Source organism: Mycobacterium sp. GA-1285 (assembly GCF_001499905.1).
Classification (GTDB): domain Bacteria; phylum Actinomycetota; class Actinomycetes; order Mycobacteriales; family Mycobacteriaceae; genus Mycobacterium.
In genome coordinates, this window is record NZ_LQIS01000011.1 from 56,962 (window position 1) to 114,632 (window position 57,671).

General features: G+C 66.1%; 51 protein-coding genes and 6 pseudogenes (2 of these 57 only partly in view). 34 read left to right on the forward strand and 23 right to left on the reverse strand.

Annotated elements, in window-relative coordinates:
• Positions 1–126, reverse strand: partial view of a thiolase family protein gene (locus AU193_RS08555; protein WP_064421944.1) — the start only. The gene continues 1,020 nt to the left of window position 1, outside the view; the window shows 126 of its 1,146 coding nt (coding positions 1–126); its start codon is at positions 124–126; its stop codon lies beyond the left edge, outside the window.
• A gap of 66 nt (positions 127–192) precedes the next feature.
• On the opposite strand from AU193_RS08555, the gene AU193_RS08560 reads away from it, so the two are divergent.
• A complete protein-coding gene (locus AU193_RS08560) occupies positions 193–2,376 on the forward strand; it encodes a molybdopterin-dependent oxidoreductase (RefSeq protein WP_082682888.1) in 2,184 nt (727 codons plus the stop codon).
• Positions 2,377–2,455: 79 nt separating this feature from the next.
• On the opposite strand, the gene AU193_RS08565 is transcribed toward AU193_RS08560, so the two are convergent.
• Positions 2,456–3,670 carry a CaiB/BaiF CoA-transferase family protein gene (locus tag AU193_RS08565; RefSeq protein ID WP_064421945.1) on the reverse strand — a complete coding sequence of 405 codons (1,215 nt, stop codon included), beginning with the start codon at positions 3,668–3,670 and terminating at the stop codon, positions 2,456–2,458.
• A gap of 181 nt (positions 3,671–3,851) precedes the next feature.
• Between AU193_RS08565 and AU193_RS08570 the strand changes: the two are divergent.
• Positions 3,852–5,329 (forward strand): annotated as a pseudogene (locus AU193_RS08570) (aldehyde dehydrogenase family protein).
• Here AU193_RS08570 and AU193_RS08575 read toward each other — a convergent pair.
• From AU193_RS08575 to AU193_RS08595, 6 genes and pseudogenes are all read right to left on the reverse strand, one after another.
• Positions 5,313–5,954: a TetR family transcriptional regulator gene (locus AU193_RS08575; protein ID WP_064421946.1), complete on the reverse strand. Its 642-nt coding sequence runs from the start codon at positions 5,952–5,954 to the stop codon at positions 5,313–5,315. The pseudogene AU193_RS08570 and the gene AU193_RS08575 sit on opposite strands and share 17 nt — an antisense overlap.
• Positions 5,955–5,957: 3 nt before the next feature.
• Complete coding sequence (locus tag AU193_RS08580; RefSeq protein ID WP_064421947.1) at positions 5,958–7,166, reverse strand: cytochrome P450; 1,209 nt, start codon at positions 7,164–7,166, stop codon at positions 5,958–5,960.
• Between the two features lie 189 nt (positions 7,167–7,355).
• Positions 7,356–9,011, reverse strand: coding sequence for an acyl-CoA synthetase (locus AU193_RS08585; protein ID WP_064421948.1), 1,656 nt, complete (start codon positions 9,009–9,011; stop codon positions 7,356–7,358).
• An 8-nt stretch (positions 9,012–9,019) separates the two neighbouring features.
• The gene (locus AU193_RS08590) at positions 9,020–9,634 is read right to left on the reverse strand and encodes a PaaI family thioesterase (protein WP_064421949.1); all 615 of its coding nucleotides are present in this window, start codon (positions 9,632–9,634) and stop codon (positions 9,020–9,022) included.
• 25 nt (positions 9,635–9,659) lie between these two features.
• A pseudogene (locus AU193_RS23090) lies at positions 9,660–9,755 on the reverse strand (cysteine hydrolase); the annotation flags it as partial.
• Positions 9,752–10,759 carry an aromatic ring-hydroxylating dioxygenase subunit alpha gene (locus AU193_RS08595; RefSeq protein ID WP_064421950.1) on the reverse strand — a complete coding sequence of 336 codons (1,008 nt, stop codon included), beginning with the start codon at positions 10,757–10,759 and terminating at the stop codon, positions 9,752–9,754. The gene AU193_RS08595 and the pseudogene AU193_RS23090, both read right to left, overlap by 4 nt.
• Before the next feature lie 166 nt (positions 10,760–10,925).
• Here AU193_RS08595 and AU193_RS08600 point away from each other — a divergent pair, with 166 nt between their 5' ends.
• The 5 genes from AU193_RS08600 to AU193_RS08620 are packed head-to-tail and all read left to right on the forward strand — an operon-like array spanning position 10,926 to position 16,129.
• Positions 10,926–12,551: an NAD(P)/FAD-dependent oxidoreductase gene (locus tag AU193_RS08600; RefSeq protein ID WP_064421951.1), complete on the forward strand. Its 1,626-nt coding sequence runs from the start codon at positions 10,926–10,928 to the stop codon at positions 12,549–12,551.
• The gene (locus AU193_RS08605; protein WP_064421952.1) at positions 12,548–13,657 is read left to right on the forward strand and encodes a hypothetical protein; all 1,110 of its coding nucleotides are present in this window, start codon (positions 12,548–12,550) and stop codon (positions 13,655–13,657) included. Before AU193_RS08600 ends, AU193_RS08605 begins: the two co-directional genes overlap by 4 nt.
• Complete coding sequence (locus tag AU193_RS08610) at positions 13,654–14,718, forward strand: phosphotransferase (protein ID WP_064421953.1); 1,065 nt, start codon at positions 13,654–13,656, stop codon at positions 14,716–14,718. The genes AU193_RS08605 and AU193_RS08610 overlap by 4 nt, the downstream gene beginning before the upstream one ends.
• Positions 14,715–15,089: a nuclear transport factor 2 family protein gene (locus AU193_RS08615; RefSeq protein WP_064421954.1), complete on the forward strand. Its 375-nt coding sequence runs from the start codon at positions 14,715–14,717 to the stop codon at positions 15,087–15,089. Before AU193_RS08610 ends, AU193_RS08615 begins: the two co-directional genes overlap by 4 nt.
• On the forward strand, positions 15,086–16,129 hold the full coding sequence (locus AU193_RS08620; protein WP_064421955.1) for a TIGR03857 family LLM class F420-dependent oxidoreductase: 1,044 nt from the start codon (positions 15,086–15,088) through the stop codon (positions 16,127–16,129). Before AU193_RS08615 ends, AU193_RS08620 begins: the two co-directional genes overlap by 4 nt.
• Before the next feature lie 182 nt (positions 16,130–16,311).
• On the opposite strand, the gene AU193_RS08625 is transcribed toward AU193_RS08620, so the two are convergent.
• The gene (locus AU193_RS08625; RefSeq protein WP_064421956.1) at positions 16,312–17,808 is read right to left on the reverse strand and encodes an acyl-CoA carboxylase subunit beta; all 1,497 of its coding nucleotides are present in this window, start codon (positions 17,806–17,808) and stop codon (positions 16,312–16,314) included.
• An 86-nt stretch (positions 17,809–17,894) separates the two neighbouring features.
• Between AU193_RS08625 and AU193_RS08630 the strand changes: the two genes are divergently transcribed.
• Together AU193_RS08630 and AU193_RS08635 are read left to right on the forward strand one after the other, a co-directional pair.
• Positions 17,895–18,947: an LLM class F420-dependent oxidoreductase gene (locus AU193_RS08630; protein WP_064421957.1), complete on the forward strand. Its 1,053-nt coding sequence runs from the start codon at positions 17,895–17,897 to the stop codon at positions 18,945–18,947.
• Between the two features lie 11 nt (positions 18,948–18,958).
• The gene (locus AU193_RS08635; protein ID WP_172798247.1) at positions 18,959–20,182 is read left to right on the forward strand and encodes a cytochrome P450; all 1,224 of its coding nucleotides are present in this window, start codon (positions 18,959–18,961) and stop codon (positions 20,180–20,182) included.
• 76 nt (positions 20,183–20,258) lie between these two features.
• On the opposite strand, the gene AU193_RS22775 is transcribed toward AU193_RS08635, so the two are convergent.
• The 4 genes from AU193_RS22775 to AU193_RS08650 form a co-directional block, all read right to left on the reverse strand.
• Positions 20,259–20,462 (reverse strand): YbdD/YjiX family protein, encoded by a 204-nt coding sequence (locus AU193_RS22775; protein WP_082682889.1) that lies wholly within the window; start codon positions 20,460–20,462, stop codon positions 20,259–20,261.
• Positions 20,396–22,699, reverse strand: coding sequence for a carbon starvation CstA family protein (locus AU193_RS08640; RefSeq protein WP_064421959.1), 2,304 nt, complete (start codon positions 22,697–22,699; stop codon positions 20,396–20,398). Before AU193_RS08640 ends, AU193_RS22775 begins: the two co-directional genes overlap by 67 nt.
• 50 nt (positions 22,700–22,749) lie before the next feature.
• A complete protein-coding gene (locus AU193_RS08645; RefSeq protein WP_064421960.1) occupies positions 22,750–24,297 on the reverse strand; it encodes an ATP-dependent DNA ligase in 1,548 nt (515 codons plus the stop codon).
• A 119-nt stretch (positions 24,298–24,416) separates the two neighbouring features.
• A complete protein-coding gene (locus AU193_RS08650; RefSeq protein ID WP_064421961.1) occupies positions 24,417–25,958 on the reverse strand; it encodes a molybdopterin-dependent oxidoreductase in 1,542 nt (513 codons plus the stop codon).
• A 103-nt stretch (positions 25,959–26,061) separates the two neighbouring features.
• Here AU193_RS08650 and AU193_RS08655 point away from each other — a divergent pair, with 103 nt between their 5' ends.
• Positions 26,062–26,829 (forward strand): SDR family NAD(P)-dependent oxidoreductase, encoded by a 768-nt coding sequence (locus AU193_RS08655; protein WP_064421962.1) that lies wholly within the window; start codon positions 26,062–26,064, stop codon positions 26,827–26,829.
• 84 nt (positions 26,830–26,913) lie between these two features.
• Positions 26,914–27,978 carry a phosphotransferase family protein gene (locus tag AU193_RS08660; RefSeq protein ID WP_064421963.1) on the forward strand — a complete coding sequence of 355 codons (1,065 nt, stop codon included), beginning with the start codon at positions 26,914–26,916 and terminating at the stop codon, positions 27,976–27,978.
• Here AU193_RS08660 and AU193_RS08665 read toward each other — a convergent pair.
• Entirely contained in the window at positions 27,975–28,724 is a 750-nt protein-coding gene (locus AU193_RS08665) for a sulfite exporter TauE/SafE family protein (RefSeq protein WP_064421964.1), read from the reverse strand. The two genes, AU193_RS08660 and AU193_RS08665, sit on opposite strands and share 4 nt — an antisense overlap.
• Before the next feature lie 258 nt (positions 28,725–28,982).
• On the opposite strand from AU193_RS08665, the gene AU193_RS08670 reads away from it, so the two are divergent.
• Positions 28,983–29,477: a homocitrate synthase gene (locus AU193_RS08670; protein ID WP_172798246.1), complete on the forward strand. Its 495-nt coding sequence runs from the start codon at positions 28,983–28,985 to the stop codon at positions 29,475–29,477.
• Between the two features lie 94 nt (positions 29,478–29,571).
• Here AU193_RS08670 and AU193_RS08675 read toward each other — a convergent pair whose 3' ends face one another.
• Complete coding sequence (locus AU193_RS08675) at positions 29,572–31,056, reverse strand: cytochrome P450 (protein WP_064421965.1); 1,485 nt, start codon at positions 31,054–31,056, stop codon at positions 29,572–29,574.
• A gap of 118 nt (positions 31,057–31,174) precedes the next feature.
• Between AU193_RS08675 and AU193_RS08680 the strand changes: the two genes are divergently transcribed.
• Together AU193_RS08680 and AU193_RS08685 are read left to right on the forward strand one after the other, a co-directional pair.
• On the forward strand, positions 31,175–31,810 hold the full coding sequence (locus tag AU193_RS08680) for a TetR/AcrR family transcriptional regulator (protein WP_064421966.1): 636 nt from the start codon (positions 31,175–31,177) through the stop codon (positions 31,808–31,810).
• 25 nt (positions 31,811–31,835) lie between these two features.
• The gene (locus AU193_RS08685; RefSeq protein ID WP_064421967.1) at positions 31,836–32,687 is read left to right on the forward strand and encodes an SDR family oxidoreductase; all 852 of its coding nucleotides are present in this window, start codon (positions 31,836–31,838) and stop codon (positions 32,685–32,687) included.
• A gap of 5 nt (positions 32,688–32,692) precedes the next feature.
• Here AU193_RS08685 and AU193_RS08690 read toward each other — a convergent pair.
• The 3 genes and pseudogenes from AU193_RS08690 to AU193_RS08700 all read right to left on the reverse strand — a co-directional run bounded on the left by AU193_RS08690 (position 32,693) and on the right by AU193_RS08700 (position 35,566).
• Positions 32,693–33,878: pseudogene (locus AU193_RS08690) on the reverse strand (AAA family ATPase).
• A gap of 1 nt (position 33,879) precedes the next feature.
• Complete coding sequence (locus AU193_RS08695) at positions 33,880–34,950, reverse strand: DNA polymerase IV (RefSeq protein WP_064421968.1); 1,071 nt, start codon at positions 34,948–34,950, stop codon at positions 33,880–33,882.
• Between the two features lie 7 nt (positions 34,951–34,957).
• Positions 34,958–35,566 (reverse strand): TetR/AcrR family transcriptional regulator, encoded by a 609-nt coding sequence (locus tag AU193_RS08700; RefSeq protein ID WP_064421969.1) that lies wholly within the window; start codon positions 35,564–35,566, stop codon positions 34,958–34,960.
• Positions 35,567–35,659: 93 nt separating this feature from the next.
• Here AU193_RS08700 and AU193_RS08705 point away from each other — a divergent pair, with 93 nt between their 5' ends.
• From AU193_RS08705 to nrdE, 6 genes and pseudogenes are all read left to right on the forward strand, one after another.
• Complete coding sequence (locus AU193_RS08705; protein ID WP_064421970.1) at positions 35,660–36,223, forward strand: NAD(P)H-dependent oxidoreductase; 564 nt, start codon at positions 35,660–35,662, stop codon at positions 36,221–36,223.
• 467 nt (positions 36,224–36,690) lie between these two features.
• Positions 36,691–36,939 carry a redoxin NrdH gene (locus AU193_RS08710; RefSeq protein WP_064348903.1) on the forward strand — a complete coding sequence of 83 codons (249 nt, stop codon included), beginning with the start codon at positions 36,691–36,693 and terminating at the stop codon, positions 36,937–36,939.
• Positions 36,940–36,969: 30 nt separating this feature from the next.
• Complete coding sequence (gene nrdI, locus AU193_RS08715; protein WP_064421971.1) at positions 36,970–37,407, forward strand: class Ib ribonucleoside-diphosphate reductase assembly flavoprotein NrdI; 438 nt, start codon at positions 36,970–36,972, stop codon at positions 37,405–37,407.
• Positions 37,374–37,934 (forward strand): annotated as a pseudogene (locus tag AU193_RS23815) (ribonucleotide reductase N-terminal alpha domain-containing protein); the annotation flags it as partial. The gene nrdI and the pseudogene AU193_RS23815, both read left to right, overlap by 34 nt.
• A gap of 6 nt (positions 37,935–37,940) precedes the next feature.
• Positions 37,941–38,897 (forward strand): annotated as a pseudogene (locus tag AU193_RS23820) (LAGLIDADG family homing endonuclease); the annotation flags it as partial.
• A 180-nt stretch (positions 38,898–39,077) separates the two neighbouring features.
• A complete protein-coding gene (gene nrdE / locus AU193_RS23825) occupies positions 39,078–40,766 on the forward strand; it encodes a class 1b ribonucleoside-diphosphate reductase subunit alpha (RefSeq protein WP_371259170.1) in 1,689 nt (562 codons plus the stop codon).
• A 59-nt stretch (positions 40,767–40,825) separates the two neighbouring features.
• On the opposite strand, the gene AU193_RS08725 is transcribed toward nrdE, so the two are convergent.
• A complete protein-coding gene (locus tag AU193_RS08725; protein ID WP_156425155.1) occupies positions 40,826–41,128 on the reverse strand; it encodes a hypothetical protein in 303 nt (100 codons plus the stop codon).
• 190 nt (positions 41,129–41,318) lie between these two features.
• On the opposite strand from AU193_RS08725, the gene AU193_RS08730 reads away from it, so the two are divergent.
• From AU193_RS08730 to AU193_RS08755, 6 genes and pseudogenes are all read left to right on the forward strand, one after another.
• The gene (locus AU193_RS08730) at positions 41,319–41,783 is read left to right on the forward strand and encodes a hypothetical protein (protein WP_064421973.1); all 465 of its coding nucleotides are present in this window, start codon (positions 41,319–41,321) and stop codon (positions 41,781–41,783) included.
• 7 nt (positions 41,784–41,790) lie between these two features.
• On the forward strand, positions 41,791–42,483 hold the full coding sequence (locus tag AU193_RS08735) for an ABC transporter ATP-binding protein (protein WP_064421974.1): 693 nt from the start codon (positions 41,791–41,793) through the stop codon (positions 42,481–42,483).
• Positions 42,480–43,256 carry a hypothetical protein gene (locus tag AU193_RS08740; RefSeq protein ID WP_064421999.1) on the forward strand — a complete coding sequence of 259 codons (777 nt, stop codon included), beginning with the start codon at positions 42,480–42,482 and terminating at the stop codon, positions 43,254–43,256. The genes AU193_RS08735 and AU193_RS08740 overlap by 4 nt, the downstream gene beginning before the upstream one ends.
• A complete protein-coding gene (locus tag AU193_RS08745) occupies positions 43,253–44,056 on the forward strand; it encodes a class I SAM-dependent methyltransferase (RefSeq protein WP_064421975.1) in 804 nt (267 codons plus the stop codon). Before AU193_RS08740 ends, AU193_RS08745 begins: the two co-directional genes overlap by 4 nt.
• Positions 44,057–44,068: 12 nt before the next feature.
• Entirely contained in the window at positions 44,069–44,743 is a 675-nt protein-coding gene (locus AU193_RS08750) for a metalloregulator ArsR/SmtB family transcription factor (RefSeq protein WP_064421976.1), read from the forward strand.
• A gap of 25 nt (positions 44,744–44,768) precedes the next feature.
• Positions 44,769–45,112 (forward strand): annotated as a pseudogene (locus tag AU193_RS08755) (cupin).
• Positions 45,113–45,122: 10 nt separating this feature from the next.
• On the opposite strand, the gene AU193_RS08760 reads toward AU193_RS08755, so the two are convergent.
• On the reverse strand, positions 45,123–46,304 hold the full coding sequence (locus AU193_RS08760; RefSeq protein ID WP_064421977.1) for an NAD(P)/FAD-dependent oxidoreductase: 1,182 nt from the start codon (positions 46,302–46,304) through the stop codon (positions 45,123–45,125).
• A gap of 150 nt (positions 46,305–46,454) precedes the next feature.
• Between AU193_RS08760 and AU193_RS08765 the strand changes: the two genes are divergently transcribed.
• The 4 genes from AU193_RS08765 (at position 46,455) to AU193_RS08780 (ending at position 50,704) form a co-directional block, all read left to right on the forward strand.
• On the forward strand, positions 46,455–47,192 hold the full coding sequence (locus AU193_RS08765) for a TetR/AcrR family transcriptional regulator (protein WP_064421978.1): 738 nt from the start codon (positions 46,455–46,457) through the stop codon (positions 47,190–47,192).
• A gap of 118 nt (positions 47,193–47,310) precedes the next feature.
• On the forward strand, positions 47,311–48,837 hold the full coding sequence (locus AU193_RS08770; RefSeq protein WP_064421979.1) for an NAD(P)/FAD-dependent oxidoreductase: 1,527 nt from the start codon (positions 47,311–47,313) through the stop codon (positions 48,835–48,837).
• A 217-nt stretch (positions 48,838–49,054) separates the two neighbouring features.
• Entirely contained in the window at positions 49,055–50,017 is a 963-nt protein-coding gene (gene nrdF, locus AU193_RS08775; protein ID WP_064421980.1) for a class 1b ribonucleoside-diphosphate reductase subunit beta, read from the forward strand.
• Between the two features lie 219 nt (positions 50,018–50,236).
• A complete protein-coding gene (locus AU193_RS08780; protein WP_064422000.1) occupies positions 50,237–50,704 on the forward strand; it encodes a hypothetical protein in 468 nt (155 codons plus the stop codon).
• 27 nt (positions 50,705–50,731) lie between these two features.
• On the opposite strand, the gene AU193_RS08785 is transcribed toward AU193_RS08780, so the two are convergent.
• From AU193_RS08785 to AU193_RS08795, 3 genes are all read right to left on the reverse strand, one after another.
• A complete protein-coding gene (locus AU193_RS08785) occupies positions 50,732–51,778 on the reverse strand; it encodes an NAD(P)-dependent alcohol dehydrogenase (RefSeq protein ID WP_064421981.1) in 1,047 nt (348 codons plus the stop codon).
• Positions 51,779–51,915: 137 nt separating this feature from the next.
• Positions 51,916–52,191, reverse strand: a complete 276-nt coding sequence (locus tag AU193_RS08790; RefSeq protein WP_064421982.1) for a YciI family protein — start codon at positions 52,189–52,191, stop codon at positions 51,916–51,918.
• 10 nt (positions 52,192–52,201) lie between these two features.
• Positions 52,202–53,317 carry an iron-siderophore ABC transporter substrate-binding protein gene (locus AU193_RS08795; protein WP_082682891.1) on the reverse strand — a complete coding sequence of 372 codons (1,116 nt, stop codon included), beginning with the start codon at positions 53,315–53,317 and terminating at the stop codon, positions 52,202–52,204.
• Between the two features lie 159 nt (positions 53,318–53,476).
• Between AU193_RS08795 and ctaD the strand changes: the two genes are divergently transcribed.
• The 4 genes from ctaD to AU193_RS08815 form a co-directional block, all read left to right on the forward strand.
• Positions 53,477–55,222, forward strand: a complete 1,746-nt coding sequence (gene ctaD, locus AU193_RS08800) for a cytochrome c oxidase subunit I (protein WP_064422002.1) — start codon at positions 53,477–53,479, stop codon at positions 55,220–55,222.
• A 10-nt stretch (positions 55,223–55,232) separates the two neighbouring features.
• On the forward strand, positions 55,233–56,474 hold the full coding sequence (serB, locus tag AU193_RS08805; RefSeq protein WP_064421983.1) for a phosphoserine phosphatase SerB: 1,242 nt from the start codon (positions 55,233–55,235) through the stop codon (positions 56,472–56,474).
• A gap of 140 nt (positions 56,475–56,614) precedes the next feature.
• Positions 56,615–57,490 (forward strand): ABC transporter ATP-binding protein, encoded by an 876-nt coding sequence (locus AU193_RS08810; RefSeq protein WP_371259171.1) that lies wholly within the window; start codon positions 56,615–56,617, stop codon positions 57,488–57,490.
• Positions 57,487–57,671, forward strand: the 5' end (the start) of a protein-coding gene (locus tag AU193_RS08815; protein WP_064421984.1) for a hypothetical protein. 697 nt of this gene lie beyond the right edge of the window; 185 of the gene's 882 nt are visible here — the first part of the coding sequence; the start codon lies at positions 57,487–57,489; the stop codon falls past the right edge of the window. The genes AU193_RS08810 and AU193_RS08815 overlap by 4 nt, the downstream gene beginning before the upstream one ends.

A 57,671-nucleotide genomic window follows, 5' to 3' on the forward strand; every position in this document is an offset into this window, starting at 1 on the left:
CTTCCACTCCACACCGGCGTCGGCGACGGCGGCGAAGATCGCGTCGACCCCCATCTCCATCGCGGACTTGCCCTCGAAGCGGCCGAAGGGATGCAGTCCGACACCGATGATCGCCACGTCGTGCATGCCTGATCCTCTCTGGTCAACGCCGATCCGACGTGTAACTGAAACTCTTACAGTATCGTAATCGGCGTGGCGCCGGTCATCGAGAACAAGCCGACCTTCTGCCGAATCTGCGAGCCGCTGTGCGGAATGATCGCGACGGTCGAGGACGGTCGTCTGGTGGCGCTGCGGCCGGACAAGGAGCATCCGCTGTCGGCCGGTTTCGCCTGCCAGAAGGGCATCGCGTTCACGGAGGTCGTCAACGACCCGGATCGGGTGAGCCGGCCGCTGCGGCGAGGGCCCGCCGGCTTCGAAGAGGTGACGTGGGACGAGGCGATGGACGACATCGCGGCCCGCCTGTCGAGGATATTGCGCCGCCACGGTTCGGGCGCGGTCGGCTGGTACATGGGCAACCCCGGGGCGTTCAGCTACGCGCACACCTTCGCGGCGCTGTTGTTCATCAAGGGCCTCGGCCGCCACTGCCACTACTTCACCGCGTCATCGCAGGACACCAACAGCCGACTGATCGCGAGCCAGTTGCTCTATGGTGTGCCGACGTCGGTGCCCATTCCAGATCTCACGCGAACCGACCTTCTGGTGATGATGGGCGCGAATCCGGTTGTGTCACACGGTAGCTTCCTGACGGCGCCGCGGATCAAAGATCGCATGCACGACATCGTCAAGCGCGGTGGGCGTGTGGTGATCGTCGACCCACGGCGCAGCGAGACGGCCGTGGTGTTCGAATGGCTCGGCATCGCCCCGGACACCGACTCGTTGCTTTTGCTCTCGCTGCAGCACGTGATGTTCGCCGAGGGCCTGGTCGACATGGCCGCGGTTCAACGAAAGGCCGACGGCGTGGACTGGCTGCGGTCGCTGTGCCGGCCCTTCAGTCCGGAGTCGACCGCGGCCCAGACCGGGATCGACGCGGACAGCGTGCGGGCGCTGGCGCGCGACCTGGTGGCCACGCCGCGCGCCGCGGTCTACGGCAGGCTCGGCACCTGTGTCGGAAGCCACGGCACGCTGACCACGTACCTGATCGATGCGGTCAACCTGGTGGCGGGCAACCTCGATGTGCCGGGCGGTTCGGTGTTCAGCTCCATGCACACCGTCGGTCAGAAGTGGCAGAACGTCGCGATGGGCGCCGTGATGCGGCGATCTTATCGACGTAAACGCTCACGAATCAGCGGGACTCCTAGCGCAATCGGGTCCGAGCCCGCGGCGCTGATGGCCAAGGAGATCACGACGCCTGGGGAGCGCCAGATCTGGGCGATGTTCGTGTCGGCGGGCAATCCGGTGTTATCGGTGCCCAACGGCGAGGAACTCGAGGCGGCCTTCGGTGAGTTGGAGTTGTCGGTCGCGCTCGACTTCTACGTCACCGAGACGAGCGCGCAATGCGACTACATCCTGCCTGTCACGACGATGTACGAGCGCGACGACTTTCCCTACACGTTCCAGGGGTTTCAGGCCACGCCGTTCCGGCAAGCGACAGAAGCCGTTCTCGCGCCCGTGGGCGAGGCGCGAGGGGAGTGGGACGTCGTCGAGGACCTGGCTCGGCGGATGGCCCGTCGCGTGCCTGCTTTCGCGGTGTTCGCCGGCGTGCGGAAAGTTATGGGGCTGTTCGGTTTCGAGGCGTCACCGCGGGCCATGATGGATGCGTTGGTGCGGATGTCGGAGGGCGGCGACATGTTCGGGCTGCGGCGCGGCGGGCTGTCGCTGCGACGGCTGACCGAGCAGCATCCGCACGGCGTCGTCGTCGCACCGCACATCCGCACCGGTGTGCTGCGCGAGGCCGTCGGCTACCTGTCGCGCCGGGTCCGGTTGGACCATCCAGGGATCGCAGCGGAGGTCGACAAGCTGTCGCGGCGCGCGTTGCCCGACGGCTACCCGCTGCGGATGATCGGCTTGCGCGAGCCGCGCTCGGAGAACTCGTGGATGCACAATTCGCCGCTGCTGATGCGCGGGGATCGTCGCCAGCATGCACTGATGCACGTCGACGACGCGGCCGAGCGCAACATCGCCGACGGCGACGACGTTCGGATCACCTCGCCGTACGGCGCCATCACCGTGCCGGTGTTGACGACGAAGGACCTCGTGCCCGGAGTCGTCGCGGTGCCACACGGCTGGGGGCACAAGGGAACCGGGAGTTGGCGCTTGGCCAACCGCGCCGGCGGAGCGAACGTCAACCAGCTGACGTCCAGCGACCCCGCCGATGTCGAGGCGCTGTCGGGCATGGCGTGGCTGACGGGTGTACCCATCCGCGTCGAGCGGGCATAACTGCGCCGCGAGCGACCGCGAAATGCACGCCTGCCGCGGCGTGTCGGTGGGCAGACGCGGTCGCTCGCGCAGAAGAACGCTACGCGATGGCGCCCTTTTCCTTCAGCGCCTCGATGCGGTCCCAGTCCAAGCCGATGTCCATGAGCACCAACTCGGTGTGCTCGCTGGCCTGCGGTGCGCGCGTCGTCTCCAGCGGCTCGTGGTTGAACTGCACCGGGCCGCGGACGACCTTGAAGGGCTCACCGCCGTCGGCCGCCTCGACCTCGACGACCATGTCGTTGGCCAGCGCCTGCTCGTCGGTGGCCAGATCGAGGAAGCTCTGGAACGGCGCCCACTGCCCCTTCATCGTCTTCAGCCGCTGGCGCCAGTACTCGAACGGCTTGCTGCGAATCTTCTCGCGAATCAATTCGACTGCGTCTGCGGCGTTCTCGATCAAGGGCATCACGTCGCAGAAACGAGGGTCGTCGGCGAGCTCCGGCAGTTCCAGATGTTCGAACGCGTCGCGGATGTATCCCGTCGGGCTGACGATGCACAAGTTGATTGTGCCGCCGTCGGAGGTCAGGTAGTTGGCCATGAACGGGTTCACGCTCGGGCCCGCGGCATCCGGCATCAGCGAGCGCATGGTCTCACCGGTCTCCATGCCCTGTGTCATGCTGGCACCGCCGGCCCACCACGCCGTGCTCAGCAGCGAGACGTCGAGCTCGACCGCCTCGCCGGTGCGCATCCGGTGAAACAGTGCGGCCGAGATCCCGCCTGCGATGTTCATCCCGCCGATCGAGTCGCCGAACGCCGGAATGCCCTGCGACAGTGCGCCGCCGATTTCCTCGGGGGTCAAGGCGTGCCCGACCCCGCTGCGCGTCCAGAACGCGGTGCCGTCGAAACCTCCGGTATCGCGCTCGGGTCCCTTGTCGCCGTATGCGCTTCCGCGCGCGTAGATGATGTCGGGGTTCGCGGCGCGAATGTGCTCGACGTCGAACTTGTTCTTCTGCCGTTGTGCGGGAAGGTAATTGGTGAGGAAGACATCAGACGTCTTGGCGATCTCGTAGAGCACCTCCTGACCCTCGGGCGTCGACACGTCGATGCCGACGCTGCGCTTACCGCGGTTGGGGTGTTCGATCAGCGGATGGCGGTTGGGGTCGAGTTGGAATCCGCCCATGTTGATGAAGCCGCGCTGGGTGTCACCACGCACCGGGTGCTCCACCTTGATGACGTCGGCGCCCCAATCGGCGAGGATCGCCCCCGCTGCGGGGACGAACGTGAACTGTGCGACTTCGAGGACGCGCACGCCCTCCATGACCTTGACCAAATCGGCTCCCTCGTATCCGGCGCTCCGGCTGTTGAATAAACTTACCGTAAGCATTACAGTTAGTCGTCCCGCAAAGAGAGTCTACGAGGTGCCGGTGAGTGACGTCGATGAACGGACCGAGACCAGCATCGACGTCGGCGAGCGCGCCGCGAGACGCGCCGAATCGCGAATGCTCATCGACGGGCAACTCGTGTCATCGGCCTCCGGTGCACAGTTCGACAACCTGAGCCCGGCCACCGGCCGAGTGCTGGGAACCACGGCCGCCGCCGAAACCGAGGACATGGATCGCGCGATCGCGACCGCCCGCCGCGCCTTCGACGACACCGACTGGGCCACCAATCGACACCTGCGCGCGCGGTGCCTCGATCAGCTGCAGTCCGCGATCGAAGCCGAGCAGGAAGATCTGCGCGAGGAGCTGATCGCCGAGGTCGGCTGTCCGGTGATGACGACGCAGTCCGCACAACTTGATTGGCCGTTGGCGGACGGCCTGCGTTATCCAGCGCGGCTGATGCTCGACTTCCCATGGGAGCGCACGCTCGACGGCGGTGGGCTGTTCGGTGAGCGCAATGTGCGCACCGTGGTCAAGGAACCGGTCGGCGTCGTCGCCGCGATCACCCCGTCGAACTTCCCGATCGAGGTGATCCTCAACAAGCTGGGACCCGCGCTCGCGACGGGAAACACCGTCGTGCTCAAGCCCGACCCGAACACGCCGTGGAACGCCACCCGGCTTGGCCGGCTCATCGCCGAACACACCGACATCCCGCCCGGCGTCGTCAACGTGGTGCCCACCCCGTCCAACGACGTGGCCGGGCTGCTCGGCACAGACCCGCGCGTCGACATGATCTCGTTCACCGGCTCGACCGGCGTCGGCAAGCTGCTCATGCGTCAGGGTGCCGACACGATGAAGCGGATGTTCCTGGAACTCGGCGGTAAATCGGTGTCGATCGTGCTCGACGACGCCCCGCCCGCGGCGATCGTCGGCTCTGCGGTGGGGGTGTGCGTACACGCGGGTCAGGCATGCGCGGCCACCAGCGCATGCTGGTGCACCGGTCGCGCTACGACGAGGCCGTCGCCACCATCACCGCCGCCTATCAGGTTGTGCCGGTTGGCGATCCGGTCAGCCCGGAAACCCTGGTGGGGCCGGTGATCAGCGCGGCACAGAAGGCGCGGGTCCTCGACGCGATCGAACAGGCCCGCGCCGACGGCGCCGAAATCGCCGCGGGCGGTGGGCCTGTCGCGAATCTCCCCGACCATCTGGCCGGCGGCCACTACGTCGCGCCGACGGTGATCGTCGGCGTAGACAACGACGCGGCGATCGCCCAGCAGGAGGTGTTCGGCCCGGTGCTGGTGGTGCTGCCGTTTGAAGACGACGACGAGGCGGTGCGGATCGCCAACGACAGCGCATACGGATTGGCGGGCGCCGTTTCTTCGCGCTCACTGGAGCGGGGGATGGCGATCGCCCGTCGAATCCGCACCGGTTCGTTCGGCGTCAACGGCGGCATGTTCTACGGGGCGGATGCCCCGTTCGGCGGCTTCAAGAGCAGCGGTGTCGGAAGGCAATGCGGCGTAGAAGGTTTCGAGCAATACCTCGAGACGAAGACCGTGGCCTACCGCGTGCCGAAGAACAGCGCTACGCCGCCGCGATGATCGATTCGGCGTGATCGAGAATGCTGTCGAGGATGTAGCCGAAGTCGATGTCGTCGGCGAACCCGATGTAGCGGCCGCCGTCGTCACGCTGGGCGGGGAAGCCCTCGGTGCGCTCCTGGAGTCGCTCCAGAACCACCGAACCCCGGATGTGCACCGAGATCGCGCCGTACGTCTCGGCGGCCTGGTCGACCGTGAGCCCCGCTTCGACCAGCGCGCCGATCGGCTGCCCCAGTTTCTGCAGCGCACCGTGCATCGCGCGGTGTCCGATCTGCCCGCGGATCAGCACCAGGTCGCAGAGGATCGGGTCCGCGCGGAACCGCTTCCGCATGGTCAAGGCGTGATCGCGCAACGATTCTCGCCAATTCGAGGCGGAGATGGTGGGCACCGTGAACTCGAACCGCTCCAGCGCCCGGTCGGTCATCGCGTCGAGAAGATCGTCCTTGCGGCGGAAGTACCAGTAGATGCTGGTGACCCCGACGCCGAGATGTCTGGCGAGTTGCGGCATGCTCAGGTTGTCGATCGACACATCTTGTGCGACTTCCAGTGCGCCCTCGAGGATCTCCTCGGCACTGATCGAGCCGCGGTCACGGCGCTGGCGGGCACGGCCGCTCGCGGCTCTGGCCACCGATCAGCCGACCGGATCGAACGTCACGGGGAGCGCGGTGGGTGAGCGGAAGGGCTGGCCCGCGATGTGGGGATTGTCGTCGGTGACGAGTTCGATGTTGGTCAGCCGGTCCAGCAGGCATTCCACCGCCACCCGGGTCTCCATGCGTGCCAGGTGCAGACCCATGCAGGTGTGCTCACCCGCGGCGAAGGAGATGTGCGGGATCCGCTTGCGGAAGATGTCGAACTCCTCGGAGCGTTCCCAACGCTTTTCGTCGCGGTTGGCCGATCCGATGCATACGTCGATCACCGAGCCCTTGGGCAGCGTGACGCCTTCGAGTTCCGTCTCCTCGGTCGCGTAACGCTGCACGGTGGTCAACGGCGTCTCGAACCGGAGGCCTTCTTCGATGGCCGGCGAGATGAGTTCGCGGTCGGCCTGCACCGCGGCGAACTGCTCGGGGTGGGTGAGCAGAAGATACAGCAGGTTTCCCGACGACCGGTAGGTGGTTTCCAGGCCGGCGGGCAGCAGCAGTCGCAGGAACGAGTAGATAGACTCGTCGCTGAGTTTCTCACCGTCGATCTCGGCGGTGACGAGATCGCCGATGATGTCCTCGGTCGGTTTGGACCTGCGCTTGTCGATCTGCGCCAGAAAGTAGTCCTTCAACGCGGCGGACGCCTCGAATGCGCGCTTGTACCGGACGTGATAGCTGATCAATTCGACGGCACGTTTGCGGAACCACGGCAGGTCTTCCTCGGGCAGGCCCAGCAGCTTGGAGATGACGCGGGTTGGAAATTCGAACGTGAAATCGCGTACCAGGTCGGCGTGCCCGTCGTCGATGAACTCGTCGATCAGCGCGGTGACCACCGGTCGGACGACCTCGGGTTCCCAGCGCGCCAACGACTTCGACTTGAACGCCGAGGACACCAGGTTGCGGTGGTCCCAGTGCTTCTTGCCCTCCATCGCCAGAATGGTCGGTCCGATGAACAGGCCGATGGTGTTGTCGTAGATATGTGAGTTGAAGACCTTGCCGTCACGAAAGACCCGGTTGACGGCGTCGAAAGAGACTGCGGCATAGAGGTTTTCCGGCATCGCCTCCGGCGCCTGGGACCAGTCCATGACGCTGCCGCGAAACACGCCACGGGTTTCCCGCCGATTCTGCGCGAACAGGGGATAGGGGTCGCGGAGCAGGTCGAAGGTCTCGTCGACCGCGACATCCTGTACGGGGCTATCCACGGCTGATCTCCCTCGTCTGGTCCGGGCAGGTAACGAGCATGGGTACTGTAAAGCTTACAGTATAGGACTACGTGACGATAGGTGTCGGGCGTTAGAGCTGAACGGTGTGTGCGAAATAGCACTCCTGCTGTGATCCGGGCGGCGAAGTCATGGCCAGAAGTGCTGCTTCGCGGTTGAAGCGGCTTCGGCTCAGGCGTTCGCGCTGATCGCCTGCTCGCGGGCCCACCGGTAGTCGGCCTTGCCCGCCGGGCTGCGTTCGATCGTCGGACGGAACACCACAGCCTTCGGAAGCTTGTAACGCGCGATCGAGTTCGCAGCGTGGTCGATGAGTTCCTGGGCCTCGGCACTGGCGCCGTCGACGAGGGCCACCACCGCGACCACCTCCTGACCCCACCGTTCGCTGGGTCGGCCGGTGACCACGACATCCGCCACCGCCGGATGCGACAACAGCGCGGTCTCGACTTCCTCGACGAAGATTTTCTCGCCGCCGGAGTTGACGGTCACCGAATCGCGTCCCAACAGTTCGATGGAGCCGTCGGCCTGATGGCGGGCGCGGTCGCCCGGAATCGAGTAGCGCACACCGTCGATCACCGGGAAGGTCTTGGCGGTCTTGTCCGCATCGCCCTTGTAGCCCAGCGGCACATAGCCCCGCTGCGCGAGCCAGCCGATGCCGTCGTGACCGGGTTCGAGGATCGCGCTGAAATCCTCTGAGGCAACGAAGGTGTCGGGTCCGGCATTGAACTTGCCGGTCGACACCGCACCGGGCGCGGACATGTGGTTCATCTGAATGCCGGTTTCCGACGATCCCACACCGTCCATGACGATGAGCCCGGGTTTGACGTCGATCAGGCGCTGCTTGGCCGTGGGGGTGAGCAGCGCCCCGCCGTTGGCCACCACGGCGAGCGAGGACAGGTCGGCCGAACTGCGCTCGATCGCATCGGCGAGCGGGCGTGCCACCGCGTCGCCGACCACCTGAACCACGAGCGCCTTCTCCCGCTCGATGGTCCGCACCACCTCGTCGGCGTCGAGGCTGCCTGGATTCGCCATGAACACGATCGTCTGTCCCGTCGTCATCGCGGTCATCGCGGCCCACTGGGCGGCGCCGTGCATGAGCGGCGGCAGCGTGAGGATCTTGGTCCCGGGTCCCTCCGTCACGCGTTTGGCGATGTCGTCGAGGGAGGTGATGAGTTCACCGGTGGCCATGTTGCGGCCGCCGAACGAGGTCATGAAGATGTCGTGCTGACGCCACAGGACACCCTTCGGCATGCCCGTCGTGCCGCCGGTGTAGAGCACGTAGAGGTCGTCGGGAGAGGGTTCGATGGGCGGCAGTACCGCGGTGCCCGATCCGACGATCGACTCGTAGTCGACTGCGCCGTCGAGCAGTTCGTTGCCGGAGTCGTCGGCGATCTGGATCAGCACCCGCAGGTCGGGCAGATCCGCACGCACCTCCGCGACCCGTGGCGCGAACGCCGCGTGGTACAGCAGCGCGCTGGCACCGGAATCGTTGAGCAGGTACTGCAATTCGTTCTTGACGTAGCGGTAGTTGACGTTGAACGGTGCGACCCGGGCCCGCCACGAGCCGAGCATGCCTTCGATGTATTCGGGGCCGTTGTAGGCGTAGAGGCCCAGCAGGTCCTGGCCCACCTCATGGCCGGCGAGCTCGGTGCGTTCAACGTGGCAGCCGAGCCCGCGGCTGTGCAGGAACGCCGCCAGACGATTGGCGCGCTCGACCACCTGGGCGTAGGTGTAGCGACGATCGCCTTGGACGATGAACTCGCGGTCGCCGATCACGGCGGCGACGGTGTCGGCGGCGGCCGGGACGGTGAACTGTGTGGTCACAGACATCGCGCCTTTCAAAGCTGGTGGGCAAGCAGTTTGATCATCAGACCGTTGGCCTCGGATAGTACGTTGCCGTCCCCGTCGGTCATCGCCGCCCTCACGAACAACTTGCGCCCGTCGACCGAGTCGATCCACGCCCGCGCCTCGAGCGGTACGTCGATGGGCGTCACCCGGCGGTAGTCCACGTGCAGGTAGGCGGTGCGGCTGTCGGGCCGGCCGGCGGCCGACACCACCATGCCGAAGTGCCAGTCGTAGAACAGCGGGATCACCCCGCCGTGCACTGCATCGTTTCCGCCGACGTGGAAGCGGCTGAAGTGCCCTCGCATGAGGACCTCGTCGGATCCGGACTCGGCGACCTGCCACGGTGGCATCAGCGGGTGGCCGTTGCCGGGCAGATTGGGCGTCCGGCCGGCAGGTGCGACGCCCGCGGGAGCCTGGTGTTCCTCGAGGCGTTCGCACATGTCCTCGAGCAGTGCGGCCGAGTCGTTCCAGAGCGCGGCGTCGGGATCGGCGGAGACCGTGATGTTCTGCAGCCGGCGCAGCGCCGCGATGAAGCGACCCATCCCAGGTGTCCCGAGAGCCGGTTTGACCCTGGCGAATTCGCGGATGTCGTCCTCGGTGTCGGTCACTGCGCGGCTACTTCCATGTGTCGATCAGTTCGGCGTCCGGTCGGACCACCGCGCCCTGGCATTCCTGCGTGACGATCGCGGTGTGGCCGGGCGCCGCGATCTCGGCGAGGTCGTGTTTCACGCCGACGCCGGGGTGGCGGGAATGTCGTAAAACTGCGTTGCCCACTTTCGAAGCGCCATATACGGTTTCGCGTCCGTGCGGGACAGGGCGGGGTTCTCGATGTACTCCTGGTAGCGCCAGATGTTCAGGTCGTCCCAGACGGTTCCCATGAACTGGCGCTCGACCTTGCGGCGCACCTCCTCGGGCGGGACGTCGGAGCTGTCACCTGGCAGTCGGGGCCACCAGATCGAATAGAACATGTCCGAGTAGCCGTCCTCGACCGGGGTGCAGGCGAAGATCAGCCGGTGGTTCGACGAGCCCTCGAAGGCGCTGATCGCGAACCCGAGGCCGGACAGGTGGCTGTGGATGTAGAGCGCCATCTTGTCCGGGTCGTCGCTGGAGGCGTCGGGCCAGCCGGTCAGGAACCGCCACTCCTCGTCGACGACCTCCCAGTTGAGGCACTTCGGGGTGACGGTCGCGTGATGCACGTAGTGAAAGTGCGCGCTGTCGGGCCCGTTCTCCGCGACGATCTGCGGATGCACCGGCTCGCGTACCGCGCGGCTCGAAAATTCCGGGTACGGGCGGTAATAGGCGTCTTCGTCGGTCGGGAACTGCGGGAACTTGAGGAAGAGGTCCGGCAGCTCCCACCGCGGCGGCTCGCCCTCGGGGTGATGGTAGGCGAACACGCAACCGTACTGCTCGCGCACCGGAAAGACGCGTAGACGCAGCGCCTTGTTGGGCCGGTCGGGCTGGTAGGGGATGTAGCGGTTGGTGCCGTCGGGTCCCCACCGCCAACCGTGGAAGGGGCATTCGACGCAGTCGCCGACGACCTTGCCGCCGTGGCCGATGTGCGCGCCCAGGTGCCGGCAGTGCGCCGAGAGCACGTGCAAGGCGCCGGCCTCGTCGCGATAGGCCACCAGATCCTCGCCGAAGTACCGCAGCGGTCGTGTCTCGCCCGCGGGGAATTCGGCGGACCAGCCGATCATGAACCAACCGGTGACCTTCCAGGTGAACGGTACTTTCATGCCGCACAGCCTCCCACGTCCGCGAACTAATGGAAGAGCTTACAGTAGTGTTTTCAGGGAACGTGATACATCAGGGCTCGGAGGGGCGTTTCCGGAAACCGACCAGCCGTCCGGCGCAATACTGTAATAGTTACAGTATCTCCACTTCTGGACGTGAGGGCTTACCGTGACGACATCCGACACCACCCGCTTCGACGCGATCGTCGTCGGGGCCGGGTTCTCCGGTCTGTACGCGCTGCATCGACTCCGCGAGCAGGGGCTGCGCACCGTCGTGCTCGAGAAGGCCGAGAACGTCGGCGGCACATGGCTGTTCAATCGGTATCCCGGCGCGCGCTGTGACATCGAGAGCATCGAGTACTCCTACAGCTTCTCCGAGGAGATCCAGCAGGAGTGGGTATGGACCGAGACGATGCCTCGCCAGCCCGAGATCGAGGCGTACCTGAATTTCGTCGCCGACCGACTCGATCTCCGTCGCGACATCCGGTTCCATACCGAGGTCACCGCGATGACGTTCGACGAGGCCGCCTCCGAGTGGGAGGTGCAGACGGCAGACGGGGAGGTGTTCGTGGCACCGTTCGTCGTCGCGGCGACGGGGATCCTCTCGGTCCCGAAGGAACCGGAGATACCCGGTATGGGCGCCTTCGAGGGGCTCTCGCTGTTCACCAGTCGCTGGCCGAAGCAGGATGCCGACCTGACCGGCAAGCGGGTGGGCGTGATCGGAACCGGTTCCACCGGTGTGCAACTGATCCCGGTCGTGGCTCAACAGGCCGGCCACCTCACCGTGTTCCAGCGATCGCCGGCCTACACGCTGCCGTGGGAGGTCCGCCCGTTCGACGACGGCGAACTCGACGAGCTCAAGGCCAATTACGCCGAGATCCGCGCGGCGCAACGAGAACACGCGGTGGGTGCGGCCCGGCTGAGCGCGTTCTCGGTGATGTTCGAAATGATGACCAAACCGCCGCTGAAGTCCGCATCGCGCGAGGAACAACTGCGCGCCGTCGAGGAGGGCGGCATCATCGGTGCGCTCAGCTGGGGCGACGTGTTCTTCGACATCGAGGCCAACCAGATGGCGGCCAAACTCTACGGCGAGGCGGTGGCGCGCATCGTCAAGAATCCAGAGACCGCAGCGGCGCTGACCCCGACGCACCCGTTCGGGTGTAAACGCCCAATCATCGACCAGGGCTATTACGAGACGTTCAACCGCGACAACGTCACACTCGTGGACCTGCGCAAGGAACCGATCGTGGAGGTCACCGCGACCGGAATCCGCACCGAACAGGGCGATCACGATCTCGACGTCATCGTCTACGCCACCGGCTTCGACGCGATGACCGGGGCGATGACGCGAATCGCGGTGACCGGGCGCGACGGGATGTCACTCGGAGACTTCTGGACGAACGAGGGGCCATACGCCTACCTCGGCATCGCGGTGGCGGGCTTCCCGAACCTGTTCATCATCCAGGCTCCCGGAAGTCCAGCTCCCGCAAGCAATTTCGTCACCGCCCTCGAACAGCACGTCGACTGGATCGGCGAGTGCATCGGCTACCTGAGAGCCAACGGGTACCGAAGTATCGAAGCGTTGCCCGAGGCCCAACGCGAGTGGATCGACCACGCGACATCGCTCGTGGCGCCGACGGTGCTCGTCCATCCGTCGTGCAACTCCTGGTACAACGGCGGCAACGTGCCCGGCAAGAAGCGGATGTACATGGGCTACACCGGGGGCATTCCGGAGTATCGGCGTCGCTGTGACGAGGTCGCCGATGCCGGCTACACCGGGTTCAAGCTGGCATGAGAACGGCCGAGCGCGCGTACCGTATCGGTCGGGACTTCGCGGGCGTGGTGCCGCGGGCGCACGCCGCCGTCGCCGGACACGACGACTGGAAGACGTTGTCCCGCGGGGGTGCCCGGCAACTCGGCGAGGTCGTGCTCGACGAACTCGCCCTGACGGGGATGACGCTGACCGCGCCCCCGCCCAGACTGGAGCGCACGCTCGAGTCGTGTACCGGCGCGGCCGACGAGCTGGCCGAATTGGGCCTGGCCGGCGTGCACGTCGCACCGGACGAGTTGCGGCCGAGGGCGATCCGACGACGAAGACTCGGCCGCTCCAGATACGAGCAAGTGACCTTCGAGCATGATCCCCACCTTCCCTCGTCGCTGCAGGGATTCGGCGGCCCGGCCACCGCGGTGGTGCATCTGTGCCGAAGCGGCGATGAGCCGAGACCGTGGCTGGTGTGGGTGCACGGAGCCGGCCAGGGATTGCCGATCGACCTGGTGTTCTCGCGGGCCAGACGACTGCAGGAACGGCTCGGGTACAACATCGCGCTGCCGGTGCAGCCTGGTTGCGGGGTACGGCGCAACCGGTGGCCGGCCTATCCGAACATGGATCCGCTGAACAATCTGGCGGGAATGATCCGGGTGGTGTCCGAGGTGCGGGCGGTGCTTCGGTGGTTGCGGCCGCAGGCGAGCGCGATTGCGGTGTCCGGGGTTTCGATGGGCAGCCCGGTCGCGGGTCTGGTTTCGCACCTCGAAGAGGTGGATGCGGTCGCGGTGTACACCCCGATCTTCGGGCTCAACGCGATGATCGCCGCGCACTTGGGACGGTGGGGGCCCTCTGTGCGCGACACGATCGACCTGTTGCGGTCAGAACCCATCGAGCGCGTGATGTCGGTCGTGGACTATCAGGCCGTCGAGCCCACGGCGTCGGCCGAGCGCCGGCTGATCGTCGGTGCGTGGCACGACCAGATGGCGCGACGGGAACCGGCACAGCGACTGCACGAGCGGTGGGGCGGCGAACTGTACTGGCATCGGGGCAGCCACGTCGGCCACCTGTTCGCGGGCGGCGTGCAGCGTGCGTCGGAACGATTTCTCAGGACGGTCAGCGAGGAAGGTGCGCGATGACGACGAGTACGGCCGCGGTGCCGGGAGGCATCGGCGAGGTGGACGCCGGTTGGCTGACCGAGGCGCTTCGCTCCGACGCTGGGCTCGACGGCGCGACAGTCGATGATGTCCGCGCCGAGCAGATCGCGATGGACAGCGGCTTCTCGTCGCTGCTGTACCGACTGCACCTGACGGGCACCGGGGTGCCGTCCACGCTGATCGCGAAGCTTCCCGCCGTGTCGGAGGCTCGCGGCGCGATGGAGCTGCTGGGCGGTTACCGACGTGAGTTGTCCTTCTACCGTGACGTGGCCGGGCGCGCGCCGATGGACACGCCGCGGGTGTACACCGCCCGGATGGGTGACGACGGCGTCGATTTCGTGCTGTTGCTCGAGGACCTCTCGTCGTGGGACAACGCCGATCACCTCGCGGGGCTGACGATGGACCGCGCCCGCACCTGTATCGGGCAACTGGCCGGTTTGCACTCGTGGCCGGGCGAATCCGCGGTGCTGGAGCGGTTTCCGAGTATCGATACTGATATTGCGCGGGACCTGCTGCTGCCGGCGTTCGGTCCAGGGTGGGAGATCTACCGCAGGCACACCACAGCGAATGTGCCGCCGGCAATGGCCGCGTTCGCGGAGCGTTTCGCCGAACGCGCGATCGTGGCGCTGTCCGTCCTTGCCGAACGGGAGATGCTGCTGCACGGTGATATTCGCGCCGACAACCTGTTCTTCTCCGGCGAACGGATGAAGGTGGTGGATTTCCAGTTCACCGCGCGGGGCGCGGGTGCGGCCGACGTGGCATACCTTGTCACCCAGGGGCTGCCGACCGCTGTCCGGGAGGGTCACGACGAGGCGCTCCTGCGTGAGTACCTCGACCACGTCGCCGGGCACGGGACTTCGTACACATTCGACGCGGCGTGGCGACACTATCGTCTTGCGGCGGTCTATCTGATGGTGTTGCCGGTCATCACGCTCAACGGTTGGGACACGTTGCCGGAACGGTCCCGTCGCTTGTGCCTGACGCTCACCGATCGTGCGGTGGCCGCCATCGATGCGATCGACGCCCTGGAGGAGTTCCGATGAGCCGGACCGCCCGTGAGGTGGTGGAACTGTACAACCTGGTGGTGTGGAACCAGCGCGACTTCGCACTCGCCGAGGAACTTCTGGGCGACACCGTGGTTCGCCACGAGGTGGGCGAGGCGACGACTCTCACCCACGCGGAGGCCGTCCAGCGCGTCAAGGACCGGTGGGCGATGTTCGACGCATTGCGCTTCGACCTGCCGGTCGTTGTCGCTGACGACGACGGTGAGCACGTCGCGATCGTGTACCAGATGACGGGGAGGCTAGCGGGTGGCGGCGAGATGCCGATCGGCAGTATGGAAGTCTTCCGGGTGGTCGACGGCAGGATCGTCGAAGTGTGGAACTGCGGCTACAAGCAAGGAGTCTGGGCGTGACCGAACAAGTGCTCGACGAACTGGGCTACTACCTGTTGGCCGGTGCCGGGGGTGAAGGCCCGGCCGCGCTGATGGACGAGGCCCGGCGCGGCGAGGAGCTCGGGTTCGGCACCGCGTTCATCTCCGAACGGTGGAACCTCAAGGAGGCGTCGTCGCTTGTCGGCGCGGCGTGCGCGGTCACGTCGCGCATGCAAATCGCCACGGCGGCAACGAATCACAACACGCGTCACCCGCTGATCACCGGATCGTGGGCGACGACGATGCACCGGCTCTCGGGCGGGCGCTTCACGCTGGGCATCGGGCGCGGGGTCGCGGCGATGTACGCGGCGTTCGGCATCCCGTCGGTGACGACCGCGCAGATGGAGGATTTCGCCAACGTCATGCGCCGGTTGTGGCAGGGCGAGGTGATCTTCAATCACGACGGACCGATCGGCAAGTACCAGGTGCTGTTCCTCGATCCGGACTTCCGCGAAGACATCCGGCTGGCGATCGTGGCATTCGGCCCGCAGACACTGGCGCTCGGAGGCCGGGCGTTCGACGACGTCGTCCTGCACACCTACTTCACCCCCGAGACCTTGCAGCGCGCGGTGAAGACGGTCAAGGACGCCGCCGAGCAGGCGGGCCGCGATCCGGCTGACGTGCGGGTGTGGTCGTGCTTCGCCACGGTGGGCGACCATCTGCCCGAGGAGTTGCGACTGAAGAAGACCGTTGCCCGGCTGGCCACCTATCTGCAGGGGTACGGTGATCTCCTGGTCAACACCAACGGCTGGGATCCGGCTGTGCTGCAACGTTTCCGCGACGACAAGGTCGTCCAGTCGATTCCGGGCGGTATCGACCACAAGGCGTCGGCCGAGCAGATCGAGCACATCGCGACGTTGATACCCGACGAATGGTTGGAACCGTCCGCCACCGGGTCGGCCCAGCAGTGCGTCGAGCGCATCCGCAAGGAGTTCGACTACGGCGCCGACGCGCTGATCATGCACGGCGCGACGCCCGACGAACTCGAACCGGTCGTCGCGGCCTACCGCGCGTCGGCGTGAGCTGACCCCATCTACGCGAGCGGCGTGAGTTGGCCCCATCTCGGCGAGCGTGCGTGTTTGCACACGACGCGCCGCGGAAAGTGCGCAGTATGCGCACGGTCGTCGCGCCCGAAAGTGCGTGTAGTGCTGACTATTCGCCGCGTGTCGTGTGCAAACACGCACGCTCGCGCAAACCCCCGAGGTCAGGGCGTGATGACCGTGCGGGAGACCGGCTCGGCGGCGGCCTGGCGACTGTAGAGCCCCCGCTGCAGCGCCCACAGCAGCGCGTTGCGGGTCTCCTCGGGATGGATCAGGTCGTCGAAACCCAAGTGGCCGGCCGACCGGAACGACGCCTCGACCTCCATCCGCCGAAGCCGCGCCTCGACATCCTCGGCGGCGTGTGACGCCTTGCTGAGGGCGGCCGCGCTCATCGCACCCATCGTCGCGCCGGGATACGCGAACGTCGCGCTCTGGTTGTCAAATCCCAACAGCGACATCACCATCGAGCCGAACCCGTACGCCTTGCGCAGCGTGACATGCAGCTTGATCGTCGTCGCGGCGGTCTGCGCGGCGAACATCCGCGCACCGCTGCGCAGCACGCCGGCCTTCTCCGACCGGCTGCCGGGCAGCATGCCCGGGTTGTCGGCGAGGTAGACGATCGGCAGGTGGAACGAGTCGGCGACCGTGATGAAGTGCGCCGCCTTGTCCGCGGCGTCGGCGTCGATCGAACCGGCGATCACCTGCGGCTGATTGGCCACCACCGCGACCGGATGACCGCCGAGATGGGCCAGCGCACAGATGATCGCGGGCCCGAACTTCGGCTGCACCTCGAACCAGTCTGGCCGATCGAAGACGACGTCGAGCACGCGCCGCATGTCGTAGACGCGCCGGTTACCGCGGGGGACCAGCTCGAGCAGCTCCGGGGTGCTTCGCGGTGCGGCCGCCTTGTCGGCGGCAAGCGACTCCGGATACGACCACGCGCTGGACGGGAAGTACGACAGGTAGCGACGGATGTCGTCGAGCACGGCTTCGTCGTCCTCGGCGAGATTGTGGATCACGCCGCTGGTGAGCGCCACCGTCGGTCCGCCGAGGTCTTCTTTCGAAATGTCCTCGCCCGTCGACTCTTTCACCACGGGGGGCCCCGCGGTGAAGATGGCGCCTTGGCGGCTCATGATTGTCCAGTCGCACACCGGCGCCACCAGCGCACCGTGGCCGGCCGACGGCCCGAGCAGACCGGCGACCATCGGCACCTTGCCCGAACACCGCGCCTGGGCGAGAAGATCGGTCGGCGTGCGCCCGTAGTGCTCACCGCTGGGGCGAAAGCCCGCGCCCTCCAGGAGCATCACCAGCGGCACCTTGTCGCGCAAGGCCAATTCCGCCAACCGGTAACGCTTGGCGTTGCCGCCCGGGCCGATGCTGCCCGCCAGCGTGGTGAAATCCTCGGCCCCCACCATCACCGGCCTGCCGTCGAGATAGCCGGAGCCGGCGACGATGCCGTCGGCGGCGATGTCACCGCCCACCAACGTGCCGAACTCGCGGAACGTGCCCTTGTCGAGCAGATGGTCGATGCGTGCGCGGGCGTCGAGCTTTCCCTTGCGGTGGTGCTTGGCGAGCCGCTCGGCGCCACCCATGTCGTATGCGGTCTGGCGCCGACGCGACAGCTCGTCGAGTGTGGCGTGCCAATCCTCGGCCTTGGTCATCACAACTCCTGTCCATGGATAGGCGATCGTCGCACCGGCATGCCCTCGTTGACCATACTGAATTGCTTACTGTAGCGTCTACGACCATGCTTAGCGGCGCCGGCCTGAAGGTCGACGGGGCGGTTTCCAGTCGGCTCGCCGACGTGGTGGAGACGGCCAACACGCTGCAGCGACGCGGGTACGACGGATGCTGGACGGCCGAGGTGGCCCACGACCCCTTCCTCCCGCTGACGCTCGCCGCCGAGCACACCGACACCCTCGACCTCGGCACCAGCATCGCGGTCGCGTTCGCCCGAAACCCCATGACCGTGGCCAACATCGGCTGGGATCTGCAGGACTACTCGCGGGGCCGGCTGATCGTGGGTCTGGGTTCGCAGATCCGCCCGCACATCGAGAAGCGGTTCAGCATGCCGTGGAGCCAACCCGTGCGCCGCATGGGCGAATTCGTGCACGCGATGCGCGAGATCTGGACGTGCTGGCGAGACGGCTCGCGGTTGCAGTTCGAAGGCGACTTCTACACGCACAAGCTGATGACGCCGATGTTCACTCCCGAACCGCACGACTATGGGTTTCCGAAGGTGTTCATCGCCGCGGTGGGCGAGGCGATGACCGAGATGGCCGGTCAAGTCGCCGACGGCGTTCTGGCACACGCCTTCACCACCAAACGCTATTTCGAAGAGGTCACCATCCCGGCGCTCGAGCGCGGCATGGAACGCTCCGGTAGACAGCGCAGCGACTTTCAGGTGTCGTGTCCCATCTTCGTGGTGACCGGCGCGAACGAGCGCGAGGTCACCGACGCCGCCGTCGCCACCCGCAAGCAGATCGCCTTCTATGGGTCCACCCCGGCCTATCGCAAAGTGCTCGAGTTGCACGGGTGGGGAGACCTGCACGACGAACTGCACCGGCTCAGCCTGGCCGGCGAGTGGGACGCGATGGGAACGCTGATCGACAACGAGATCCTCGAGGCGTTCGCGGTCCTCGCCCCGATCGACAGGCTGGCCGCCAAGATTCGCGACCGATGCGATGGCGTGATCGACCGGGTCATGATCGGCTTCCCGCGCTCGATCGACGAAGCGACGATAGTGGCCGTGCTGGAGGAAGTACGCGCACATGACGGTTCGGCAGAGGAGTTCTTGTGAGCACACGGATCATGGACGAGGCGGCCAAGGTCTTCGCCACCCCGCAGGCCTATACCGATGAAGCCAAACTGCATGCGTCGCTGACGCATCTGCGGGCCAACGCGCCCATCTCGTGGGTCGACGTGCCCAACTACAACCCGTTCTGGGCGATCACCAAACACGCCGACATCATGGACATCGAGCGTGCCAACGATGTGTTCACCAACTCACCGCGGCCCGTGCTGACGACCGCCCAGGGCGACGAGCAACAGGCCGCGATCGGCGTCAAAACGTTGATCCACATGGACGATCCGCAGCACCGCGACTTCCGCGCGATCGGCGCGAACTGGTTCCGCCCGAAGGCCATGCGGGACTTGAAGGTGCGCATCGACGAGCTGGCAAAGCGGTTCGTCGACGGGATGATCGAGCGGGCGCCTGAGTGCGACTTCGTGCAGGAGGTCGCGGTGAATTACCCGCTGTACGTGATCATGTCGATGCTCGGAATTCCCGAATCCGATTTCCCAAGGATGTTGAAGTACACGCAGGAGCTATTCGGCGCCGACGACGCCGAACTGCAGCGCAGCGACTCACTTGAGGAGTCGATGGCGGTGCTGCTCGAGATGTTCGGCTACTTCAACGAATTGACCGCGGCGCGTCGCGCCAACCCGACCGAGGACCTCGCGTCTGCGATCGCCAACGCCACGATCAACGGCGAAACGCTGTCGGATATCGACACCGTCTCCTACTACCTCATCATCGCCACGGCCGGACACGACACGACCAGTGCGGTGATCTCCGGTGGTCTGCACGCACTCATCGAGCATTCCGACCAGCTCGACCGTCTGCGGGCGGACATGCACCTGATGCCGCTGGCGGCCGAGGAGATGATCCGCTGGGTCACGCCGGTCAAGGCCTTCATGCGTACGGCCGCCGAGGACACCACCGTTCGGGGCGTTCCCATCGCGGCGGGGGAATCGGTTCTGCTGTCTTATGTCTCGGGTAACCGTGACGAGGACGTGTTCGACGACCCCTTCCGCTTCGACATCACCCGCGACCCCAACAAGCACATCGCCTTCGGGTACGGTGTGCACTTCTGCCTAGGGGCGGCGTTGGCCCGCATGGAGGTGAACAGCTTCTTCAGCGAGCTGCTGCCCCGCTTGAAGGGCGTCGACCTGGCGGGCCGTCCCGAGCATGTGGCCACGACCTTCGTCGGCGGCCTCAAACACCTGCCGATCCGCTACTCATTGACGGCCTAGCAGGCGGCGCGGTTCACCACGATCGCGTTGGGTGTCACGGCGGTCAAACTCCAGCTCTGTGAGCAGAACCGAGCGCTCAGCAGCAGCGCGCACCCGGATCGGCGTCGGATGCAGCGTGCCGCACGCGCCAGTAGTCCCGTTCGGAGAGCACCGGTTCACCCGGATGGGTACGCGAGCGGTGCTCGACGTACCGCCGGTAGTGGGTATCGCCCATCAGGTCGCCGACGAATGTGCGCCAGTACGAACCGAACGTGCGTGCGCCTTCGGTAATGCGTCCCACTGCTTGGCCACCTCCTTCTCCGGTTTGGTCATGAACAGGCCCGACGGTGCGAAGATGCGCGACGGGACCGGTTCATCCTCCGTGGTCGGCAATGCCGTCCCCCGCAGCGTCCGGATCACCATGACCACACCGGCGACGAACACGATCAGCACCAGCAGTGCGAACACGATCGACAATGTGCCCTGGATGAACGTGTTGCGGATGACCGCGTCGAGTTCGCCGGCGTTCTTGGCGGCGCCGAACGTCGTCTCACCCGCGTCCTTGGCGTTGCGGTACTGGAAATGCTGTGTCCAGTAGCCGACCTTCGGATCGCCCGAGAAGATCTTCTGCCACGACGCCGTCATCGTCACCGTCAGATCCCAAAGCAGCGGAACCCCCGGTATCCAGGCCCATTTCAGTAGGCCCTTCTTCACTATCACCACGGTCACGACTGTCAGGGCGATCGCGGCCAGCAGCTGGTTGGCGATCCCGAACAACGGGAAGAGCGTGTTGATGCCGCCGAGCGGGTCGGTGACGCCCATCAACAGGATGCTGCCCCACGCCGCCACCACGATCAGGCTGCAGATCCACGCTCCCACACGCCAACTCGGGTCCTTCAGCTTGCGCAGCGGGCCTCCGAGGTTGCTCAGCCCGTCGGAGAGCATGAACCGAGCGACCCGGGTGCCCGCGTCGACGGTGGTGAGGATGAACAGCGCCTCGAACATGATCGCGAAGTGATACCAGAACGCCTTGAGCGCATCACCGCCGAACACCTTGCTCAGCACCTCGGACATGCCGAACGCCAATGTGGGCGCACCGCCGGTCCTCGACACGATCGACTCCTCACCGACGCTTTCGGCGGCTTGCGTGATCTGCTCGGCGGTGACCGGGGGACTGTCGATCGGCAGGCTGTTGACGTACGCCGCGGCGGTTTCAGCGGTGGCACCCGTCGAGGCCGCGGGCGCGTTGATCGCGAAGTACAGATGCTGATTGAGAATGGCCGCGGTGATCAACGCCATGATCGCGACGAACGACTCGGTGAGCATGCCGCCGTAGCCGATCAGCCGCATCTGGCCCTCCTTCTCCAGAAGCTTGGGGGTGGTGCCCGACGAGATCAGCGAATGAAAGCCCGACAGGGCGCCACACGCGATCGTGATGAACAGGAAGGGGAACAACGATCCCGCGAACACCGGACCGGTGCCCTGGGTGGCGAACGCCGAAATCGCCGGCGCCTCCATGATCGGGCGGGCGAGGACGATGCCGACCGCCAGCAGCGCGATGGTGCCGACCTTCATGAACGTCGACAGGTAGTCGCGTGGTGCGAGTAGGAACCACACCGGCAGCACTGAGGCGGCGAATCCGTAGATGATGAGGGCCCACGACAGGCTCACCTTTGACAGCGTGAACCAGTCGGTGCCCCAAGAGGTTTCGGCGACCCATCCGCCGGCGGCGACCGCGAGCAGCAGCAGCGCGACGCCGATCAGCGACACCTCCGACACCCGGCCCGGCCGAAGAAACCTCAGATACAGGCCCATGAAGATCGCGATCGGAATCGTCATGGCGATCGAGAAGACGCCCCACGGGCTCTCGGCGAGCGCGCCGACCACCACCAGGGCCAGCACCGCCAGCAGGATCACCATGATGACGAGCACGCCGAGGATGGCGGCGACACCGCCGATCGTCCCGAGCTCGTCACGGGCCATCTGTCCGAGCGAGCGGCCCCGCCGACGCGTCGAGATCGACAGCACGAGGTAGTCCTGGACGCAGCCGGCGACGACCGCGCCGATGATGATCCAGATGGTTCCCGGCAGGTAGCCCATCTGCATGGCGAGGACGGGTCCGACGAGCGGGCCGGCGCCGGCGATCGCGGCGAAGTGGTGCCCGAACAACACCCGCCGATCGGTCGGCATGTAGTCCGTGCCGTTCTCGAAAAGCTCGGCTGGAGTGGCGTTGTCGTCGCGCGGACGCACGATCTTCATCTCAATGAGCCGGGCGTAGAACCGGAAGCCGATCACATAGGTGCAGATTGCGGCGACGACAAACCACACGGCGTTGACGGTCTCTCCGCGGAAGAACGCGATCACCGCCCAGGCGATCGCGCCGAGTAGGGCGATGACGCCGAAGATGATCCGGTGCCGGACGGTGATCGGTGACCGGTCGACGATCGCCACCGGCGGCAGATCCTTCACGGTGCGGATGTAGGTGACGTCGCCTTCGGTTTCCGCTGTGCGCTCTGCGGGAGCGGTTGGGGATGCCATGTGGCGATCTTTTCATCGGCTGCGCCGGCGACGTGTCAAAACCGCGGGCTTCAGCTTCCGCGCTGGTAGAACGCCCGCACCGTGTCGATGGTGTCGGCTTCGGCGGGGCTCTTGTCGTCGCGGTACCGCAGCACCCTGGCGAATCGCAGGGCCATACCGCCGGGGTACCGCGTCGAAGTCTGCACGCCGTCGAAGGCGATCTCGACGACCTGCTCGGGCCGCAGCGGCACCACATAACCGTCGGTGGGGCCGTCGGCCAATTCGAGAAACCGCGCGGTCTGCCATTCGAGCATCGCGTCGCTCATGCCCTTGAAAGTCTTTCCTAGCATAACGAATTCACCCGTCTGTGAATCTCGTGCACCTAGGTGGATGTTCGACAGCTTGCCGGTGCGACGGCCCGAACCCCACTCGGCCGCCAGGACCACGAGGTCGAGGGTGTGCGCGGGTTTGACCTTGAGCCAGCCGGCTCCGCGTCTCCCCGCCTCGTACGGCGCGGTCAACGACTTCGCCATCACGCCCTCGTGACCCGCAGCCAGTGTCACTTCCAGGAACTCCTGCGCCTGTTCGACGTCGCCGGTGACGAGGCGGTCGACGCGGTGCAGCTTCGGAACGAGCGCATCGAGCACCTCGATGCGCTCGGCGGCCGGTTTGTCCAGGAGGTCGAGGCCGTCGACATGCAGAAGGTCGAACACGAAGACCGACAGCGGCTGGGCCGCCGCGGCAGCGGCGATGTCGGCGGAGCGACCGAAGCGAGACGCGGTGACCTGGAAGCGGTGCGGTCGCCGGTCGGGTTTGAGTGCGATCGCCTCGGCGTCGGCGATCACGGTCGTGACCGGCAGTGCCAGCGCGGCGTCGACGACCTCCGGGAGGCGTGCGGTCACGTCGTCGAGGCTGCGGGTGTAGATGGAAACCTCATCGCCTCGCCGATGCACCTGCACCCTGGCACCGTCCAGCTTCGCCTCGAAAACGGCTGTGCCGCCGAGACGTTCGAGTGCCTCGGCCACGCCGGTCGCCGTCTGCGCCAGCATCGGGCCGACCGGACGGCCGACCGTGAGCGTGAACCGCTCCAGTGCGGCCGCACCGATGGTCAGGGCGGCGGCCGCGACGGCGGGCAGGTCACCCCCGAGCATCGCCGCGCGGCGCACTGCGGCGGCCGGGAGGTCGGCGGCCTTGGCGACCGCATCTGCCATCACGCCGACGAGTGCGCCCTGGCGCAGCTCTCCGCCGAGCAGCCGGCGCAGAAACATCTGCTCTTCTGCGGTCGCGGTGCTGAACAGTCCGGCGAGCAGCTCGGCTCGCCGCGCTTGCGAACCCTTGCCCGCGACCTGTCCGATCTCGGTGAAGCGTGCGTGGACTTCCGGCACCGTCAGCGATGCCGACTCCGCCGGGGGCGGAAGCGAGCGCAAGGCGGCCCACCCGACGCCGATCTGCCGTTGCGGCAACTCGCCGGAGAGCCACGACACCACGACCGCGACCTGGTCGGCGTCGCCCTCCTCTCCGGCGCGGGCCAACACGTCGGCGATCCGGGCCGTCTTGGCCAGCCGCGACGAGGACGCACCGACCTCGGCCGACGCCGTGGCCACGTCGAGTAACTGCACGGGTTCAGCCTGTCACGCCGGTCGGACATCGCCGGTCAGGTGATTGGCGCGACCGACCGCGTTTGCACGCATTTCAGCGGCGTGTCGGTGGGCAACACGGTCGCTCGCGGCGGTAAGCGTCACGTGACCTGGAAGTCCACGCTGTGCCAGCCGGTGGCGCCGTCGGGGATCGGTTCGGCGATGTCGGCGGTCTGCACCGCGCAGGTGTTGTCGGTGGCGCGCACCGTGATGGTATGCCGTCCCGGCTGTGTGGTCTGCCACGGGAAACTCCACAGCCGCCAGGTCTCGTTCGAGTAGGCGGCGCCGAGTTCGGCCTGTTGCCAGTCGCCTTGACCGTCGGGGCCGTCGATGCGCACCTCGACGTTGCGCACCCCGCGGTTCTGCGCCCACGCCACACCGCCGAATGTCACGGCCCCGCGGGGTACCTCCTGACCGCTGCGCGGCACGTCGATTCGCGACTCGGTTTTGATCGGTCCGCGCGGCGACCACCCCAGACGCGTCCAGTAGGCCTCGGCGCGGTCGAATTGCGTCACCTCGAGGTCCACCACCCACTTCGTCGCCGAGACATACCCGTACAACCCGGGCACGACCAACCGGGCGGGGTAGCCGTGATCGGTCGGCAGCGGCTCGCCGTTCATGCCGATTGCCAGCAGCGCGCCGCGGTCGTCGGTGAGCGCCTCGACCGGAGTGCCCGCGGTGAACCCGTCGATCGACATCGACAGCACCATGTCCGCCTCGCGCTGAACTCCGGCTTGGGCCAACAGGTCTGAGACGCGATATCCCGTCCACGTGGCGTTGCCGATGAGATCACCGCCCACCGGGTTCGACACACACGTGAGCGTCACCAGTTTCTCGACCACGTCGAATCGGTCGAGATCATCGAAGCGCAAGGTGATTTCGCGATCCACCATGCCGTGGATGCGCAACTGCCAGTTCTCGCGGCTCAACTGCGGCACCTGCAGCGTGGTGTCGATGCGGTAGAAGTCGGCGTTGTTGGTGATGAACGACGGCAGCGCAACACCTTTCGGCTGCACCGTCGCCGGGACCGGGGGAGCGGCGACGTCGACCGGTGGCAGCGCGAAAGCCGTACGCTCACCGGAGACCGAGGTCGTCAGGCGGGACAGCACGACGCCGCCCACTCCGGTCAGCACGCCTGCCCCGAGGAAGCCCAGCGTGATCAACGACAGCCGTCGGCCGGGATCGGGTCCGTCGTCGGCGCCCGCGTGCTCGGCGTCGGTGAACCGCCCGGATGTCAGCAGTCGCAGCACCGCGACGCCGCACGCGGCGCCGACCACCGTCGGCAGGGTGTCCAACAGGGTCGCCCCCGCGCGCGAGAGGACCGCTGCGCACCCGGCGACACCGGCCGCGACGATCGCGATACTGCCGATCGGAAAGCGCCGCGTCTCCAGCGCCGCGGTGGCGGCGGCCACGACGGCGATCACCGCGAGCACGAGCATCGACAGGACCAGTTTGTCGGCCATGCCGAAGGTTTGGATCGCCCACTCCTTGACCGACCCGGGCGTCAGGTCGATGACCGTCGACCCGACTGCGGTACGCGAGTCGGCCTGCGGCCCGACGAAGACGGCGAGCAGTTGGGTCACGCCGAGCGCCACGGCGGCCGCGGCGATGCCGCCCATCGCCTTGGTGCTGCGCGACGTCATGCCGCTCAAAGTACTCACGTTGGCCACCCGACGGGCTTACCGAACGATGACGTCAGCTAGGTTGCTTTACGAATCGAGCTCTTTTTGGAAAGGGGAGACCCAGGTGGAGATTTCTGGCAAGAAGGCCATCGTCGTCGGCGGGGCTTCGGGCTTCGGTAAGGCGACGGCCGAGTTGCTGGCTGAACGCGGCGCCGACGTGGCGATTCTGGACCGCCCGCAGTCGAAGGGCAAGGAAGTGGCCGACGCGATCGGCGGCTCCTTCTTCGAGGTGGACGTCACCGACTTCGAGGGCACCGAGAAGGTGCTGCAGCAGGCGATCGACAAGCTCGGAGCGCTGCACATCATCGTGACGACGGCCGGCGGCGGCGCCGCCGAGCGCACCGTCAAGAAGGACGGCCCCCACAGCCTCGACACGTTCCGCAAGTGCGTCGACCTCAACCTCATCGGCACGTTCAACATCAGCAGGCTGGCCGGTTGGCAGATGAGCCAGCAGGATCTCGTCGACGACGAGCAGGAAGAGCGCGGCGTCATCATCAACACCGCCTCGATCGCGGCGTTCGAGGGCCAGATCGGGCAGGTCGCCTACACCGCGTCCAAGGCCGCGATCGCCGGGATGTGCCTGACGATGGCCCGAGACATGGGCAGCCTGGGCATCCGCGCGCTGGCGATCGCGCCGAGCCTGTTCGCCACCGGTCTGACCGAGGGCATCCCCGACGAGTTCGCCAAGGCGTTGACCAGGGATGCGGCTTTCCCGAAGCGGCTCGGCAAGCCGGAGGAGTACGCCAAACTGGTCGCCGCGATCGTCGAGAACCCGATGCTCAACGGCCAGTGCCTGCGCCTGGACGCCGGCCAGCGCTTCGCTCCCAAGTAGGCGAGGTGGTTTGTGCGTGCAGGAGTGCTCCGCGCTCCTGAACGTACACAAGTCGCCGACTTTGCACCGTGACACGATGACTGCATGCTCGACGATGCGCATCGGCTCCCGACACTGAGTGAGGACGACAAGAAAGCCCTGCAGCGGTGGGCGCGACAGCAGGGCCTGGGGACGACGGTCAGCGACGTCGAACCGTTGACCGGCGGCACCCAGAACATCGTGGTGAGGTTGCGGATCGACGACCGGCCCATGGTTCTTCGTCGGCCGCCGGCGCATCCGCGGCCGACGAGCGACAAGACGATGCTGCGCGAGATCGCGGCGTTGCGAACATTGGCGGGGACGCGGGTGCCGCACCCCGAATTCATCGCCGGCTGTGAGGATCTCAGCGTCCTCGGCGTCGTCTTCTACTTGATGGAAGTGGTCGACGGCTTCAACCCCGGTGACGACATGTCCGAGGCGTACGTGCGCGATCCGGCGATGCGCCATCAGGTGGGGCTGTCGTACGCTGCCAGCCTTGCCGCACTCGGGCAGGTCGAATGGGAGGGCAGTCCGCTCGCCGAACTCAAACGGCCCGGTTCCTTTCTGGAGCGCCAGGTTCCGCAGTTCCTCCGGTTGCTCGAGAGCTATCGGCACGACCGGTACGACCCCGAGTCGTTGGCCGTGACCGAACTCGCTGAGTGGTTGGTGTCGAACCTGCCGCCAGAGGGTCGGCCGGGTGTCCTGCACGGCGACCCGCATCTGAGCAACGTGCTGCTGCGCCGCGACAAGCCCGAGGTGGCGGCGTTCGTCGATTGGGAGATGTGCACGATCGGCGACCCGCTGCTCGACCTGGGGTGGATGCTCATCTGCTGGCCGCTGGAGACCAACACGATCACCGCGGGTGCACAGCTCGCCGCCCTCGGCGGACTGGCCACCCGTCGCGAGCTCCTCGAGGCGTACCTCGCCGCGGGGGGACGCGAGACATCAAGCCTTGATTGGTATGTGGCGATGGCGTGCTTCAAACTCGGCATCGTCATCGAGGGCACCTGGTCGCGGTTCCTGGTCGGTCAGGCGAGCCGGGACGCGGGTGAGCGGTTGCATGCCAACGCCCAGAACCTCATCGACCTCGGTAACCGGGTCATCAAGGGAGACAGCCCCTTCGAGCTCTAGGTGTAGGTGTCGACTGCCAGCTTGACGGCCAGCGCCACCCCGGCCGCGCCGATCACCACACGCAGCGGCCCCGCCGGCGCGTGCCGCACGACGACGGGGCCCAGGCGGGAGCCGACCAGGCAACCGAGACCCAGCACCAGCATCGCCCCCCAGTGCACCGGCGCCAGCAGTGCGAACACCACGGCTGCCACAAGATTCGCCACGCCCAGGATGACGTTCTTACCCGCGTTGGCCTCCGCGAGTGAGGCATGCCCCGTGCGCAGGAGTAGTGCAAGCAGCAACACCCCGGCGGCCGCGCCGAAGTAGCCGCCGTAAATGCAGATCAGGAACACGGCGGTCGCCTCGATGACCACCGCTGCACGACGACGCCCCGCGCTCGGTGCGTCGCGGGGAGCCCGACGGGGCAGCAGGATAGCGACCGACGCGACACCGAGCAGGATCGGCACGGATCTCTCGAAGCCCCCGGCGGGTGTGGTGAGCAGCAGCGCGGCGCCGGCCACGCCCCCGAACACCGCGATCGGAGCGGTTCGGCGGATCCACCGCCCTTGACCCTCCAGTTCTGGGCGAGACCCCAAAACCGATCCGATGCCGTTGAACACCAGTGCCACCGTGTTGGTCACGTTGGCGGTCACCGGAGGCAACCCGAAGAGCAGCAGCGCGGGATAGGTGGCCACCGAAGCAAGCCCGGCGATGCTGCCGGTGAGCCCGCCGAGAACGCCGGCGGCGAAGAGCAGGGCCCACGTCATCGAGGATCACGCTACGGCCAGGACGCGCCGGCAAGGACTCGAGGCGCTGTGACGTATCTCTATCAGCTCTCTATCAGCCCGGGCCGTCAGCATGCGGAGAATTTTTCTTTGCGGCCCGGTCGGCGGTTGTCTACGATCGGACGCGTGCCGAGGCGACTCGTAGTAGCAACCCGCAGCGGGGTCTGATCCTGACCGACCCCTCGCTGTGGGTCGTCGCTACGTAGTCGGTCACTTCACTTCGAAGAAGAAGACCGGCACATGACCTCTGCAACAGAATCCGCAACCAGCGCAGCACCGCAGTTCGCGTCATATCTGAACGCCCCGCCGCCCCGCGGCCTGCGCGAGGAGGCCTACGCGATGTCCTTCGAAACGTTTCTCGGCGAATACGCGCCGAGTTCGGGACCCCTGAGGTTGGGCAACTGGAGCTGCCTCGACGGGGACCGTCCCGCGACCCGGCTGGAGCCCCAGGCACGCAACTACCGGGCGACGCTCGCGATCGGAGACCGGATCTGCACGACGTCGGCCGCGGCGCCGGGCCCCGTCGCCGCGCTGACCTCGATGCTCTACGACCGCGGAATCTCGTTGGAGATGACCGCTTTTCACCAGGTGCCCGCAGGCGAGCGCACCGCCACCTTCATCCGCGGCTCGGACGGCCTGAAGTCCGAGTGGGCGATGGGGCTGTCCTTGGACCCGACGCAGTCGGCGCTGAGCGCGGTGATCGCGTGCGCGAACCGCCTACTGACGGTGTCGTGAGCGCTGACTGATCGCCCCTGGTCCGCGAAATTGCATTCCCGCAGGCCGTCACTCGACCTTTCGCTGCCGGAATGCAATTTCGCGGCAACGAGGATCAGTGCAGCGGGCGCAGCACGATGTGCATGCCGTCCTTGGGCACCGGCATGCCGCCGTAATCCCATTCGGTCGTGTAGTCGGGGCGGGGCAGTTCGAGCCGATACCTGCGCAGCAGTCGGTGCAGGATCGTCTTGACCTCCAGCTGGCCGAAGGTCATGCCGATGCACTTGTGCGCGCCGCCGCCGAAGGGGCTGAACGCGTAGCGATGCTGCTTGTGCTCGTTGCGCGGCTCGGTGAACCGCAACGGGTCGAACTTCATCGGGTCGGGGTAGAGCTCCTCCAGACGGTGGTTCATGCCCGGGTAAGCGATGACGTTGGTGCCCTTCGGCAGGTAGTAACCGAGCAACTCGGTGTCGCGGACGGTTTGACGCATGGCCCACTGCACCGGCGTGACCAGGCGAATGGACTCGTTCATCACCAGGTCCAGCGACTCCAGCTTCTCCAGCGACTCGATGTCGACGGGTCCGTCGCCGAGGCGGTCGGATTCGTCGCGGCATCGGTCCTGCCACTCTTGGTGTTTGGCGAGGTGGTAGATCATCGTCGTCGCCGTCGAGGTCGACGTGTCGTGCGCGGCCATCATCAGGAAGATCATGTGGTTGACGATGTCCTCGTCGGAGAACTTGTTGCCGTCCTCGTCCTCGGTGTGGCACAACACCGTCAGCAGGTCGGACCCGTCCTTGCCGCGGCGTTCCTTGACGCGCTCCTCGAAGTAGTTCTCCAGCAGTTTGCGGGCCTGCATGCCGCGCCACCAGGTGAACGGCGGAACCGGCTTGCGGATGATCGCATTGCCGGCACGTGTGGTCGTGGTGAAGGCCCTGTTCACCTTCGTGACCAACTCCTTGTCGGAGCCGGGCTCATGGCCCATGAACACCATCGAGGCGATGTCGAGGGTCAGCTCCTTCATCGCCGGGTACATCAGGAAACGGCCGTCGTTGGCCACCCAGTCATTGGCGATCACCTGGGAGACGACCTTGTCGACCTGTTCGGTGTATCCGACCAACCGAGAGCGAACGAACGCCTCCTGCATGATGCGGCGGTGGAACATGTGCTCCTCGAAGTCGAGAAGCATCAGGCCGCGATGAAAGAACGGTCCGATTACCGGAACCCAGCCCTGCTGGGAGAAGTCCTTGTTGCGGTTGGAGTAGACGGCCTGCGCGGCATCGGGCCCGAGCGCCGCAACGGCGGCCAGTGCCGGCGAGTCGGCGTAGTACAGCGGCCCGTACTTGCGGTAGACGTGCAGCAGGTAGTCGGGTCCGCCGCGGAACATCTCGATCATGTGCCCGATGATCGGGAGACCGGCGTCGCCGATCACCGGCTTGAGATCGCTGCCCGCAGGCGGCATGGCCATCGGTTTCTGCGGGAAATCCGTGTTGAGCAGCTTGCGCTCCACGATTCCCATGCCGGGAAAGTTGTTGAACGACGGGGTGAACCGGCGTTTGGCCTGGTCGAGCAGATAATCCGTCGTACTGATCGTCGCGGTCATTCACAAGCTCCTGGTGCAAAGGAATGTGGCCGTTGTCACTCTCACCCCCATCCTGGATGGCAGACTTGACGCATGTCAAGTTTTGTTCTGACGCGCTGCGGTGCGAAGGTCTAGAGCGATGAGCGCGCAACCAGCATCGCAAACGCGGCGCAGCCGCGGTGACCGGCAGCGTGACGCGATTCTCAACGCCGTGCGCGATCTGGTGCAGGAACAACCGTTCGCAGACCTGTCCGTCAGTGCCATCAGCGAGCACGCCGGCGTCGCCCGTTCCGGCTTCTACTTCTACTTCGACTCCAAGTACGCGGTGCTGGCCGAGATCCTGGCCGGCGCCGGCGAGATGCTCGACAGCCTCACCCACCATTTCGCTCCCCGTGAGCCGGGGGAGACACCGGAGGCGTTCGCGAAACGGATGGTCGGCAGCGCGGCGGCGGTGTATGCCAACGATGACCCGGTGCTGACGGCGTGTGCCGTGGCACGCAACACCGACGCCAAGATCCGCGAGATGATGGACGACTTCTACGACGGCATCATCGACAAGCTGATCACGCTGCTCGAGAACGACGCCGACGCGCGCCCGATCTCGGCCGACCTGCCCGCGCTCGTCCGGACACTTGCCGCGACGACGACGATGACGCTGACGCACGACAGCACGTTCGTCGGCCGCGGCATCGACCCGCGCCGGGCCGTCGACACCCTCGAGCGGTTGTGGGTGGCGGCGTTCTGGGGACACATGCAGCCATCCGACCAGCGCTAGGGTCGGGATCAGTATCCTCACCGCCATGGCGCACACCGGGTATGCGAACAAGCGTTGCTTTCTGACCGGGGCCGCCAGCGGCATCGGCCGAGCGACTGCGTTGAAGCTGGCCGCGGAAGGCGCCGAGCTCTATCTGACCGACCGCGACGCCGAAGGGTTGGAGAAGACCGTCGCCGAGGCGCGCTCCCTGGGTGCCGAAGTGGCCGAATACCGCGCCCTTGACATCTCCGACTACGAGGCGGTCGTCGCGTTCGCCGACGACATCCACTCCCGTCACCCCGCTATGGACATCGTGATGAACATCGCGGGGGTATCGGCGTGGGGCACCGTCTCGACGCTGACGCACCAACACTGGAAGTCGATGGTCGACATCAACCTGATGGGACCGATCCACGTCATCGAGGCGTTCGTGCCGCGGATGGTCGCGGCCGGCACGGGTGGCCACATCGTCAACGTGTCCTCGGCGGCCGGCCTGGTCGCGCTGCCCTGGCATGCGGCATACAGCGCGAGCAAGTACGGGCTGCGCGGGATGTCCGAGGTGCTGCGCTTCGATTTGGCCCGACACCGGATCGGTGTGTCGGTGGTGGTACCGGGGGCCGTGAAAACGCCTCTGGTGCAGACGGTTCAGATCGCGGGTGTCGACCGGGAGGATCCGCGGGTGAAGAAGTGGACCGGCCGCTTCAGCGGGCACGCGGTCTCACCCGAGCACGCCGCCGAGTGCATCCTCAAGGGCGTGCGGCGAAACCGATTCCTGATCTACACCTCACCCGACATCAGGGCGCTCTATCTCTTCAAGCGCACCATGTGGTGGCCGTACAGCGTCGCGATGCGCCAGGCGAACGTGTTGTTCACCAAGGCGCTGCGTCCCGCGTCGTAACGCGGTTAGCGCTTACCCCAGTCCCACGGGGGCATGGCGAGCATGCCGAGGCCCTCGACCCGTGTTTCGCCGAAGTCCTTGTACAGCGGGATCTCGACTGCGGCCGCCTCGCTCTGGGCGGCCTCGCCGACGGGAACGGTGTCGAGGTGTGCAAGCAGAGCCTCGGAATGGGTGACGACGACGACCTGCGTGGTGTTCGCCGCGGCGCGGATCAACGTTGCCAACGGGCCCACCAGGTCCGGGTGCAAGGACGTCTCCGGTTCGTTGAGCACCATCAGGGATGGGGGCCGCGTGCTCAGCAGCGCAGCGGCCCACAGAAGGAATCGCAGTGTGCCATCGGATAATTCGGCGGCGCGCAGCGGTCGCAGCATACCCGACTGATGTAGCTGCAGATCGAACAGTCCGTCGTGCACCGAGACGGTCACCGTGGCGCCGTCGAAGGCGTCGGCGATGGCCCGCTGGAGGTCATCGTGCCCGGCCTCGATGATGGTCTGGATCGCGGCGGCCAGGTCGCTGCCGTCGTCGGAGAGCACGGGCGTGCGGGTCCCGACGGTGCGCCGGCGTGAGGGTGCTGCGGCGTCGACGCGAAAGCCGTCGTAAAACCGCCAGTTGCGCAACCGGTCCCGTACCGCCGCAAGCTCGGGGTGCGCTCCGGGGTGGGCGTACTCGGCGAGCACACTGCGGTAAGCCGGAAGTGCCTGGGTCACCTTGTCGAATCCGCGCCCACTTTCGGCGCTCGCCTCGACGTAGTCGCGGGTCCGGCGCACCAGGGTCGAACTGTTGCGCATGACGGGGCCGGCGAACACCGCCTCGCGTTTGATCTCCGGATCGAGCGCGAACAGCGATTCAGGGCCGGCCATCTGAGGCAGACCCAGATCGACGAGGTAGCCGAAGTCGTCTGCGGCGAAACCCATTTCGAGTGACACCGGGCCGATCCGCGTCGTGCCTTGCACCCGTCCGGTCCGGCGTGCGTCACCGAGTTGCTCGGGGCCCGCCCACAGGACCGACTGCAGCCCACCCTCGCGGGCCAGCGATCCGATCACCCCCGCCGCAGTCGGCCAGCAGGCGCAACGCTCGATACAACGACGACTTACCCGTTCCGTTGGCGCCGGTGATGACCGTGAGCCGAGCGAGTGGCAGCACGATCTCGCGCAGCGAGCGATATCCGCGGATGGCGACGGTGCGCAACACCTCAGTACCCACCTTCCGGCGGGGCCAGTTCCAGTCGCACGCCCAGCAGTCGGACAGGGCGGTCGAGTCCGAACTGGGCGAGTAGGTCGAGTGCGGTTCGCGTGATGAGGTTTTCGTCCACGGTGGGTTCGGGTAGCTTGCGGATCTTGGTCCTGGTGTAGAAGGTCTTGGTTCGCACCGTCACCGCCACCCGGGTGACGAGCCGACTCTGCTCGACGATGTCGGCCAGCGTCTGCCGCGCCAAATCGACTACTGCAGAATCCATTTCGTGGCGCTCGATCAGATCGCTTGGGAAGGTGATGACGTGGCTGCGTGAGCGCGGGACCCAAGGTTCGGCGCTGACGGTCGCGTCGCCGCCGCCCTTGGCGAGCAACAGGATCCACAGCCCGGTGGTCGGGCCGAAGGTCTCGGTGAGCACGGTCGCATCGGTACCGGCGAGGTCGGCGACGGTGCTGATACCCATCGTCGCAAGTCTTTTCGCCGTCTTGGGGCCGATCCCCCAGAGCGCGTCGACCTCGCGGTCGCCCATCACGGCCATCCAGTTCTCGTCGGTGAGTTGAAACACGCCCGCTGACTCCCCGGACTCGCGTCCCGGCTTGCCGAAGCCGGTCGCGACCTTGGCGCGTTGCTTGTTGTCGCTGATGCCCACCGAGCATGACAGCCCCGTTTCAGCGGCGATCACCTCGCGGATCCGCTCGGCGAACTCGAACGGGCTCTGCGAGTCGTCCAGGTCGGCGCCGACGTACGCCTCGTCCCACCCCCATACCTCAACCGGATGCCCGAAGTCGCGCAGTACGCCCATCACCTCCTCGGAGGCCTCGTCGTAGGCATCGGTGTCCAACGGAAGGAACGTCGCGTCCGGGCATTTGCGGGCGGCGGTGCGCAACGGCATGCCCGCCCGCACGCCATACGTCCTGGCGGGATACGACGCGCACGTGACGACCTTGCGGGGCTCGTTCGGGTCACCGTTGCCGCCGACGATGATCGGCAGCCCGGCCAACTCCGGGTTGCGGCGGATCTCGACCGCGGCCTGGAACTGATCGAGATCGACGTGCAGGATCCAGCGCGTCATTGGACACTCATCGGCCGCACAGCTTGCGCGCCACCGACTCCCACGCGTCGCCGAGCGACTCGATCGTCGCGCCGCGCTCCTGGAGTTGATGCCGCACATAGTCCGCGTCGAGCAATGCCAGCAGTGCAGTGGCCTGCGCATCGAGGTCGCCGGTCGTGTGCGCGGACTCCAACAGGATTCGGACGTGCCGATGGTGCAGCGTCGCGGGGGCGTTGAACCGCGTCTGAGGGTCCCGGTTGGCGTCGGACAGCAGTGCGTGATGTCTGTGCACGAATGCCAGCCGATCTCGCCCGTAGGCCAGCAGCCGTTCGAGCGGCGGCGCGCCCGGGCCAAGAGGCGGCGGTCCGAACAGGAACGCTTCCTGATGTGCTTTCTCGTCCTCGTCGAGCAACACGATCATCAACCCCGCGCGGCTGCCGAACCGGCGGAACAAGGTGCCCTTGCCGACGCCGGCCGCGGTGGCGATGTCGTCGGTGGTGACCGAGTCGGCACCCCGCTCGGCGATGAGTCGGCGTGCGGCGTCCAGAAGTAGGGTGCGGTTGCGCGCGGCGTCCCCGCGTTCATGGGGAGTTTGGTCGGTGACCGGCAGCTCGTTGAGCGGACGAGGGGCGGCCATGTCAGCAGTTTAGTTCAGACGGAATTATTCGGACCGCAGTCCGGTTATCGTGTGCGAGGATCTCCACGAGCATTCGAAGGGAGGCGAGGGAAGATGTCGGACACCTCGAAGGTCAACGTGCTGGTGCTGCTGGGCAGCCTGCGGGCGGCCTCGGTCAACCGGCAGCTGGTTGAACTCGCGTTGGAGACCGCCTCGGACGGGGTCACGTTGCAGTGGTTCGACCGACTCGGTGAACTGCCCTTCTACAACGAGGACATCGACAACGATCCAGAACACGGAGGAGTCGCCGAGCCCGTGGCGGCGCTGCGCCAAGCGGCCGCTGATGCGGATGCCGCACTGGTCGTGACCCCCGAATACAACGGGAGCATCCCGGGTGTGCTCAAGAACGCGATCGACTGGTTGTCGCGGCCGTACGGCAACAGCGCGCTCCAGGACAAGCCGCTCGCGGTCGTCGGCGCGGCACTCGGACGGTACGGCGGCCAGCGGGCGCATGACGACACGCGTAGGAGCTTCGCCATCGCCGGTGCGCGGGTGGTCGAGGATCTCCAGTTGTCGGTGCCGAGTAGGGCGTTCGACGGGAGGCATCCGCGGGAGAATGCCGAGGTGGCCGCGAACCTGCGCGATGTCATCGAAAAGCTGGTCGCCGAGATCGCCTGACCGCTCTTCGTGTGCTGTCGGCCCGGGTGAAACAACCGGCCGACGGCTTTGCTGTTCGGGGTCCACGCTCGGCCCCGTTGTCGGTCCCGGCTGCTATACCTACCGCAGTGCGTGCGACACGCCGCAAGTGTGACCTGCGACACGCCGAGCCACGACGTTCAGAAGAGCTTACGACCTGGGAATTCCAAGATTGTTATTCAGAACATCTGGTATTCCTTCGCAATGTCGGCCACTAGGTGTAGTGTTTCGGACACCGACAGGCCCCACGATTTCCAAGCCTTCCGAGGGTCGGCCGGAGCCTTCGAACTCGGTTGGATGGGCGTTCCAGACACACCGGCGGGGGCCTCGGAGGGCAGGAATTTCCAGGGTCTCCGGGCTGCTGAAATTCCATGAATCTCGGCGACAAGAAGTGTCCGACCAGTTGCCAGTCAGCGTTCAGTGCCAGTTGTAGAGGAGCCGTACCGCAGATGACTCAGCATTCGATCACCGTGTACACGAAGCCCGCATGCGTGCAGTGCAACGCCACCTACAAGGCGTTGGACAAGCAGGGCATCGCCTACGAGACCGTCGACATCAGCCTCGACAGCGAAGCCCGCGACTACGTAATGGCGCTGGGTTACCTGCAGGCCCCGGTCGTCGTGGCCGGCAACGAGCACTGGTCGGGCTTCCGGCCCGACCGCATCAAGGCGCTCGGAGCGGTCGCGGCGACGGCCTAGGGGTACTCGACGGGCAGAAAGGGGGACGCGATGCTTGTGTACTTCTCCAGCGTTTCGGAGAACACCCATCGCTTCGTGGAGAAGCTCGGCCTGCCCGCCATCCGGATTCCGCTGCACGGGCGCATCGAGGTCGACGAGCCCTACGTGTTGGTACTGCCCACCTACGGCGGTGGACGCGCCACACCGGACATCAACGACGGTGGCTATGTGCCCAAGCAGGTCATCGCGTTCCTCAACAATGAACACAACCGGTCGTTGATCCGCGGCGTCATCGCCGCGGGCAACAACAACTTCGGCGCCGAGTTCGCCTACGCGGGCAATGTCGTGTCCCGCAAGTGCGGCGTGCCGTACCTGTACCGCTTCGAACTGATGGGAACCCCGGACGACGTCGCCGCCGTCCGTTCGGGTCTGGAAGAGTTTTGGAAGGACCAGACGTGTCACCAACCGTCACAGCTGCAGAGCCTGTAACGTCCGCGCCGGCCACGTTGCCGGGCGAGACGGACTACCACGCGCTCAACGCGATGCTGAATCTGTACGACGCCGACGGCAAGATTCAGTTCGACAAGGACGTGCTGGCCGCGCGCGAGTACTTCCTGCAGCACGTCAACCAGAACACGGTCTTCTTCCACAACCAGGACGAGAAGCTCGACTACCTGATCCAGAAGGACTACTACGAGCGCGAGGTGCTCGACCAGTACTCGCGTAACTTCGTCAAGACGCTGCTGGATCGCGCGTACGCCAAGAAATTTCGGTTCCCGACCTTTCTCGGTGCGTTCAAGTACTACACCTCTTACACGCTGAAGACCTTCGACGGGAAGCGTTACCTGGAGCGCTTCGAGGACCGCGTGGTGATGGTGGCGCTGACACTCGCCGCGGGGGACACGTCGTTAGCTGAGAAGTTGGTCGACGAGATCATTGACGGCCGATTCCAGCCTGCCACACCGACTTTCCTGAATTCAGGTAAAAAACAACGCGGTGAGCCGGTTTCGTGCTTCCCGGCGGGAACTCCGGTCGATACACCAGAAGGACCGAAGGCGATCGAGACATTGCGGGCCGGTGACCGGGTGCTCTCGCACGACGGCTCTTTCTCCGTCGTTGAATCTGTTGTCGAGAACCCCAACGAGCAAGCCTTGGTATCGATCTCGCACTTCGGCCACCGAGAGCCGATCCGGTGCACTCCCGAGCACCCGATCCTCGTGTGGACGACGCGCGACGTACAGACACTCATCGATGGCGACGGTGCGGACCCGTTCAATGGATTTGTGTGGCTTGCCGCGAAGGATGTTCATCCTTCGGACTACATCGTGACGGCGGCACCGCTGGCGCGGCGCGAACGTCGCGTCTACGACTTGATGGACCGCGTCGGCTCAGGCGAGTACGAGGAGGTCGACGGACTCCTTCGCAAGGTCAACTGCGACAAGAAGCATCGCAACAAGCAACGTCATCACATGCGTTTCGTGTCGGTGAACCGTTACGTCGAGGAATCGTACGATCTCGGCCTCATCCTCGGCTGGTATGTGTCCGAGGGTCACGTGTCAAAGCGGTCGACAGATACCAGTGTGCCGAACGGGATTCACTTCACTCTTGGTTCCCATGAACTCGATTACCAGCAGGAACTGGCGGCGGCGTTCAAGCGTGTGTTCGCGGCCGACCTCGCCGTGCATCAGAGCATCTCGGACCAATCGGTCAGGATGATCTGCGACAGCAAGGTCGTGGCGTCGCTATTTCTGGCCATGGCTGGTACGGGGTACAACAAAAAGCGTCTGTCGCACGAGGTCTTGACCGCCGACGACGAGTTTCAGCGAGGCCTGTTGGACGGCCTGTTCCGCGGTGACGGCTGCAGCACCACTGGCGGCATGATGCTCGACCTGGTGAACCCGGAACTCATCGACCAGGTCCAACTGATCCTTCGCCGGCAGGGGATAGTGTCTCGGGTTCGCCAATACGTCAACCAGGCCGGCAACCGAACCGGACAGGTCTTTGTGCCCGGGCTGCCCGGCAACAACGAAGAGTTCATCTTCGAGGTCGGCAAGAACCTGCACAATTACGTGGGCGTGAAGGGAGCATCACGCAAGACCTATCAAGTCGTCCATGGTCGGCATGTGTTCGGCGTCCGCGAAATCAGACGTACGGACGAAATGCCGGAGAAGGTGTACAACCTTCACGTCGAAGGCACGCATACGTACACGATCCGCGGCACGGTCGTCCACAATTGCTTCCTCCTTCGCATCGAGGACAACATGGAGTCGATCGGACGCTCGATCAACTCCGCGCTGCAGCTGTCCAAGCGCGGTGGCGGAGTTGCGTTGCTGCTGACCAACATTCGCGAACACGGTGCCCCGATCAAGAACATCGAGAACCAGAGCTCGGGCGTCATCCCGATCATGAAGCTGCTCGAGGACTCGTTCTCCTACGCCAACCAGCTGGGGGCTCGCCAGGGCGCGGGTGCGGTGTACCTGCACGCCCACCATCCCGACATCTACCGGTTCCTCGACACCAAGCGTGAGAACGCCGACGAGAAGATCCGGATCAAGACGCTGAGCCTCGGCGTCGTGATCCCCGACATCACGTTCGAGCTGGCCAAGAAGAACGAGGACATGTACCTGTTCTCGCCCTACGACGTGGAACGGGTCTACGGTCTGCCGTTCGCCGACATCTCGGTCACCGAGAAGTACTACGAGATGGTCGACGACAGCCGGATCCGCAAGACGAAGATCAAGGCGCGCGAGTTTTTCCAGACGCTGGCCGAGCTGCAGTTCGAATCGGGCTACCCGTACATCATGTTCGAGGACACGGTGAACCGGTCGAACCCGATCGACGGCAAGATCACCCACTCGAACCTGTGCTCGGAGATCCTGCAGGTGTCGACGCCGTCGGAGTTCAACGATGACCTGTCGTACAAGAAGATCGGCAAGGACATCTCGTGCAACCTCGGTTCGCTGAACATCGCCAAGGCGATGGACTCGCCGGACTTCGCCCAGACGATAGAGGTGGCCATCCGTGCGCTGACCGCGGTGAGCGATCAGACGCACATCACCTCGGTTCCGTCGATCGAGCAGGGCAACAACGACTCTCACGCGATCGGCCTCGGCCAGATGAACCTGCACGGGTATCTGGCCCGTGAGCGGATCTTCTACGGCTCCGAAGAGGGTGTGGACTTCACCAACATCTACTTCTACACGGTGCTGTATCACGCACTGCGGGCGTCGAACCGCATTGCGATCGAACGGGGTACGGCGTTCAAGGGCTTCGAGAAGTCCAAATACGCCACGGGTGAGTTCTTCGACAAGTACACCGACCAGGTGTGGGAGCCCAAGACCGACAAGGTCCGTCAGCTGTTCGTGGATGCCGGCATCCGAATCCCTGATCAGGAGGACTGGAAGCGGCTCAAGGAATCGGTGCAGCAGCACGGTATCTACAACCAGAATCTGCAGGCGGTGCCGCCGACGGGATCGATCAGCTACATCAATCACTCGACAAGCTCGATCCACCCGATCGCGTCCAAGATCGAGATCCGGAAGGAAGGCAAGATCGGCCGCGTCTACTACCCGGCGCCCTACATGACCAACGACAACCTGGAGTACTTCCAGGACGCGTACGAGATCGGGTACGAGAAGGTCATCGACACCTACGCCGCGGCCACCCAGCATGTGGACCAGGGCTTGAGCCTGACGCTGTTCTTCAAAGACACCGCCACCACGCGAGACGTCAACAAGGCGCAAATCTACGCCTGGCGCAAGGGCATCAAGACGCTGTACTACATCCGGCTGCGCCAAATGGCCTTGGAGGGCACTGAGGTGGAGGGCTGCGTCAGCTGCATGTTGTAGCGGCCGCCACGCCGCGTCGGGTCGGACACGGTGATTGATTTGACACTCGGCGCACGCCGCTAGCCCACGACGTAGGTGGGCAGGCGGTCCACCCGCGTCAGTGCCGGGCGCTTCGGCGGAACGCCGGGGCCGGAGTCGGCCTCCTGCAGCTTCGCCTCGTGGTCTATCCAGCACTCGCCGGTTCTCTCGTCGTAGTCGCCGCCGTAAAACACGCAGCAGACGCCCAGTCCGTCGGTGTCCTGGTGGTCGGCCGCGCATTCCCAGAAGTCGTCGCTGACAGGAGTGGCGCCGGCCGTCGCGGCTAGTCCGACGGCCAGGCCGATCGTCGCGGCGGCCGTTGCCAGAAGTCGTGTGATGGTCATGGCGTAGACATTGCTGCGGCGCCGGGCTGCCCGAAACGGGGCGCACACCGCGACCGGCTGCCCGCCGATGCGGGGGCGCACCGCACAACCGTCCTAGGGGAGTGGGGGCGACTGTCAGGTAAGCCTTGCCTCAGATCAATTCGGCGTTTACATTTACCGGAACGTTTTCCTCTAAATAGGAGGCCGGTCGATGCTCAGGCGCCTGTGCGTTCACACCGCCGCGATGATCGCCGCCGCATCGTTCGCTCCCGCGGCGCACGCCCAGCCCGCCCCGGAAGCCGAGTTCGCCATCACCTCCGAGGTCCCGACCCTGGCCGAACTCGATGCGCAGGTCCGGCTGTTGGTCGCCACTCCCGCGCCAGACGCGGTCAAAGCCGCTCAACTCGAGGGCGGCAGCCGGGCGGTGGTGGTGCCGAAGATGGTCTATCGGATCGGCTTTTTTCGCCCACCGCGCGGCTCGAGCGCGGTGACCGGTCCCGAGACCCACGACGGTGACCGCCACACCGCGATCATCAACGCCAGCAGGCAGGGCGCACCGACCGTGCGCATAGAAGCCGAGTGGCGCCGGATCGACGGTCGGTGGAAGCTGGCGAGCAAGTCGCTGTGCAACGGGATCAAGACCCTCGGCCTGCCGATTCCGTGCAATTTCGAATGATGGCAGCGTGATCGACGTCGTTGGGTTGACCAAGTCATTCGGCTCTCGTCGCGCCGTCGACGACGTCACCCTCACCTTTCCCGCCGGCTCGGTCACCGCACTACTCGGGCTCAACGGCGCGGGCAAGACCACGCTGCTGCGATTGCTCGCCGGGCTGACCCGTCCCGACGGCGGAACGATCGCGGTATGTGGCCGTCGCGCGGGCCATGACCCACGCCTGCTGGGATTCCACTTCGGTCCCGCCGCCATGAACCCCCGTCACACCGTGCATCGTCATTTGTGTTGGCTTGCAGCGCTTTCCGGTATTGGCGGTGCCCGCCTCGACGAGGTGCTCACCGACACCGAACTGCACGACCACCGGTCGCTGCGCATCGACCGGTTGTCCCTGGGCATGCGCCAGCGCGTGGCGATCGCGGGCACACTGCTGGCCGACCCGCAGACGCTGCTGTTCGACGAACCCCTCAACGGGCTCGACGTCCCCGGCATCGTCTGGTTCCGGTCACTGGTTCGTCGGCTTGCCGACCAGGGCCGCACGGTCGTCGTCGCCACGCATTTGCTCGGGGAGGTGGCGCTGACCGCCGATCACGTCGCAGTGCTCAACGGCGGCCGGCTGCAGGCCGCAGGTGAGCTGTCGCAGTTGCGGCCCATCGGTGCCGACACCCGGGAATGGCTCGAGGCAACGCTGCTGGAGTGCACATGACCGCCGTGGTGGCGCGCAGCGCACGCGCCGAGATCATCCGCACCGGCGGGCGCAGTCGGCTGTGGACCGTGGTGGCGCCCGCGGCGGTGATCGTCCCGGTGGTGATCACGTTCGGCATCGCGTGGGTCGCCGAATCGTTCGCGCGTATCCCCGGACAGATCTCGTTGCTGCAGGTCACGACGTCCAACGCCGCCTACTGGGTCATCACGATCACCGTCACGCTGGTGGCCGTTGCGGGCGCCGACGGGCAGGCCGCTGAAAGTCGTTACAGCGTCGGCGAATACGTGCGCCTCGCTATACCGCAGGCGTGGCCCGCACTGCTCGGTCGATGGATGTACTACGGCGCCCTGGGCGGGCTCGCGGCCGTCGCGACCCTCGTCGTGGTGCTCGTGGGGCTCCCGGTCGTCTCGCCCACGGTCTACGGGCCCGTGTCGCTGACCGACGACGTCGGGCTGCGACTGTTGTGGACGGTGCCGGTGCTGGCGCTGTTCGCGGCGGGCGCGGGCGTGGGAGTCGGGGCCCTCACCCGCTCGCCGCTCGTTGCGGTGAGCGGGATCCTGCTCTGGGCATTCGTGGCCGAGACCGCGGCCGGCTACCTGCCCAGCGGCGCGGCGCTGCAGCGTTTCATGCCGCTGCTGAACGCGGTGTACGCCACCGGACAGGACACCGTGCTCACGCCGCCGTGGGGCCAGAACGGCGCACTGATCTACGCATGCTCGGTTTTCACCGCGATCTTCGTGATCGCCGCCGTGGGAAGGACAATTCGAAGATGACTGGCAGAGAATCACTTCCGCTCGCACAGCGGTCCGACGCCGACCTGCCGGGCCACTGGCTGCTGGCCCGGCTGGGCAAGCGGGTGCTCCGGCCCGGCGGCCTCGAGCTGACCAGCCGTCTGCTCGCCGCCGCCAAGATCAGCGGCGCCGACGTCGTCGAGCTCGGTCCGGGGCTGGGCCGCACCGCCACCGACATCGTCGCCCAGCGGCCCCGCTCCTACGTCGGTGTCGACGACACCGCCGCCACCAGCGACACGGTGCGCACGATCGTGGCGCCCGTCGACGGCAAGGTCGTCGTCGCCAACGCCGCCGACACCGGATTGCCCTCCGACAGCGCCGATGTCGTGATCGGCGAGGCGATGCTGACGATGCAGAGCGACCGGGACAAGCGCGCGATCGTCGCCGAGGCCTTCCGAGTGCTACGGCCGGGCGGTCGCTACGCGATCCACGAACTGGGTCTTCAGCCCGATGACCTCCCGCAGGATGCCAAGGACGAGATCCGCCGCGACATGGCGCGCGCGATCAAAGTCAACGCGCGACCGCTGACGACGGCGGAATGGGTGACGCTGCTGACCGACGCCGGCTTCCAGGTCGTGACCGTCGACCACGCGAAGATGGCCCTGCTCAATCCGGCGCGCGTCCTGGCAGACGAGGGGCTCGCCGGTGCGTTGCGGATCGTCGGCAACCTGATCGTCAGGCCTGCGGCGCGCAAGCGGGTCATCGGTATGCGCAAGACATTCCACCGCCATCGGCGGGCACTGACCGCCGTCGCGGCGGTCGGTGTCGTGCCGACGTCGTGACAGACTCATGCCATGCCAGTGTCGCGCCACGACTTCGATGTGCCGCCGGAGCGGGCGGCAGGTCAGCAGCGCCAACGAGTGTTAAGCCTGCTGAAAAGCGCAGCGGATCCCGTCGACGCCCGACAGGTCGCCGATGCGCTGCAGATCCACATCACCACGGCCCGCTTCCACCTGATGACGCTGGAGGAGCAGGGCGTTATCCGGCGGGGTAACGCGGCCACGGCCGGTCGAGTGGGGCGACCGCGGCTCACCTACGAGTTGGCGCCCCGGTTCGACTACGCCGACATCGTCTCGCTGTTCGCCGCGCACCTGGGCGGGACGGTGCAGGAACGCGAACAGCGTGCCCTGCGGATCGGCGCGGACCTGGCTCATCGGGTCCGGTTGGCCCGCAGACGCCCCGAGGCCACGATCGCCGACATGGTGGTCGCGACTCTCAACGACCTTGGCTTCCAGGTTCGTTCGGTGTTGACCTCGTTCGGTGAAGTGACGGTGCAGATCTGCACGTGTCCGCTGGCCGAGGTGGCCGCGTCAGCGCCGGAAGTGGTGCGCGGCATCCAGCAGGGCCTCATTCAAGAGGTGATCAACCGCAACGCCGACGCCGTCGGCGCCCGCTATCAGGCGTCGGTGACGCCGGACCCGCACGGTGGCTCGTGCGAGGTCAGTCTGGCATTGCGCCCCGAACGGTGAATGTCGGGGCGAGAAGGGAAGACTCATGACCGCTACCACCGCGCTGTCGTTACACCAGCTGGCCGACGAGCAACTCACCGCCGCTAAGGCCGCTTCGTCCGGCCGCTCCGCGCAGACCGTGTACGGCGGGAGGGGGCGCACGCTACGCCAGACGGTGCTGGCGATGGCCGCCGGCCATGGTCTGGACGAGCACGAAAGTCCCGGCGAGGCAACGCTGTTGGTGCTCGCGGCCGGGTGCAATTGCGGGCGGTGAGCGCGTCGGTGGAGGGCAGCGCAGGAGAAGATCTCGCGATACCGAACGAACGTCACAGCCTTGCCGCCTTGGAGGATTCGGTGGTGCTGTTGACGGTCGTCGCCAAAGAGCGCTAGGACCGAGGCGTCACTTGACGGTGTGCTGCGGGCCCTGAGCCTTCTTGTAGAGCGCCTTGAGCATCCGGTCGCGGAACATCGCGTTGTCGATCAGCTTGATTCCCGCGTTGGCGACCTTCGGATACCCGAGCAGCTTGTGGAAGTAGCGGCCGCGGCGGTATTCGCGACCCCACGCCGCCTCCATGCGCTGCGCGTAGTTCGTGAAGTCGTCGGGCCCGCCGTTCTGCAGGGCCGCGATCGCGCATTCGCCTGCGGCCAGACCTGATTCGAGCGCCTTGGAGATGCCCGCGCCGGAGGCGGGCTTGCCCGCTCCCAACGAGTCGCCGGTGAACAGGACGCCGGGGCGCCACGGCGGCCAGGCGGTGAATCCCATCGGCAGTCGCCAGGCCCGCACGCTCTTGTTCTTCTTGAGTTCCTCGATCGGCGGCAGCTCCCACTCCGGGGGCAGCGTGCGAAGGAACTCGCCGAGGAACTGTGTGGCGTTGATCGACTGCCAGTTCTTGTAGCTGTTGACGTAACCCAGCCCGATGTTGAAGATGCCGTTGCCCATCGGGAACACCCAGCCGTATCCGGGCAGCTGATCACCCTCGAAGACCAGCTTGAGATAGATGTCGAGGCTGTCGGAGTCCGGTCGGTTGGCGGGCATCTCGGAGCGGATCGCGATCGCCGAGTAACCGTTGTACTCGGAGTCGATCTTCAGGGCCCGCTTGATGGGGGAGTAGGCGCCGTCGGCGGCGATCACCGCGTCGCCGTACACCTTCTCCCCGCTCTTGAGCGTCACCCCCACGACGCGACCGTTCTCGAGGATCGGCCCGGACACCTCCGCGCCCTGGCGCACCTCGGCGCCCGCGGACTCGGCGTGCTTGAGAAGTGTGGTGTCGAGGCGCTCGCGACTGACGGTGTGGCCGTGGTCGGGCATACCGGGTCGCTTCGGGAACGACAGCTCCCACTCACTCGGGCTGAAGACCGTCACGCGATTCACGCGGTGATAAGTGGCCACCTCGCCGGCCAGGCCCATTCTCTGCAGATAGCTCACCGCGCGGGCGGTGAGCCCGTCGCCGCACGGCTTGGCGCGCGGGAACTCGGCCTTGTCGAGGACCACGACCTTCGCGCCGGTCTGAGCGGCCTGCCACGCGGCCGCCGAGCCGGAGGGCCCGCCACCTGCGATGACCAGGTCGTATTGCTGCGTCATTGAACTCGTCTCGTCGATCGGCTGTCGCAGCGATACTACCCGTGCCGCACCCGCCTCTCTTGTCGGACGGAGTTGCTCAGACGTTGCCGCGAGGAACACATGTGGCCTGGTCCGGGCTGGTCAGCAGCGCCTGAGCGGTAGAGTGACCGGATGCGTCGAGGGTCCAGGCCACGCTCGAGTGGCGAGCCGGGTGTCAAGGTCGACGCCCGCAGCGAGCGCTGGCGTGAGCACCGCAAGAAGGTGCGCGCAGAGATCGTCGACGCCGCCTTCCGCGCCATCGACCGGCTGGGCCCCAACGTCAGTGTGCGAGAGATCGCCGAAGAGGCCGGCACCGCCAAACCCAAGATCTACCGCCACTTCACCGACAAGTCGGACATGTTCAGCGAGATCGGCCAGCGCATGCGCGACATGTTGTGGGCGGCGATCATCCCGTCGATCGACGTGGAGCACGACTCCGCGCGCCAGATCGTCGGACGTGGCGTCGCGCATTACGTCGAACTGGTCGAGCGGCATCCCAACGTGGTGCGGTTCCTGTTGCAGGGCCGGTTCGCCGACAAGTCTGCCGCCGCGATGACGACCGTCAATCGGGGCAGCGAGATCACGCTGGCCGTCGCCGACATGATCAGCCAGGAACTCAAGGATCTGGCACCGGATCCGGCCGCCTTCGAGCTTGCGGCGTACGCCATCTTCGGTACGGCCGCGTCGGCAACGGACTGGTGGCTGGGCGACGACGACGGCATCCGCCGCATGCCGGCCGACCAGTTCGTCGCGCACATGACCACGATCATGGTCGGCGCGATCAACGGCACGGCCGAGCTGCTCGGCATTCAGATCGATCCTGACCAGCCGGTTCACACTGCGGTTCGCAAGCAGCAGCCCGTCGCTTGACGGCGACGTTGACACCTGTTCGCGCGGACCGGAGACTGGCAAGTACCCAGTACCGGCGTTCCCAGGATGTGCCCACCACCGAAGGCGCACGCGTCAGCTGGGGATACAGGGGAGACCGATGACGGTTGCCGAGCAGACGGCTGCAGACACCACTGCCCAACAACCGGTGCACACCCGCGCGCTGATCATCGGCACGGGCTTCTCCGGTATCGGAATGGCCATTGCGCTGCAGCGGCAGAACGTCGACTTCGTGATGCTGGAGAAAGCCGACGAGATCGGCGGCACGTGGCGCGACAACACCTACCCCGGGTGCGCCTGTGACATCCCGTCGCACATGTACTCGTTCTCGTTCGAGCCCAAGCCCGACTGGCGTCATATGTGGTCGTTCCAACCGGAGATCTTCGACTATCTCAAGGGCGTGGTCGACAAATACGGTCTACGCCGCTACATCCGGTTCGGCGCCCACGTCGACCGTGCGCATTGGGATGACAACGAACTCCGCTGGCATGTCTTCACCAAGGACGGTCGCGAGTTCGTCGCGCAGTTCGTGATCTCCGGGGCGGGCGGTCTGCACATCCCGTTCGTTCCCGAATTTCCCGGGCTGGACGAATTCACCGGTGCCGCTTTCCATTCCGCCGAGTGGGACCACAGCGTGGATCTTGCCGGCAAGCGGGTGGCGGTCATCGGCACCGGCGCCAGTGCGATCCAGATCGTGCCGGAGATCGTCAAGGATGTCGGTGCGCTGTACCTGTATCAGCGCACACCGGCGTGGGTGATGCCGCGGCCGAACAACCCGATTCCGCGCTGGATGCGTGAACTGTTCACCAACGTGCCCGGGACCCGGCAACTGATGCGCGCGGGCATCTACTGGATCCACGAGGGAGTCGGGTTCGCGATGACCCGCGAGCCGCGGCTGCTGAAAATCGGTGAGCTGCTCGGCAAGTGGAACATCCGCCGCTCGATCAAGGACCGCGAACTGCGTCGCAAACTGACACCGAACTACCGGGCCGGATGTAAGCGAATCCTGAACTCCGACACCTACTATCGCGGGATCGCCGACCCGACGACCGAGGTCGTCACCGACGCCATCACGCGATTCACGCCGACGGGCATCGTCACCGCCGACGGCACCGAGCGCGAGGTCGACGTCGTCGTGTTCGCCACCGGCTTCCACGTCACCGATTCCTACACTTATGTCCACATCAAGGGCCCGGGTGGCGAGGATTTGGTGGACCGCTGGAACCGCGAGGGCATCGCGGCACTGCGCGGCATAACGGTCGCCGACATGCCGAACCTGTTCCTGCTGCTCGGACCCAACACCGCGCTGGGCCACAACTCGGTGGTGTTCATGATCGAGTCGCAGATCCGCTACGCCGCACAGGCAATCGCGGCCGTCGACCGGGCCGGCGCGCAGGCGTTGGCGCCCACCCGCGAGGCCCAGGACCGTTACAACGAACAGTTGCAGGACGAACTCGCCGGGACGGTGTGGAGCACCGGCGGTTGTCAGAGCTGGTATCTCGACGAACACGGTGTGAACCGGACGCTGTGGAGCGGCATGACGTGGCAGTACTGGCTGGCGACCCGCACGTTCGACAAGTCCGAGTATCGGTTCTTCGGCGGCCGGCGCGCAGACGTCGCCGCCTAGTGTGCGCGGAGATCGCGATTTCGCCCGGAATGGCGCCCGAACGCGATCAGAATGCACACAAGCCGCAGTTGTGACTCGGCGGCGGGACGACACGCCAAACACACGATGTTGTGTTGCCCGGGGATGTCGTGCCCCAGGGGTAGTGTCGTTGACGGGCGACAGAACCGCTTCAGGCGGACCAAAGACCAGGTGAAATGGGGTTCTCGTGAGTGATGGAGTGAAGCTGATTGACCGTGTCTCGGCGATCAACTGGAACCGTCTCCAGGACGAGAAGGACGCCGAGGTGTGGGACCGGCTGACGGGAAACTTCTGGTTACCGGAGAAGGTGCCGGTTTCCAACGACATTCCGTCGTGGAACACGCTCAACGAGCATGAGAAGCAGTTGACGATGCGGGTCTTCACCGGCCTCACGCTGCTCGACACCATTCAGGGCACGGTGGGCGCGGTCAGCCTGATCCCCGACGCGCTGACCCCGCACGAGGAAGCCGTTTACACCAACATCGCGTTCATGGAATCCGTGCACGCGCGCAGCTACAGCAACATCTTCTCCACGCTGTGCTCGACCGCCGAGATCGACGACGCCTTCCGCTGGTCGGAGGAGAACCCCAACCTGCAGCGCAAGGCCGAGATCGTCATGCGGTACTACAAGGGCGACGAACCGCTCAAGCGCAAGGTGGCCTCGACGCTGCTGGAGAGCTTCCTGTTCTACTCCGGCTTCTACCTGCCGATGTACTGGAGCAGCCGGGCGAAGCTGACCAACACCGCCGACATGATCCGGTTGATCATCCGCGACGAGGCCGTGCACGGCTACTACATCGGCTACAAGTTCCAGCGCGGTCTGGCGCTCGAGGACGCGGCCAAGCAGGCCGAGCTGAAGGACTACACCTACGAGCTGCTCTTCGAGCTCTACGACAACGAGGTCGAGTACACCCAGGACCTCTACGACGGCGTCGGCCTGACCGAGGACGTCAAGAAGTTCCTGCGTTACAACGCCAACAAGGCCCTGATGAATCTCGGCTATGAGGCGTTGTTCCCGCGCGACGAGACCGACGTCAACCCGGCGATCCTGTCGGCGCTGTCGCCCAACGCCGACGAGAACCACGACTTCTTCTCCGGCTCGGGGTCCAGCTACGTGATCGGCAAAGCCGTCGTCACCGAAGACGAGGACTGGGACTTCTAACAGGGGCGCAGCGCCCCGGGAGTGGACATCCGCCACGCAAGACTCGGCTGCAGATGCAGTGATGGCCGGGTCCAGGTCTACCGGGAATCAGGAGTCAGACCCAACAAGCCCGCGAGAGTTAGGCCGGGACGGAGCCGACCTCGCGGAAACCGGCCTGTCCTGATCGGCCACGTGAGAAAATTCGTTCGGACGGCGACGGCGCGTGACATGGAGACAGGCATGATTCGGCGGGCAGCGACGGCTCTGGTGACGACTCTGGGTGCCTCCACCCTGGGTGCGGTCGTCTTGGCGCCGCCCGCGGCGGCAGACGTCGGACAACTCGTGGTGGTCGGCGGGGGCACGGTTCGCTGCCTGGTGAGCGCGGACGACGTGAAGCGCGGCGGTGGACCGATGGTGGTATGTCAGCGCGTCGACGGCCAACCATGGGGCCTGGCTCCATGGGAGACGTCGAAATTCAACAACCGGCTCAATCTCGCGGTCGTGCGTGGCACCGGTGAAATGTACTGGGAAAGGGGCGTCGTCCCGGCCCCGAACGATGCCACCCGCGGAGACATCGTCGTGGACGCCGGACAGATATCGCGCGTCGACGGCTGGACCATTCAAGACGAGGGTCATCGGACGCGCTTCACCTATGATGCCACCGGTCACGGCATATTCATCAACGCTGAGGACGTCCGTCAGTTCTGATCGGTCCGGGGCGTCTCGGCGAGCGGGTTAGGCACGCAACGAAGCGGTATCGATCACGAAGCGGTACCGCACATCGCTGGCCACCACCCGCTCGTAGGCTTCGTTGATGTAATCCGGTTTGATGACCTCGATCTCGGGTCGCACGGCGTGCTCGGCACAGAAGTCGAGCATCTCCTGCGTCTCGGCGATACCGCCGATCAGCGACCCTGCGAGACGGCGCCGGCCCGAGATGAGTGCGCCGGCGGGTACCGACATCGGGTGCTCCGGCATACCGAGTTCGACCAGCGTGCCGTCGAGTGCGAGCAACCCGAGATAGCGGCCCAGGTCGAGGTTGGCCGACACCGTGTTGAGGATCAGGTCGAACGATCCGCGCAGTTTGGTGAACGTGTCCGGATCGGAGGTCGCGTGGTACTCGTCGGCACCGAGACGCAGGCCGTCCTCCATCTTCTTCAGCGATTGGCTCAGCACCGTCACATGGGCGCCCATCGCGTGTGCGAGCTTGACGCCCATGTGGCCCAGCCCGCCCAGTCCGATGACCGCCACCCGCGTTCCCGGACCCGCATTCCACTGGCGCAGAGGCGAATACAGCGTGATACCGGCGCACAGAAGCGGTGCCGCGGCGTCCAGCGGGAGGCTGTCGGGGATGCGCAGTACGTAGTTCTCGTCCACTACGATAGCGCCGCTGTAGCCGCCCTGTGTCGGCTCACCGTCACGACCGAGTGCGTTGTAGGTGCCGACCATGCCCCGGGCACAGTACTGTTCCTCGCCCGCGCGGCACTGCGCGCACTCGCGGCAGGAATCCACGAAGCAGCCGACGCCGACGCGGTCGCCGACCTTGAACTCGGTCACCTCCGAACCGACCTCGGTGACCATGCCGGCGATCTCGTGTCCGGGCACCACCGGATACTTCGCACGGCCCCACTCGTCGCGCACGGTGTGGATGTCCGAGTGACAGATGCCCGCGAAGTGGATGTCGAACGCCACATCGTGCGGGCCGACGTCGCGGCGAGTGATGGTGGTCCTGGTCAACGGTTCGGACGCCGACGGCGCGGCATATGCGGCAACGGTTCTCATACGACCTTCTTCTGTTCAAGTGACTATCGAGGGAAAAGCCGTCGCTGACGGTGCGACCGGTCTCAAAAAGTCAACGAGGCGGCCCGACCCGGTGATTCCGGACCCAGCTGTGAGTTTTCTCCTAGTGACGTGCGGCCCTAAAGACCTGTGGCCCGGAACGCCCCGGTGAACGACGTCCGCTCGTAGCGCGCCACCCCCGCCGACGTGTAGGGATCCCGGTCGACGATGTCCTGCGCCTGCTCGGCCTCCATGTCGCCGGTGATCAGAACGGCGCCCGACTCGTCCTCCAGGCGGCCCGCCAACACGATTCGGCCGGCGCTGACCTCGTCCTCGAGCCATTCGAGGTGGGCGGGCCGGGTCTCGTTGACGACATCCGGCGGTTGCAGGTAGGTGGATTTCAGGACGTGGAACACCGCGACAACGCTAATTGATCGGAGCGTTGAGCCAGTGCAGGTCGGCGAGTATGCCGCGCGCGGCCACGATGCCCTCACCGGTCTGCCACACCTCGTCGTTGACCGCGAAGACCCGGTTGTCCCGCGTGGCGCCCAGCTTCTTCCAGGCGTCGCTCTCGAGCACCGCGGGCGCGCGGTCACGCGCGGAGGTCGAGTCGAAGGACACGTAGACGATGTCGCCGTCGGCGATCGACAGGTCGGGGTTGTCGGCGAGGTCGGTGTCGGAGACTCCCACCTCGATGTACGGCTTGTCGGTGAAGCGTTGTGTCACAGGGCGATCGACACCGACATCGGCCAGCACGCTGCCCGGGAAGGTGTCGGCGCCGTAGACGCGCATCGTGGTGTCGGTGAACTGCACGACCGACGCCTGGAAGTGGGTGGCGTCGTTGTCTGCGCCGGTCTTGTCGGCCGCGCGGTGAAACCCGTCGACCAGTCCGTTCGTGGAGTCCTGTCGTCCGGTCGCGGCACCCACTGTGCGCAGGTTGTCCTGCCACGCCGCGCCGGGCGGACCGGAGAACACCGTCGGCGCGATGCCGGACAGCGGGCCGAAAGCGTCGGGCGTCAACGCCTGCGAACCGAGGATCAGGTCGGGTGCCGCGGCGCGGATGCCGTCGAGGTCCGGTGCGCTGCGCGTGCCGACGCCCGGTACGTCGTGGATGACCCGGCCCAAGTACGACGGCTGGCTGTCGGAGTCGTCGGGCAGTGCGGCGGCCACCACCCGCGACTGCAGGCCCAACGCGCACAATGCGTCGAGCTGATCGCCGGACAGCACCACGATGCGCTGCGGATCCGCGCGGACCGTGGTCTCGCCCGCGGCGTGGCGCACCATGCGCTCCGGTGGGCCCGGATCAACCGGGGCCGGTTCGGCCGGGCACGATTCGTCGGGTCGTCGCTGATTGCCCAGCACCCCGGCGCCGGCGATCTTCGTCGTACTGGTGATGATCGTCTGCGGGGCGGCGGTGTCGGACCCTTCTCCACCGGGAGAGCCGCAACCGCTCACCACGGTCACGCCGACAGTGGTCGCGAGCGCGGCGATGCCCAGCGTCCTGATGGCCACGAAGCCCCACCGCCGTCCGCCGATCAACACGCCGCCGACGGTAACATCCGGCCAGCTGAAGGGCCGAAAGCCGCGTCCCCGCCGTAGTACGACACAATGTAGGACCGCCGAGCACCCCGAATGGTACGGCGGCTAGGATTCATCGAGACAACCGCGGGGATGTCCCGACCTGGATGTATGGAGGACCTGTTGGTAGCCGAAGCGCCCCCTATCGGAGAACTCGAGGCACGGCGTCCGTTCCCGGAGCGACTCGGCCCCAAGGGCAACCTCATCTACAAGCTCGTCACCACCACCGATCACAAGATGATCGGCATCATGTACTGCGTCGCCTGCTTCATCTTCTTCTTCATCGGCGGGCTGATGGCGCTGTTCATGCGGACCGAGTTGGCGATGCCTGGGCTGCAGTTCCTGTCCAACGAGCAGTTCAACCAGCTGTTCACCATGCACGGCACGGTGATGCTGCTGTTCTATGCGACGCCGATCGTGTTCGGGTTCGCCAACCTGGTGCTGCCGCTGCAGATCGGCGCGCCCGACGTGGCGTTCCCCCGGCTGAACGCGCTGTCGTTCTGGCTTTTCGTGTTCGGCGCCCTGATCGCGATCTCCGGCTTCATCACCCCCGGTGGTGCCGCGGACTTCGGCTGGACGGCCTACGCCCCGCTGAGCAACGCGATCCACTCACCCGGCGCTGGTGGGGATCTGTGGATCCTGGGCCTGGCGATCTCGGGTCTGGGCACCATTCTCGGTGGCGTCAACATGATCACCACCGTGGTCTGCATGCGCGCACCCGGTATGACGATGTTCCGGATGCCGATCTTCACCTGGAACATCCTGGTGACGTCGATCCTGGTGCTGCTGGCCTTCCCGTTGCTGACCGCCGCATTGTTCGGTCTGGCGGCTGACCGGCATCTCGGCGCCCACATCTACGACCCGGCCAATGGCGGCGTGCTGCTGTATCAGCACCTGTTCTGGTACTTCGGTCATCCCGAGGTGTACATCATCGCGCTGCCGTTCTTCGGCATCGTCAGCGAGATCTTCCCGGTGTTCAGCCGGAAGCCGATTTTCGGCTACACGACGCTGATCTACGCGACCATTGCGATCGCCGCGCTGTCGATCGCGGTCTGGGCGCACCACATGTACGCCACCGGCGCGGTGCTACTGCCGTTCTTTTCGTTCATGACGTTCCTGATCGCGGTGCCGACGGGTATCAAGTTCTTCAACTGGATAGGCACGATGTGGAAGGGCCAGTTGACGTTCGAGACACCGATGCTGTTCTCGATCGGGTTCCTGCTGACGTTCCTGCTGGGCGGCCTGTCCGGTGTGCTGCTGGCCAGCCCGCCGCTGGACTTCCACGTCACCGACTCCTACTTCGTGGTCGCGCACTTCCACTACGTGCTGTTCGGGACCATCGTGTTCGCCACCTACGCCGGCATCTACTTCTGGTTCCCGAAGATGACGGGCCGGTTGCTCGACGAGCGGCTGGGCAAGTTGCACTTCTGGCTGACCTTCATCGGGTTCCACGTCACGTTCCTGGTGCAGCACTGGGTGGGCGACGAGGGTATGCCGCGCCGCTACGCGGACTACCTGCCGACCGACGGCTTCACCACACTCAACGTCGTGTCGACCATGGGCGCCTTCATCCTCGGCATCTCGACGCTGCCGTTCGTGTGGAACATCTTCAAGAGCTGGCGCTACGGCGAGCCGGTCACCGTCGACGATCCGTGGGGTTACGGCAACTCGCTGGAGTGGGCGACGTCGTGCCCGCCGCCGCGGCACAACTTCACCGAGCTGCCCCGAATCCGTTCGGAGCGGCCCGCTTTCGAGTTGCACTACCCGCACATGGTGGAGCGGATGCGCGCGGAGGCGCACGTCGGGCGAAGCCACGGACCCGCGGACGGCGATGTGACCCGGCTGGACGACGCGAACGTCCGCACCTGACGATCGCGGCATGACCGGTCAATCGCGCGAACGCGCGTCGCTGCTGATCACGGTCACCGGCCGCGACCAGCCGGGCGTCACCTCGGCGTTGTTCGAGGTGTTGTCGCGCCACCAGGTCGAGCTGCTCAACGTCGAGCAGGTCGTGATCCGGGGCCGGCTGACGTTGGGCGTACTCGTCGCGGGATCGGCTGAGGTCGCGGGCAGCCGGGAGCTTCGCGATGCCGTAACAGCGGCGATCCACGAGGTGGGCCTGGACGTCACGATCGAGCGCAGCGACGGCGAGCCCGTCATGCGGGAACCGTCGACGCACACGATCGTCGTCCTCGGCCGTCCGATCACCGCCGAAGAATTCGGTGTGGTGGCCCGCGAACTCGCGCGGCTCGGGGTCAACATCGACACGATCCGCGGCGTATCCGATTACCCCGTAACAGGATTGGAGCTGCGGGTCTCGGTGCCGTCCCAGGCGGTCTACGAGGAATTGCAGCAGGCGCTGGCGCGGGTGGCGGTCGCCCAGGAGATCGACGTCGCACTCGAGGACTACAGCCTGACGCGACGGGCCAAGCGGCTCATCGTGTTCGACGTCGACTCGACCCTGATCCAGGGTGAGGTGATCGAAATGCTGGCGGCCAAGGTGGGCGCCGAGGCCGCGGTCGCCGAGGTCACCGAGGCGGCCATGCGCGGCGAACTCGACTTCGCCGAATCCCTGCATCGGCGTGTGGCAACACTCGCGGGTCTGCCCGCGTCGGTGCTCGACGACGTGGCCGAGCAGATCGAGCTGACGCCCGGTGCCCGTACCACGTTGCGCACGCTTCGGCGTCTCGGATACCACTGCGGCATCGTGTCGGGCGGCTTCCGCCAGGTGATCGAACCGCTGGCGCATGAGCTGATGATGGATTTCGTCGCGGCGAACGAACTCGAGATCGTCGACGGCACACTGACCGGCCGGGTGATCGGCCCGATCATCGATCGACCCGGAAAGGCCAAGGCGCTGAGGGATTTCGCGCAGCAGGCCGGAGTGCCGATGGAGCAGACGGTTGCCGTCGGCGACGGCGCCAACGACATCGACATGCTCGCCGCCGCAGGGCTGGGTGTGGCGTTCAACGCCAAGCCCGCGCTACGGGAGGTCGCCGACGCGTCGCTGAGCCAGCCGTACCTGGACACTGTGCTGTTCATTCTCGGCGTCACGCGCGGTGAGATCGAGGCCGCCGACGCCGTCGACGGCGTGGTACGGCGGGTCGAGATCCCCGACTGAGTGGTCCTTCATTTCCGGCGAGCGACCGCTTTTGTACGCGCGGACGCGGCGTGTCGACGGTCGAACACGGTCGCTCGCGGAGAAGGGGGGAGGGAGTGGCGTGGCGATTTGGGCGTGTAATCGATCACTGGGCGAACGGAATCACGCACGAGTCGCCTGTCTACGATGGGCGAGTGCCCACCACCGAAGGAGATGCAGCCGACCCCGATGTGCTGATCGACTTCGCGAAGGTGTCGTTGCGGCGCGGGGGACAGACGCTGGTCGGACCCATCACGTGGGCGGTCGAACTCGACGAGCGCTGGGTGGTGATCGGGCCCAACGGTGCGGGTAAGACGTCGCTCCTGCGCATCGCCGCCGCCCTGGAGTACCCGTCGTCGGGGACGGCGTACGTGCTCGGTGAACGGCTCGGTCGAACCGACATGTCCGAACTGCGCTCGCGCGTCGGTCTGAGCAGTTCGGCGTTGTCGCAGCGGGTGCCCGACGGCGAGGTGGTGCGCGATCTGGTGGTCTCGGCCGGCTACGCGGTGCTGGGCCGCTGGCGTGAGGCTTACGACGACGTCGACTACGAGCAGGCGATCGACATGCTCGAGAGCGTCGGCGCCGAACATCTGGCGTTGCGCGCGTACGGCACCCTGTCCGAAGGCGAACGCAAGCGCGTGCTGATCGCGCGGTCGATGATGACCGACCCCGAACTGCTGTTGCTCGACGAGCCCGCCGCAGGCCTGGACCTCGGCGGGCGTGAGGAGCTTCTTGCCCGGCTGGAGGATCTGGCCGCCGACGCGGACGCCCCGGCGATGGTGTTGGTGACCCACCACGTCGAGGAGATCCCGCGCGGTTTCTCGCACGGACTGATCCTGTCGGAGGGCAAGGTGGTCGCCTCCGGACTGCTGCCCGATGTCCTGACCGCCGAGAACCTGTCCAGAGCATTCGGCCAGGCGATCACGCTCGAAATCGTGGACGGGCGGTACTTCGCGCGCCGCGCCAGGAGTCGAGCCGCGCACAGGAGACGAGCATGACCGAGAAACCAGCCGAAGAGCCAGCCGAAAAGCCAGCCGAAAAGCCACTGACGCCGAGACCGGCCTCGACCGTGATGCTGATCCGCGACAGTCGCGATGGGTTCGCACGCGAAGTCGAAGTCTTCCTGATGCGGCGGCACTCGGCGATGGATTTCGTCGCCGGCGTGATGGTGTTCCCCGG

Bases quoted from the DNA above. Each gene is read 5' to 3' on its own strand.
- AU193_RS08770 (WP_064421979.1), top strand. From the start codon at position 47,311: ATGACGGTTGCCGAGCAGACGGCTGCAGACACCACTGCCCAACAACCG.
- AU193_RS08700 (WP_064421969.1), bottom strand. From the start codon at position 35,566: ATGGCCGCCCCTCGTCCGCTCAACGAGCTGCCGGTCACCGACCAAACT.
- AU193_RS08665 (WP_064421964.1), bottom strand. From the start codon at position 28,724: ATGACGTGGGCCCTGCTCTTCGCCGCCGGCGTTCTCGGCGGGCTCACC.
- AU193_RS08730 (WP_064421973.1), top strand. From the start codon at position 41,319: ATGCTCAGGCGCCTGTGCGTTCACACCGCCGCGATGATCGCCGCCGCA.
- AU193_RS08625 (WP_064421956.1), bottom strand. From the start codon at position 17,808: ATGACCAAGGCCGAGGATTGGCACGCCACACTCGACGAGCTGTCGCGT.
- AU193_RS08605 (WP_064421952.1), top strand. From the start codon at position 12,548: ATGAGAACGGCCGAGCGCGCGTACCGTATCGGTCGGGACTTCGCGGGC.
- AU193_RS08750 (WP_064421976.1), top strand. From the start codon at position 44,069: ATGCCAGTGTCGCGCCACGACTTCGATGTGCCGCCGGAGCGGGCGGCA.
- AU193_RS08640 (WP_064421959.1), bottom strand. From the start codon at position 22,699: ATGGCATCCCCAACCGCTCCCGCAGAGCGCACAGCGGAAACCGAAGGC.
- AU193_RS08780 (WP_064422000.1), top strand. From the start codon at position 50,237: ATGATTCGGCGGGCAGCGACGGCTCTGGTGACGACTCTGGGTGCCTCC.
- nrdI (WP_064421971.1), top strand. From the start codon at position 36,970: ATGCTTGTGTACTTCTCCAGCGTTTCGGAGAACACCCATCGCTTCGTG.
- AU193_RS08740 (WP_064421999.1), top strand. From the start codon at position 42,480: ATGACCGCCGTGGTGGCGCGCAGCGCACGCGCCGAGATCATCCGCACC.
- AU193_RS08660 (WP_064421963.1), top strand. From the start codon at position 26,914: ATGCTCGACGATGCGCATCGGCTCCCGACACTGAGTGAGGACGACAAG.
- AU193_RS08765 (WP_064421978.1), top strand. From the start codon at position 46,455: ATGCGTCGAGGGTCCAGGCCACGCTCGAGTGGCGAGCCGGGTGTCAAG.
- AU193_RS08610 (WP_064421953.1), top strand. From the start codon at position 13,654: ATGACGACGAGTACGGCCGCGGTGCCGGGAGGCATCGGCGAGGTGGAC.
- AU193_RS08635 (WP_172798247.1), top strand. From the start codon at position 18,959: ATGGACGAGGCGGCCAAGGTCTTCGCCACCCCGCAGGCCTATACCGAT.
- AU193_RS08680 (WP_064421966.1), top strand. From the start codon at position 31,175: ATGAGCGCGCAACCAGCATCGCAAACGCGGCGCAGCCGCGGTGACCGG.
- AU193_RS08745 (WP_064421975.1), top strand. From the start codon at position 43,253: ATGACTGGCAGAGAATCACTTCCGCTCGCACAGCGGTCCGACGCCGAC.
- AU193_RS08630 (WP_064421957.1), top strand. From the start codon at position 17,895: ATGCTTAGCGGCGCCGGCCTGAAGGTCGACGGGGCGGTTTCCAGTCGG.
- AU193_RS08650 (WP_064421961.1), bottom strand. From the start codon at position 25,958: ATGACGTCGCGCAGCACCAAGGCGATGGGCGGCATCGCCGCGGCCGCC.
- AU193_RS08670 (WP_172798246.1), top strand. From the start codon at position 28,983: ATGACCTCTGCAACAGAATCCGCAACCAGCGCAGCACCGCAGTTCGCG.
- AU193_RS08760 (WP_064421977.1), bottom strand. From the start codon at position 46,304: ATGACGCAGCAATACGACCTGGTCATCGCAGGTGGCGGGCCCTCCGGC.
- AU193_RS08585 (WP_064421948.1), bottom strand. From the start codon at position 9,011: ATGTCTGTGACCACACAGTTCACCGTCCCGGCCGCCGCCGACACCGTC.
- nrdE (WP_371259170.1), top strand. From the start codon at position 39,078: ATGCCGGAGAAGGTGTACAACCTTCACGTCGAAGGCACGCATACGTAC.
- AU193_RS08675 (WP_064421965.1), bottom strand. From the start codon at position 31,056: ATGACCGCGACGATCAGTACGACGGATTATCTGCTCGACCAGGCCAAA.
- serB (WP_064421983.1), top strand. From the start codon at position 55,233: ATGACCGGTCAATCGCGCGAACGCGCGTCGCTGCTGATCACGGTCACC.
- AU193_RS08595 (WP_064421950.1), bottom strand. From the start codon at position 10,759: ATGAAAGTACCGTTCACCTGGAAGGTCACCGGTTGGTTCATGATCGGC.
- AU193_RS08615 (WP_064421954.1), top strand. From the start codon at position 14,715: ATGAGCCGGACCGCCCGTGAGGTGGTGGAACTGTACAACCTGGTGGTG.
- AU193_RS08565 (WP_064421945.1), bottom strand. From the start codon at position 3,670: ATGGAGGGCGTGCGCGTCCTCGAAGTCGCACAGTTCACGTTCGTCCCC.
- AU193_RS08695 (WP_064421968.1), bottom strand. From the start codon at position 34,950: ATGACGCGCTGGATCCTGCACGTCGATCTCGATCAGTTCCAGGCCGCG.
- AU193_RS08685 (WP_064421967.1), top strand. From the start codon at position 31,836: ATGGCGCACACCGGGTATGCGAACAAGCGTTGCTTTCTGACCGGGGCC.
- AU193_RS08705 (WP_064421970.1), top strand. From the start codon at position 35,660: ATGTCGGACACCTCGAAGGTCAACGTGCTGGTGCTGCTGGGCAGCCTG.
- AU193_RS08725 (WP_156425155.1), bottom strand. From the start codon at position 41,128: ATGACCATCACACGACTTCTGGCAACGGCCGCCGCGACGATCGGCCTG.
- AU193_RS08710 (WP_064348903.1), top strand. From the start codon at position 36,691: ATGACTCAGCATTCGATCACCGTGTACACGAAGCCCGCATGCGTGCAG.
- AU193_RS08785 (WP_064421981.1), bottom strand. From the start codon at position 51,778: ATGAGAACCGTTGCCGCATATGCCGCGCCGTCGGCGTCCGAACCGTTG.